At 59.0% G+C, this 55,176-nt stretch carries 60 protein-coding genes and 2 tRNA genes (2 of these 62 running past the window's edge); 46 read left to right on the forward strand and 16 right to left on the reverse strand.

Annotation, left to right across the window (positions count from 1 at the left end):
- The 20 genes from mnmG to ACO1VH_RS13190 form a co-directional block, all read left to right on the forward strand.
- Nucleotides 1–958: the final stretch of a tRNA uridine-5-carboxymethylaminomethyl(34) synthesis enzyme MnmG gene (gene mnmG, locus ACO1VH_RS13095; RefSeq protein ID WP_486244914.1), read on the forward strand. The gene continues 980 nt to the left of window position 1, outside the view; 958 of the gene's 1,938 nt are visible here — the last part of the coding sequence; its start codon lies off the left edge, out of view; the stop codon is at nt 956–958.
- Nucleotides 955–1,617: a 16S rRNA (guanine(527)-N(7))-methyltransferase RsmG gene (rsmG, locus tag ACO1VH_RS13100; RefSeq protein ID WP_486244915.1), complete on the forward strand. Its 663-nt coding sequence runs from the start codon at nt 955–957 to the stop codon at nt 1,615–1,617. The genes mnmG and rsmG overlap by 4 nt, the downstream gene beginning before the upstream one ends.
- Complete coding sequence (locus tag ACO1VH_RS13105; RefSeq protein WP_486244916.1) at nt 1,614–2,150, forward strand: lipocalin family protein; 537 nt, start codon at nt 1,614–1,616, stop codon at nt 2,148–2,150. Before rsmG ends, ACO1VH_RS13105 begins: the two co-directional genes overlap by 4 nt.
- Before the next feature lie 13 nt (nt 2,151–2,163).
- On the forward strand, nt 2,164–2,934 hold the full coding sequence (locus ACO1VH_RS13110) for a ParA family protein (RefSeq protein ID WP_486244917.1): 771 nt from the start codon (nt 2,164–2,166) through the stop codon (nt 2,932–2,934).
- A 44-nt stretch (nt 2,935–2,978) separates the two neighbouring features.
- Nucleotides 2,979–3,872 (forward strand): ParB/RepB/Spo0J family partition protein, encoded by an 894-nt coding sequence (locus tag ACO1VH_RS13115; protein ID WP_486244918.1) that lies wholly within the window; start codon nt 2,979–2,981, stop codon nt 3,870–3,872.
- Between the two features lie 323 nt (nt 3,873–4,195).
- Nucleotides 4,196–4,534 (forward strand): ATP synthase subunit I, encoded by a 339-nt coding sequence (locus ACO1VH_RS13120; protein ID WP_486244919.1) that lies wholly within the window; start codon nt 4,196–4,198, stop codon nt 4,532–4,534.
- Between the two features lie 2 nt (nt 4,535–4,536).
- On the forward strand, nt 4,537–5,379 hold the full coding sequence (gene atpB, locus ACO1VH_RS13125; RefSeq protein WP_486244920.1) for a F0F1 ATP synthase subunit A: 843 nt from the start codon (nt 4,537–4,539) through the stop codon (nt 5,377–5,379).
- 50 nt (nt 5,380–5,429) lie between these two features.
- Nucleotides 5,430–5,672, forward strand: coding sequence for a F0F1 ATP synthase subunit C (gene atpE, locus ACO1VH_RS13130; RefSeq protein WP_188421800.1), 243 nt, complete (start codon nt 5,430–5,432; stop codon nt 5,670–5,672).
- 74 nt (nt 5,673–5,746) lie between these two features.
- A complete protein-coding gene (locus tag ACO1VH_RS13135; RefSeq protein WP_486244921.1) occupies nt 5,747–6,217 on the forward strand; it encodes a F0F1 ATP synthase subunit B in 471 nt (156 codons plus the stop codon).
- Nucleotides 6,218–6,219: 2 nt separating this feature from the next.
- Nucleotides 6,220–6,753 (forward strand): F0F1 ATP synthase subunit delta, encoded by a 534-nt coding sequence (locus ACO1VH_RS13140; protein WP_486244922.1) that lies wholly within the window; start codon nt 6,220–6,222, stop codon nt 6,751–6,753.
- Nucleotides 6,754–6,799: 46 nt separating this feature from the next.
- Nucleotides 6,800–8,335 carry a F0F1 ATP synthase subunit alpha gene (gene atpA / locus ACO1VH_RS13145; RefSeq protein WP_486244923.1) on the forward strand — a complete coding sequence of 512 codons (1,536 nt, stop codon included), beginning with the start codon at nt 6,800–6,802 and terminating at the stop codon, nt 8,333–8,335.
- 30 nt (nt 8,336–8,365) lie between these two features.
- Nucleotides 8,366–9,235 (forward strand): F0F1 ATP synthase subunit gamma, encoded by an 870-nt coding sequence (gene atpG, locus ACO1VH_RS13150; protein ID WP_486244924.1) that lies wholly within the window; start codon nt 8,366–8,368, stop codon nt 9,233–9,235.
- A gap of 67 nt (nt 9,236–9,302) precedes the next feature.
- Complete coding sequence (atpD, locus tag ACO1VH_RS13155; protein ID WP_486244925.1) at nt 9,303–10,703, forward strand: F0F1 ATP synthase subunit beta; 1,401 nt, start codon at nt 9,303–9,305, stop codon at nt 10,701–10,703.
- 80 nt (nt 10,704–10,783) lie between these two features.
- Nucleotides 10,784–11,206, forward strand: coding sequence for a F0F1 ATP synthase subunit epsilon (locus ACO1VH_RS13160; RefSeq protein WP_486244926.1), 423 nt, complete (start codon nt 10,784–10,786; stop codon nt 11,204–11,206).
- A 64-nt stretch (nt 11,207–11,270) separates the two neighbouring features.
- Nucleotides 11,271–11,714: a CoA-binding protein gene (locus ACO1VH_RS13165; RefSeq protein ID WP_486244927.1), complete on the forward strand. Its 444-nt coding sequence runs from the start codon at nt 11,271–11,273 to the stop codon at nt 11,712–11,714.
- Nucleotides 11,715–11,725: 11 nt separating this feature from the next.
- Nucleotides 11,726–12,541: a PPK2 family polyphosphate kinase gene (locus tag ACO1VH_RS13170; protein WP_486244928.1), complete on the forward strand. Its 816-nt coding sequence runs from the start codon at nt 11,726–11,728 to the stop codon at nt 12,539–12,541.
- A gap of 234 nt (nt 12,542–12,775) precedes the next feature.
- Complete coding sequence (locus ACO1VH_RS13175) at nt 12,776–14,896, forward strand: TonB-dependent receptor family protein (RefSeq protein WP_486245147.1); 2,121 nt, start codon at nt 12,776–12,778, stop codon at nt 14,894–14,896.
- A gap of 96 nt (nt 14,897–14,992) precedes the next feature.
- Nucleotides 14,993–16,063 carry a PepSY-associated TM helix domain-containing protein gene (locus ACO1VH_RS13180; protein WP_486244929.1) on the forward strand — a complete coding sequence of 357 codons (1,071 nt, stop codon included), beginning with the start codon at nt 14,993–14,995 and terminating at the stop codon, nt 16,061–16,063.
- Between the two features lie 247 nt (nt 16,064–16,310).
- A complete protein-coding gene (locus ACO1VH_RS13185) occupies nt 16,311–18,584 on the forward strand; it encodes a catecholate siderophore receptor Fiu (protein ID WP_486244930.1) in 2,274 nt (757 codons plus the stop codon).
- A gap of 77 nt (nt 18,585–18,661) precedes the next feature.
- Nucleotides 18,662–19,342: a Fe2+-dependent dioxygenase gene (locus ACO1VH_RS13190; RefSeq protein ID WP_486244931.1), complete on the forward strand. Its 681-nt coding sequence runs from the start codon at nt 18,662–18,664 to the stop codon at nt 19,340–19,342.
- 64 nt (nt 19,343–19,406) lie between these two features.
- Here ACO1VH_RS13190 and ACO1VH_RS13195 read toward each other — a convergent pair whose 3' ends face one another.
- The 5 genes from ACO1VH_RS13195 to ACO1VH_RS13215 are packed head-to-tail and all read right to left on the reverse strand — an operon-like array spanning nt 19,407 to nt 23,865.
- A complete protein-coding gene (locus ACO1VH_RS13195) occupies nt 19,407–20,771 on the reverse strand; it encodes a sulfite reductase subunit alpha (RefSeq protein ID WP_486244932.1) in 1,365 nt (454 codons plus the stop codon).
- A gap of 2 nt (nt 20,772–20,773) precedes the next feature.
- The gene (locus tag ACO1VH_RS13200) at nt 20,774–21,790 is read right to left on the reverse strand and encodes an FAD:protein FMN transferase (protein WP_486244933.1); all 1,017 of its coding nucleotides are present in this window, start codon (nt 21,788–21,790) and stop codon (nt 20,774–20,776) included.
- A gap of 58 nt (nt 21,791–21,848) precedes the next feature.
- Entirely contained in the window at nt 21,849–22,682 is an 834-nt protein-coding gene (locus ACO1VH_RS13205; protein ID WP_486244934.1) for a DUF4198 domain-containing protein, read from the reverse strand.
- A 17-nt stretch (nt 22,683–22,699) separates the two neighbouring features.
- On the reverse strand, nt 22,700–23,206 hold the full coding sequence (locus ACO1VH_RS13210) for a DUF2271 domain-containing protein (RefSeq protein ID WP_486244935.1): 507 nt from the start codon (nt 23,204–23,206) through the stop codon (nt 22,700–22,702).
- Nucleotides 23,207–23,226: 20 nt separating this feature from the next.
- Entirely contained in the window at nt 23,227–23,865 is a 639-nt protein-coding gene (locus ACO1VH_RS13215) for a PepSY-associated TM helix domain-containing protein (protein WP_486244936.1), read from the reverse strand.
- A 301-nt stretch (nt 23,866–24,166) separates the two neighbouring features.
- On the opposite strand from ACO1VH_RS13215, the gene ACO1VH_RS13220 reads away from it, so the two are divergent.
- Entirely contained in the window at nt 24,167–24,625 is a 459-nt protein-coding gene (locus ACO1VH_RS13220) for an Hsp20 family protein (RefSeq protein WP_486244937.1), read from the forward strand.
- A gap of 178 nt (nt 24,626–24,803) precedes the next feature.
- Here ACO1VH_RS13220 and ACO1VH_RS13225 read toward each other — a convergent pair whose 3' ends face one another.
- A complete protein-coding gene (locus ACO1VH_RS13225; RefSeq protein ID WP_486244938.1) occupies nt 24,804–25,985 on the reverse strand; it encodes a BamA/TamA family outer membrane protein in 1,182 nt (393 codons plus the stop codon).
- A 165-nt stretch (nt 25,986–26,150) separates the two neighbouring features.
- A complete protein-coding gene (glpD, locus tag ACO1VH_RS13230) occupies nt 26,151–27,647 on the reverse strand; it encodes a glycerol-3-phosphate dehydrogenase (RefSeq protein WP_486244939.1) in 1,497 nt (498 codons plus the stop codon).
- 90 nt (nt 27,648–27,737) lie between these two features.
- Here glpD and ACO1VH_RS13235 point away from each other — a divergent pair, with 90 nt between their 5' ends.
- The 13 genes from ACO1VH_RS13235 to ACO1VH_RS13295 all read left to right on the forward strand — a co-directional run bounded on the left by ACO1VH_RS13235 (nt 27,738) and on the right by ACO1VH_RS13295 (nt 38,257).
- A complete protein-coding gene (locus tag ACO1VH_RS13235) occupies nt 27,738–28,259 on the forward strand; it encodes a hypothetical protein (RefSeq protein ID WP_486244940.1) in 522 nt (173 codons plus the stop codon).
- A gap of 88 nt (nt 28,260–28,347) precedes the next feature.
- Complete coding sequence (gene hemE, locus ACO1VH_RS13240) at nt 28,348–29,430, forward strand: uroporphyrinogen decarboxylase (RefSeq protein WP_486244941.1); 1,083 nt, start codon at nt 28,348–28,350, stop codon at nt 29,428–29,430.
- 520 nt (nt 29,431–29,950) lie between these two features.
- Complete coding sequence (locus tag ACO1VH_RS13245; protein ID WP_486244942.1) at nt 29,951–30,142, forward strand: hypothetical protein; 192 nt, start codon at nt 29,951–29,953, stop codon at nt 30,140–30,142.
- 102 nt (nt 30,143–30,244) lie between these two features.
- Nucleotides 30,245–30,580: a hypothetical protein gene (locus ACO1VH_RS13250; RefSeq protein ID WP_486244943.1), complete on the forward strand. Its 336-nt coding sequence runs from the start codon at nt 30,245–30,247 to the stop codon at nt 30,578–30,580.
- 4 nt (nt 30,581–30,584) lie between these two features.
- Complete coding sequence (locus tag ACO1VH_RS13255; protein WP_486244944.1) at nt 30,585–32,621, forward strand: primosomal protein N'; 2,037 nt, start codon at nt 30,585–30,587, stop codon at nt 32,619–32,621.
- Between the two features lie 66 nt (nt 32,622–32,687).
- Nucleotides 32,688–33,113 carry a lysozyme inhibitor LprI family protein gene (locus ACO1VH_RS13260; RefSeq protein WP_486244945.1) on the forward strand — a complete coding sequence of 142 codons (426 nt, stop codon included), beginning with the start codon at nt 32,688–32,690 and terminating at the stop codon, nt 33,111–33,113.
- Nucleotides 33,110–33,565, forward strand: a complete 456-nt coding sequence (locus ACO1VH_RS13265) for a GNAT family N-acetyltransferase (RefSeq protein ID WP_486244946.1) — start codon at nt 33,110–33,112, stop codon at nt 33,563–33,565. Before ACO1VH_RS13260 ends, ACO1VH_RS13265 begins: the two co-directional genes overlap by 4 nt.
- A 197-nt stretch (nt 33,566–33,762) precedes the next feature.
- A complete protein-coding gene (locus ACO1VH_RS13270) occupies nt 33,763–34,275 on the forward strand; it encodes a MarR family winged helix-turn-helix transcriptional regulator (protein WP_486244947.1) in 513 nt (170 codons plus the stop codon).
- A gap of 74 nt (nt 34,276–34,349) precedes the next feature.
- Entirely contained in the window at nt 34,350–34,871 is a 522-nt protein-coding gene (ectA, locus tag ACO1VH_RS13275) for a diaminobutyrate acetyltransferase (protein ID WP_486244948.1), read from the forward strand.
- Between the two features lie 39 nt (nt 34,872–34,910).
- Entirely contained in the window at nt 34,911–36,203 is a 1,293-nt protein-coding gene (gene ectB, locus ACO1VH_RS13280) for a diaminobutyrate--2-oxoglutarate transaminase (RefSeq protein WP_486244949.1), read from the forward strand.
- Nucleotides 36,200–36,610, forward strand: a complete 411-nt coding sequence (locus ACO1VH_RS13285) for an ectoine synthase (RefSeq protein WP_486244950.1) — start codon at nt 36,200–36,202, stop codon at nt 36,608–36,610. The genes ectB and ACO1VH_RS13285 overlap by 4 nt, the downstream gene beginning before the upstream one ends.
- A 26-nt stretch (nt 36,611–36,636) precedes the next feature.
- Nucleotides 36,637–37,566 carry an ectoine hydroxylase gene (gene thpD / locus ACO1VH_RS13290; protein WP_486244951.1) on the forward strand — a complete coding sequence of 310 codons (930 nt, stop codon included), beginning with the start codon at nt 36,637–36,639 and terminating at the stop codon, nt 37,564–37,566.
- Between the two features lie 61 nt (nt 37,567–37,627).
- Nucleotides 37,628–38,257 (forward strand): MarC family protein, encoded by a 630-nt coding sequence (locus tag ACO1VH_RS13295; RefSeq protein ID WP_486244952.1) that lies wholly within the window; start codon nt 37,628–37,630, stop codon nt 38,255–38,257.
- On the opposite strand, the gene ACO1VH_RS13300 is transcribed toward ACO1VH_RS13295, so the two are convergent.
- The gene (locus ACO1VH_RS13300) at nt 38,232–38,783 is read right to left on the reverse strand and encodes a hypothetical protein (RefSeq protein ID WP_486244953.1); all 552 of its coding nucleotides are present in this window, start codon (nt 38,781–38,783) and stop codon (nt 38,232–38,234) included. The two genes, ACO1VH_RS13295 and ACO1VH_RS13300, sit on opposite strands and share 26 nt — an antisense overlap.
- Nucleotides 38,784–39,040: 257 nt before the next feature.
- On the opposite strand from ACO1VH_RS13300, the gene ACO1VH_RS13305 reads away from it, so the two are divergent.
- Nucleotides 39,041–39,367 (forward strand): BON domain-containing protein, encoded by a 327-nt coding sequence (locus ACO1VH_RS13305; RefSeq protein ID WP_486244954.1) that lies wholly within the window; start codon nt 39,041–39,043, stop codon nt 39,365–39,367.
- Nucleotides 39,368–39,474: 107 nt separating this feature from the next.
- On the opposite strand, the gene ACO1VH_RS13310 is transcribed toward ACO1VH_RS13305, so the two are convergent.
- Nucleotides 39,475–39,948 (reverse strand): SRPBCC family protein, encoded by a 474-nt coding sequence (locus ACO1VH_RS13310; RefSeq protein ID WP_486244955.1) that lies wholly within the window; start codon nt 39,946–39,948, stop codon nt 39,475–39,477.
- Nucleotides 39,949–40,081: 133 nt separating this feature from the next.
- On the opposite strand from ACO1VH_RS13310, the gene ACO1VH_RS13315 reads away from it, so the two are divergent.
- From ACO1VH_RS13315 to ACO1VH_RS13340, 6 genes are all read left to right on the forward strand, one after another.
- On the forward strand, nt 40,082–40,732 hold the full coding sequence (locus tag ACO1VH_RS13315; RefSeq protein ID WP_486244956.1) for a potassium channel family protein: 651 nt from the start codon (nt 40,082–40,084) through the stop codon (nt 40,730–40,732).
- 52 nt (nt 40,733–40,784) lie between these two features.
- Nucleotides 40,785–42,146 carry a TrkH family potassium uptake protein gene (locus tag ACO1VH_RS13320; protein WP_486244957.1) on the forward strand — a complete coding sequence of 454 codons (1,362 nt, stop codon included), beginning with the start codon at nt 40,785–40,787 and terminating at the stop codon, nt 42,144–42,146.
- Between the two features lie 124 nt (nt 42,147–42,270).
- Nucleotides 42,271–44,325: a UvrD-helicase domain-containing protein gene (locus ACO1VH_RS13325; protein ID WP_486244958.1), complete on the forward strand. Its 2,055-nt coding sequence runs from the start codon at nt 42,271–42,273 to the stop codon at nt 44,323–44,325.
- A gap of 86 nt (nt 44,326–44,411) precedes the next feature.
- Nucleotides 44,412–45,839 carry a chloride channel protein gene (locus ACO1VH_RS13330; RefSeq protein ID WP_486244959.1) on the forward strand — a complete coding sequence of 476 codons (1,428 nt, stop codon included), beginning with the start codon at nt 44,412–44,414 and terminating at the stop codon, nt 45,837–45,839.
- Entirely contained in the window at nt 45,836–46,039 is a 204-nt protein-coding gene (locus tag ACO1VH_RS13335; RefSeq protein ID WP_486244960.1) for a SlyX family protein, read from the forward strand. The genes ACO1VH_RS13330 and ACO1VH_RS13335 overlap by 4 nt, the downstream gene beginning before the upstream one ends.
- A 25-nt stretch (nt 46,040–46,064) precedes the next feature.
- Nucleotides 46,065–46,379 carry a DUF2288 domain-containing protein gene (locus ACO1VH_RS13340; RefSeq protein WP_486244961.1) on the forward strand — a complete coding sequence of 105 codons (315 nt, stop codon included), beginning with the start codon at nt 46,065–46,067 and terminating at the stop codon, nt 46,377–46,379.
- On the opposite strand, the gene ACO1VH_RS13345 is transcribed toward ACO1VH_RS13340, so the two are convergent.
- The gene (locus tag ACO1VH_RS13345; protein WP_486244962.1) at nt 46,376–47,050 is read right to left on the reverse strand and encodes a hypothetical protein; all 675 of its coding nucleotides are present in this window, start codon (nt 47,048–47,050) and stop codon (nt 46,376–46,378) included. The genes ACO1VH_RS13340 and ACO1VH_RS13345 overlap by 4 nt on opposite strands.
- 257 nt (nt 47,051–47,307) lie before the next feature.
- Here ACO1VH_RS13345 and ACO1VH_RS13350 point away from each other — a divergent pair, with 257 nt between their 5' ends.
- A complete protein-coding gene (locus tag ACO1VH_RS13350) occupies nt 47,308–47,664 on the forward strand; it encodes a hypothetical protein (protein WP_486244963.1) in 357 nt (118 codons plus the stop codon).
- A gap of 107 nt (nt 47,665–47,771) precedes the next feature.
- A complete protein-coding gene (gene dinB, locus ACO1VH_RS13355) occupies nt 47,772–48,872 on the forward strand; it encodes a DNA polymerase IV (RefSeq protein ID WP_486244964.1) in 1,101 nt (366 codons plus the stop codon).
- Between the two features lie 44 nt (nt 48,873–48,916).
- Here the strand turns inward: dinB and ycaC are convergent, their stop codons facing one another.
- Nucleotides 48,917–49,543 (reverse strand): isochorismate family cysteine hydrolase YcaC, encoded by a 627-nt coding sequence (gene ycaC, locus ACO1VH_RS13360; RefSeq protein ID WP_486245148.1) that lies wholly within the window; start codon nt 49,541–49,543, stop codon nt 48,917–48,919.
- A gap of 99 nt (nt 49,544–49,642) precedes the next feature.
- The gene (locus ACO1VH_RS13365; protein WP_486244965.1) at nt 49,643–50,509 is read right to left on the reverse strand and encodes a pirin family protein; all 867 of its coding nucleotides are present in this window, start codon (nt 50,507–50,509) and stop codon (nt 49,643–49,645) included.
- Nucleotides 50,510–50,626: 117 nt separating this feature from the next.
- Between ACO1VH_RS13365 and ACO1VH_RS13370 the strand changes: the two genes are divergently transcribed.
- The gene (locus ACO1VH_RS13370) at nt 50,627–51,532 is read left to right on the forward strand and encodes a LysR family transcriptional regulator (protein WP_486244966.1); all 906 of its coding nucleotides are present in this window, start codon (nt 50,627–50,629) and stop codon (nt 51,530–51,532) included.
- A gap of 186 nt (nt 51,533–51,718) precedes the next feature.
- Here ACO1VH_RS13370 and ACO1VH_RS13375 read toward each other — a convergent pair whose 3' ends face one another.
- On the reverse strand, nt 51,719–52,294 hold the full coding sequence (locus tag ACO1VH_RS13375) for a Dps family protein (protein ID WP_486244967.1): 576 nt from the start codon (nt 52,292–52,294) through the stop codon (nt 51,719–51,721).
- A gap of 197 nt (nt 52,295–52,491) precedes the next feature.
- A complete protein-coding gene (locus ACO1VH_RS13380; protein ID WP_486244968.1) occupies nt 52,492–53,184 on the reverse strand; it encodes an epoxyqueuosine reductase QueH in 693 nt (230 codons plus the stop codon).
- A gap of 386 nt (nt 53,185–53,570) precedes the next feature.
- Between ACO1VH_RS13380 and ACO1VH_RS13385 the strand changes: the two genes are divergently transcribed.
- Both ACO1VH_RS13385 and ACO1VH_RS13390 read left to right on the forward strand, forming a co-directional pair.
- Nucleotides 53,571–54,089, forward strand: coding sequence for a sigma-70 family RNA polymerase sigma factor (locus tag ACO1VH_RS13385; RefSeq protein ID WP_486244969.1), 519 nt, complete (start codon nt 53,571–53,573; stop codon nt 54,087–54,089).
- Between the two features lie 153 nt (nt 54,090–54,242).
- Nucleotides 54,243–54,980 (forward strand): thioesterase II family protein, encoded by a 738-nt coding sequence (locus ACO1VH_RS13390; protein ID WP_486244970.1) that lies wholly within the window; start codon nt 54,243–54,245, stop codon nt 54,978–54,980.
- Nucleotides 54,981–55,037: 57 nt separating this feature from the next.
- Here ACO1VH_RS13390 and ACO1VH_RS13395 read toward each other — a convergent pair.
- Both ACO1VH_RS13395 and ACO1VH_RS13400 read right to left on the reverse strand, forming a co-directional pair.
- Nucleotides 55,038–55,114: transfer RNA gene (locus tag ACO1VH_RS13395), tRNA-Asp, on the reverse strand.
- A gap of 32 nt (nt 55,115–55,146) precedes the next feature.
- Nucleotides 55,147–55,176, reverse strand: a tRNA-Val gene (locus tag ACO1VH_RS13400) (it continues 46 nt past the right edge of the window).

The raw sequence follows: 55,176 nt of genomic DNA on the forward strand, positions 1-55,176 counted from the left end.
CTCAATGCGCGGCCTGGAGAATGCCCACATCCTGCGCCCCGGCTATGCGATCGAATACGATTACTTCGATCCGCGTGGCCTGAAAGCATCGCTGGAAACGAAAGCGATTCAGGGTCTGTTTTTTGCAGGCCAGATCAACGGCACGACCGGTTACGAAGAAGCGGCTGCGCAAGGTATGCTGGCCGGTATCAATGCCGCGCTGCAGGCACAGGGGCGCGAAGCATGGACGCCGCGTCGCGATGAAGCCTATCTCGGCGTGTTGGTCGACGACCTGATCACTAAGGGCGTCATGGAGCCGTATCGCATGTTCACCAGCCGTGCTGAATACCGGTTGAGCCTGCGCGAGGACAATGCCGACATGCGCCTGACGGAAATCGGCCGCAAGCTAGGCTGTGTCGGCGATGCGCAATGGGCGGCTTTCGACGCCAAGCGAGAGGCCGTCGCACGCGAGCTGGAGCGGTTGCGCTCGACTTGGGTCAACCCACGCATCGTGGCACAGGCGGAAGCCGAGCGTGTTGTCGGTAAAGCGTTAGAGCGTGAGTATGCACTAGCTGACTTGCTGCGTCGGCCGAATGTGCGTTACATGGAACTGATGACGTTGAAGGGCACGGAAGGCCAGGACCTTGCCGGTCCGGGTGTGACGGATACTGCCGTGCGCGAACAGATTGAGATCCAGCTGAAGTACTCGGGCTATATCGACCGGCAGGCAAAGGAAGTCGAGCGCCACGATTATTACGAAAACCTGAAACTACCGGCCGAGTTCGATTACATGCAGGTGCAGGGACTGTCGTTCGAAGTGCGTCAGAAACTGTGCAACCATCGCCCCGAAACGCTCGGCCAGGCTTCGCGCATCTCGGGTGTGACACCAGCGGCGATTTCGCTGCTGCTGGTGCATCTGAAGAAGGGTGGATTCAAGGGCTTTTCCGCGGAACCGCCGACGTCCGAAGCGGCTGCATGAGTACATTCGATCGCGCAGCATTGACGGCGCAACTTGTTGCAGGCACGCAAGCGTTGCAGCTGGCATTAAGTGATGCGCAGCATGCGAGGCTCATCGACTATCTGGCGTTGATGGTGAAGTGGAACGGCGTCTATAACCTGACCGCCGTGCGCGAACCGGCGCGGATGGTGACGCAGCACTTGTTGGACTCGCTGGCCGCGGTGCCCGCATTTTGCGATGCGCGCCGTGTGCTGGATGTCGGCGCCGGCGGCGGATTACCCGGCATTGTGCTGGCAATCTGGGCCGCGGAAGCACGCCCGGACATGCGCATCACAATGATCGATACCGTGCACAAGAAAACGGCCTTCCTGACGCAGGTAAAGGCGGAATTGGGTTTGAACAATGTGGAAGTGCAGACCGGTCGCGTCGAACAGTGGCAGGCGCCGCATCGATTCGATGTAATCACATCGCGCGCTTTCGCGGATCTTTCCGACTTCGTCGCGTGGTCTCAGCATTTGCTGGAAGAAGGCGGCTGTTATATCGCGCTGAAAGCGGTGGCGCCGGAAGAGGAAGCGGCACGTCTGCCTGCGGGCTGGCAGGTGAAGGAAATTCGCCCGTTGCATGTGCCGGGCATGGATGCCGAACGGCATCTGGTTTTCATCGAGAGGGGGGGCGCATGAAACAATGGCTGGGATTGTTGCTTTGCGTCTTGTGCAGTCTCGGTCAGGCGCAAACGGTGCAGACCGTAAAGCATGTCGACCTCAAACGATATGTCGGTACATGGTATGAAATTGCACGTTTCCCGAATCGGTTCCAGAAGGATTGCGTTGCGAATGTGACCGCAAATTATGCGGAACGTAGTGATGGCCAGATTGATGTCGTCAACCGATGCGATGAAGCGGGTGGCAAGAAAGATGAGGCGAGTGGCCGTGCACGCGTTGCCGATCCTGCGACCAATGCAAAGCTGGAAGTACGCTTTGCGCCGGATTGGCTGGCATGGTTGCCTTTTGTCTGGGCGAACTACTGGATTATCGATTTGGCCGAGGACTATTCGTATGTTGCTGTCGGCGAACCGTCGCGCGAGTACCTGTGGATACTTGCGCGCAAGCCGACGATGGACGAGGCAGCATACGACGCTTTGGTTAACCGACTGACGGCACAGGGATTCGATACGGCCAAGCTGGTCAAGACCAAGCAAAACATTTCGCAATAACGACAACGACAACATGGCAAAAATATTTTGCGTCGCGAATCAAAAGGGCGGCGTCGGCAAGACCACCACCGCAGTCAATCTGGCAGCAGGCCTGGCGCAACTGAATCAACGCGTGCTGCTCGTCGATCTGGATCCGCAGGGCAATGCCACGATGGGCGCCGGCATCAACAAGGCCGAACTCAAATCGTCGATCTATGAAGTCATGCTCGGCTTGGCCGATGTGCCGACGGCACGTGTGCAGTCGGAAACCGGCAGGTTCGATGTATTGCCCGCCAATCGTGAACTGGCTGGCGCCGAAGTGGAAATGGTCGAGCTCGACAATCGCGAACGCCGGCTGAAGGAAGCGTTGCACGCGGTCGACGATCAATACGACTTCATGCTGATCGATTGTCCGCCAGCCTTGTCGATGCTGACGCTGAACGGTTTATGTGCAGCACATGGCGTCATCATTCCGATGCAGTGCGAATACTATGCACTCGAAGGCTTGTCCGATCTGGTCAATACCATCAAGAAAGTGCATGCAAAGCTGAACATGGACTTGAAGATCATCGGCTTGCTGCGCGTGATGTTCGATCCACGCATGACGCTGTCACAGCAGGTGTCGTCGCAGCTGGAAGAACATTTCGGCGACAAGGTATTCAAGACCATCATCCCGCGTAACGTTCGCTTGGCCGAAGCGCCGTCCTACGGCATGCCGGGCATCAATTTCGATCCATCCTCCAAAGGCGCACAAGCCTATCTCGCGTTCGGTGCCGAGATGGTGGAACGCATCAAGACACTCTGATTCGGCAATGACGAATCGAATAGCAAAGATCAACGAGTAAAAATATGGCGACAAAGAAACCGAAAGGATTGGGCCGCGGCCTTGAAGCATTGCTGGGCGGTTCCAGCGATCTGACCGAAGCAGTTGCTGCACTGCCTGGTGCGCCGACCACGCTGCAGGTGCTCGACATGCAGGCCGGCAAATACCAGCCGCGTACGCGCATGGACGAAGGCGCGTTGAACGAACTGGCCGCATCGATCAAGGCGCAGGGGTTGCTGCAGGCAATCCTCGTGCGTCCGATCTCGCCGGTCAACGGCAAGCCACGTTACGAAATCATTGCCGGCGAGCGCCGTTTCCGTGCTGCGCAGATCGCGGGCCTGACAGAAGTGCCTGTGCTGATCAAGGAAGTCGACGACGAAGCGACCGCCGCGATGGCGCTGATCGAAAACATCCAGCGCGAAGACCTGAACCCACTGGAAGAAGCGCAGGGCATCCATCGTCTGATTACCGATTTCAATTTCACGCATGAGCAGGCAGCAAATTCAGTAGGCCGTTCGCGCAGCGCTGTTTCCAATTTGCTGCGTTTGTTGAATCTGGCCAAGCCGGTGCAGACGATGCTGATGGCTGGCGACATCGACATGGGCCATGCGCGTGCATTGCTGGCGGTAGATTCGGCAACTCAGATCACGCTGGCTAACCAGATTGTGGCCAAGCGCCTGTCGGTGCGCGAAACCGAGAAACTCGTCGTGCGCGCCACGATGGAGCAGGGCGCAGCCAAGCCACGCGGCGGAGCGAAGGAAAAGTCTCGCGACATCGCCCGGCTTGAAGAAGAATTGTCCGATACGCTGGCGACTCAGGTCACGATCAAGGTTGGAGCGAAGAATCGCGGTCAACTGGTCGTCGACTTCGCCGATCTCGATGCTCTGGATGGCATTATCGGCAAGCTGCGTGCGGCATAAATACCAGGGCAGCATCGGGGAATCGTAGAGATAGGCGGCACGAAGATCGTGCCGACGACGATTGCGCAAGGTACGGCTGCACAAAAGCTGCCGAATGGCAGGATTTTCCGAGGCATTTGTAAAGTAAAAGCAGGTGTTTGTCGATGCGGGAAAATCCGACGCCAGCGCGGAGAATCCGGGCAAGCAAATCGTTTGACGCTGCTTCAGGAAAGCCCTTATAATCCCGTGGCTTCATGGAACGCACGACTTAGTTAGTATTCACCCCGGTTTCGGCGCGGCTTGATCGTGTGCGATCGCCCCGAAACTGTGTCATCTGGACAAGTATGCTGCCCGTCGTCCTCCTGCAAATAGCGACCACGGTAATCACCAGTCTGATTGCCGGTTTGATCGCTGGAGTGCCGGCATTTTATTCGGCATTGCTTGGAGGGTTGTGTTGCGTGGTGCCGAACGGCTTGTTTGCGCTACGCCTGTTTTCCGCTGCGCAAAAATCCGAGTCCGTCAATCCGATGACGTTTTTCATCGGGGAATTTATCAAGATTGCCTTGACGATTGCCCTGTTGTGGGCGGTAGTCATGTTGTACCACGAACTGAATCTGCTGGCGATGATCGCCGCGTTCATCGTGGCATTGAAAAGTTACATCATCTTATTATTTAGGCACTGAACATGGCGACAGAAATGGCTACCGCCGGCGCGGAACATCACGCACCGACAGCTTCCGAATACATCGTTCACCATCTGGGGCATCTTTCCTCCAAGCACCAGACGTCCATCGTTGATTTTTCCGTCATCAATATCGATACGGTTTTCTGGTCGGTCGCGATGGGTATCCTCGGTTGCCTGATCATGTATCTGGCCGCGCGCAAAGCGACTTCCGGCGTTCCCGGTCGTTTCCAGGCTGCCGTCGAAATGATCGTCGAAATGGTCGACAACCAGGCCAAATCGATCGTCCACGGCGACCGTTCCTTCATCGCTCCGCTGGCCCTGACGGTTTTCGTCTGGGTTGCATTGATGAACGCCCTCGATTTTCTGCCGGTTGACATGTTCTCCGCATTCTTCCATGCCGTCGGCTGGGATAGCGTGATCAGTCATCACCGCGTGGTGCCGACTGCCGACCTGAACGGCACGATGGGCATCGCCCTCGGCGTGCTGGCCCTGATGCTCTATTACAGCTTCAAGATCAAAGGCGCCGGCGGCTTCATCCACGAATTGTTTGCCGCTCCGTTCGGCATCTACCTCGCTCCGTTCAACCTGTTGCTCAACATCATCGAATTCGCTGCGAAAACCGTTTCGCTCGCAATGCGACTGTTCGGCAACATGTATGCCGGCGAATTGCTGTTCCTGCTGATTGCATTGCTGGGTTCGACCGCGACCGCGTTCGGCTTCTTCGGCCATGTGCTGGCAGGCGCGATCTGGGCGATCTTCCATATCTTGATCGTCGTGTTGCAAGCGTTCATTTTCATGATGCTGACCTTGGTGTACATCGGTCAGGCTCATGAGGCGCATTAAGCTGTTTTGATTTTTCACTTTTGTATTAACTTAACCTAGAAGGAACTGTCATGACCGACCTCTCATTTGTTGCACTGGCTTGTGGTTTGATTATTGGTCTGGGCGCAATCGGCGCTTGTATCGGTATCGCTATCATGGGCGGCAAATATCTTGAGGCTTCCGCACGTCAACCTGAACTGATGAACACGCTGCAGACCAAAATGTTCCTGCTGGCTGGTCTGATCGACGCTGCGTTCCTGATCGGTGTCGGTATCGCCATGTTGTTCGCATTCGCAAACCCGTTCGCTGGCTAATTCGGTTCTCGTTACCGGTTCTTACGCTGAAACATCCGTTTTGGCAGACACGTTAATTTGAGAAGGAAACAACCATGAACCTGAATGCAACCCTGATTGCGCAGTTCGTGGTCTTCTTCATCCTCGCTGGCTTCACGATGAAATTCGTGTGGCCTCCGCTGATGAATGCGCTCGACGAGCGCGCCAAGAAGATCGCGGACGGTTTGGCTGCCGCCGAACGCGGCAAGTCCGATCTGGCTGCAGCCGAGAAGCGTGCCCAGGCTGAACTGGCTTCTGCACAAGAAGCTGGTCAAAAGCGTATCGGCGATGCCGAAAAACGCGGCCAAAGCATCATCGAGGACGCCAAGAAAACTGCGGCTGAAGAAGCTGCGCGCATCATTGCTGCTGCCAAGGCTGACGCGGAACAACAGATCACCCAGGCGCGCGAAGCACTGCGCGACCAGGTCGCCACCCTTGCTGTGCAGGGTGCCGAGCAGATCTTGAAGCGTGAAGTCAATGCTGCGGCACATGCCGATCTGCTGAACCAACTGAAAGCCGAGCTGTAATCATGGCCGAACTCGCAACGATTGCCCGTCCATACGCTGAAGCATTGTTTCGCGTAGCGAAAGCCGCCGATCTGGCGGCTTGGTCCGATCTGGTTTCCGAAATGGCACAGGTTGCCGCGAATCCTGATGTCCAGTCGCTGGCTCACAATCCGAAAGTGTCCGACGATCAGGTCGGCAGCGCTTTTCTTGCTGCACTGAAGTCGCCGGTTGGCGCCGAAGCGAAAAACTTCGTCGACATGCTGGTGCAGAACGATCGCCTGACATTGCTGCCGGAAATCGCCGAGCAGTTCCATGCACTGAAGAATGCGCAGGAAGGTGCCGCCGATGCGGAAATCACCAGCGCGTTCGAACTGTCGCAGGCGCAGGTATCGGATCTGATCGCAACGCTGGAAAAGAAATTCGGCCGCAAGCTCAATCCGACCGTTGTCGTAGACAGCACGTTGATCGGTGGCGTGCGCGTCGTTGTCGGCGATGAAGTGCTCGATACCTCGGTACGCGCCAAGCTGCAACAGATGCATGTTGCGCTGACTGCGTAATCGTCCGTGCCCATAGCCAAGCTAAGAGAAAATTTTAGGAGTTAACATGCAACTCAACCCGTCTGAAATCAGCGAGCTGATCAAGAGCCGGATCCAAGGGCTCGGCGACAACGCTGAGATTCGCAATCAAGGCACGGTGATCTCCGTGTCCGACGGTATCTGCCGCATCCACGGTCTGTCCGAGGTCATGCAAGGCGAGATGCTGGAATTCCCGGGCAACACGTTCGGCCTCGCGCTGAACCTGGAACGTGATTCCGTCGGTGCCGTTATCCTGGGTGAATACGAACACATTTCCGAAGGCGATACCGTCAAGTGCACGGGCCGCATCCTGGAAGTGCCGGTCGGTCCTGAACTGCGTGGCCGTGTGGTCAACGCACTGGGTCAGCCTATCGACGGCAAAGGTCCGATCAACGCCAAGTTGACCGCACCGATCGAAAAGATTGCGCCGGGCGTTATCGCACGTCAGTCCGTCGACCAGCCGATGCAAACCGGTATCAAGGCAATCGATGCGATGGTGCCGATCGGCCGTGGCCAGCGTGAGCTGATCATCGGCGACCGCCAAACGGGTAAAACGGCTGTGGCGATTGATGCGATCATCAATCAAAAAGGCCAGAACATGACGTGTATCTACGTCGCCATCGGTCAGAAGGCGTCGTCGATCAAGAACATCGTGCGCTCGCTGGAACAGAACGGCGCAATGGAATACACGATCGTGGTTGCCGCTTCGGCTTCCGAATCGGCTGCAATGCAATACGTGTCGGCCTACTCCGGCTGCGCAATGGGCGAATACTTCCGCGATCGCGGTCAAGATGCGCTGATCGTGTACGACGATCTGTCGAAGCAAGCGGTTGCATACCGTCAGGTTTCGCTGCTGCTGCGCCGTCCGCCGGGCCGTGAAGCATTCCCGGGCGACGTGTTCTATCTCCACAGCCGTCTGCTGGAGCGCGCAGCTCGCGTTAACGCCGACTACGTCGAAGCGTTCACCAAGGGTGAAGTCAAGGGCCAGACCGGTTCGCTGACCGCACTGCCGATCATTGAAACGCAAGCCGGCGACGTTTCCGCATTCGTTCCGACCAACGTGATTTCGATTACCGACGGTCAGATCTTCCTGGAAACCAACCTATTTAACTCCGGTGTCCGTCCTGCAATTAACGCAGGTATCTCGGTGTCGCGTGTTGGTGGTGCTGCACAGACCAAGGTCATCAAGGGCCTGTCCGGCGGTATTCGTACCGACTTGGCGCAGTACCGTGAACTGGCAGCGTTTGCACAGTTTGCTTCCGATCTGGATGCAGCGACCCGCAAGCAGCTGGACCGCGGTGCACGTGTGACCGAACTGCTGAAGCAGGCGCAATACTCGCCGCTGTCGATCTCGCTGATGGCTGTTTCGCTGTTCGCCGTCAACAAGGGTTACTTCGACGACATCGACGTCAAGCGCGTGCTGGCATTTGAATCCGGTCTGCACAGCTTCATGAAGTCCAGCCACGCTGCATTGCTGCAGAAGATCGAAGACACGAAGAAGCTCGAGAAGGAAGACGAAGCGGCACTGGCTGCTGCAGTCGAAGACTTCAAGAAAACCTTCTGATTCAACTGGAGCTATAAGGAGTAGCAACTCATGGCTGCAGGCAAAGAGATACGTGGCAAGATCAAGAGCGTAGAAAATACGAAGAAGATCACCAAGGCGATGGAAATGGTCGCGGCATCCAAAATGCGCAAGGCGCAGGACCGGATGTTTGCGGCACGTCCGTACAGCGACAAGATACGCAACATCACCGCGAATCTGTCGCAGGCCAATCCCGAGTACACGCATCCGTTCCTCGTGAAATCGGATATGTCGAAAACGGTCGGCCTGATCGTCGTGACGACCGACAAGGGTTTGTGTGGCGGTATGAACACGAACACCTTGCGTACCGTGACCAACAAGCTGCGCGAGCTGGAATCGCAGGGCAAGAAAGCTGAGATCGTTGCCATCGGCAACAAGGGTTTCAGCTTCATGAACCGCATCGGCGCGAAGGTCGTGTCGCATGTCACCCAACTGGGCGACGCGCCGCATCTGGAAAAGCTGATCGGCCCGGTCAAGGTCATGCTGGACGCCTATCAGGATGGCAAGCTGGACGCAGTCCACATCGTCTACACCAAGTTCGTCAATACGATGAAGCAGGAGACGGTTCTGGAGCAACTGCTGCCGCTGTCGACGGAGCACCTGCAGGCGGACGCAGATGCCCATGCTTGGGACTACATCTACGAGCCTGATGCCCAGACCGTCATCGACGAACTGCTGGTGCGCTATGTCGAAGCACTGATTTTCCAGGCTGTTGCCGAAAATCTCGCGTCGGAACAATCGGCGCGCATGGTGGCGATGAAAGCGGCAAGCGACAACGCCGGTAGCGTGATTGGTGAACTGAAACTCGTCTACAACAAGACGCGCCAGGCTGCCATCACGAAGGAACTGTCGGAAATCGTCGCAGGCGCAGCAGCAGTTTGATGACACGGCGGCGACGTTGCTGCCTTGATGAACCAGATTTTAAATTTACATTATTGAAGGAACGAAAATGGCTGATGGCAAAATCGTTCAGTGTATCGGCGCTGTGGTGGACGTTGAATTCCCGCGCAATGCGATGCCTAAGATTTACGATGCCTTGAAGATGGAAGGCTCCGAACTGACGCTGGAAGTGCAGCAACAGCTGGGCGACGGCGTGGTTCGTACGATTGCACTGGGCAGCTCCGACGGTCTGCGTCGCGGCATGACGATTTCCAACACCGGCAACCCGATCACGGTGCCGGTCGGCCCGGCAACACTGGGTCGCATCATGGACGTGCTGGGTAATCCGATCGACGAATGCGGTCCGATCAGCCATGATCAAACGGCATCGATCCACCGTGCAGCACCGGCCTACGACGAACTGTCGCCGTCGACCGATTTGCTGGAAACTGGCATCAAGGTTATCGATCTGGTCTGCCCGTTCGCAAAAGGCGGTAAGGTCGGTCTGTTCGGCGGTGCAGGTGTGGGCAAGACCGTCAACATGATGGAGCTGATCAACAACATCGCAAAAGCACACTCGGGTCTGTCCGTGTTCGCTGGCGTCGGTGAGCGTACCCGTGAAGGTAACGACTTCTACCACGAGATGTCGGATGCCAAGGTCGTCGATCTGGAAAACCCGGCCAACTCGAAAGTGGCGATGGTCTACGGTCAGATGAACGAACCGCCGGGCAACCGTCTGCGCGTTGCGCTGACCGGCCTGACGATGGCAGAAGCATTCCGTGACGAAGGCCGTGACGTTCTGTTCTTCGTCGACAACATCTACCGTTTCACGCTGGCCGGTACCGAAGTGTCCGCACTGCTGGGCCGTATGCCTTCCGCCGTGGGTTACCAACCTACGCTGGCAGAAGAAATGGGCAAACTGCAAGAGCGCATTACGTCGACCAAGACCGGTTCGATTACGTCGATCCAGGCCGTCTACGTTCCTGCGGATGACTTGACCGACCCGTCGCCGGCAACCACGTTTGCTCACTTGGATTCGACCGTCGTTCTGTCGCGTGATATCGCTTCGCTCGGTATCTACCCTGCAGTCGACCCGCTGGATTCGACCTCGCGTCAGCTGGATCCGCAAATCGTCGGTCAGGACCACTACGAAACCGCACGCGCTGTTCAAGGCACGCTGCAGCGCTACAAGGAACTGCGTGACATCATCGCGATTCTGGGCATGGACGAACTGGCACCGGAAGACAAGCTGGTCGTCGCACGTGCTCGTAAGATGCAACGTTTCCTGTCGCAACCGTTCCACGTTGCTGAAGTGTTTACCGGCGCGCCTGGTAAGTACGTTCCGCTGAAAGATACGATCAAAGGCTTCAAGATGATCGCATCGGGCGAACTCGATCACCTGCCGGAACAAGCGTTCTACATGGTCGGCACGATCGAAGAAGCAATCGAAAAAGCGAAGAAATTCAACTAATCGTTGAGCCGGCCGTGCATCGCGCGGCCGGTAGTTCGTCGGTATCCCTACCGGTCTTTGGACGAAGAAAAGGTTCTAACATGGCACACACAATGCGCGTAGACGTCGTCTCCGCCGAAGAAGAAATCTTCTCCGGCGAGGCAGAGTTCGTTGCGCTGCCGGGTGAATCGGGCGAACTCGGCATCCTGCCGGGCCACACGCCGCTGATCACGCGCATCCGCCCGGGCGCGGTGCGTATCAAGGTTTCCGATCAGGCAGAAGACGAATTCGTCTTCGTCGCCGGCGGCATCCTGGAAGTGCAGCCGAATACGGTGACGGTTCTGGCCGATACCGCCATTCGCGGCGCCGATCTGGACGAAGCCAAGGCAGCGGAAGCGAAACGGTTGGCCGAAGAAGCACTGGTCAACAAGGAAGCATCGATCGACTACGCACAGGCACAGGCTGAACTGGCCAGCGCAGTCGCACAACTGGCGGCAATCCAGAGACTGCGTCAAAAACGCTGATCGGGAATTCCCGCATACAATAAAGGGCAGCTTGGGCTGCCCTTTTTGTTTTTCGGGAGTCTTCATGGATCACACCACGGACGTCATCACCAAACTGTTGACCGAATCGCGCGTTATTGCCATCATCGGCCTGTCGCCGAATCCGGACCGCCCCAGCCATGAAGTCGCGCGTTATTTGCAGCACCATGGCTATCGCATCATCCCCGTCAATCCGGCAGCAGCCGGCACGCAAATCCTGGGCGAACATTGCTATGCCACGCTGACGCTGGCAGCAGCTGCCTTGGCCGAACAGCAGCTGCACATCAATCTGGTCGATGTCTTCCGCAAATCCGAAGCAGTGGAACCTATCGCAGACGAAGCCATTGCGATTCGCGCCAACGGCTTGTGGCTGCAGCTCGGCGTCGTCAATCAGACGGCGATCGACAAGGCCCGTGCAGCAGGGCTGGCAGTCGTAGCGGATCGCTGTACGAAGATCGAGCACGCCGCACGTTTGATAAAAATGAAATGACGGGAGCTGCGATGCCGAAGAATTCCATCCGCAAACTGTTCCGCGTGCACGATGGGCAGCGCGTGAGTGAAGCTGCTGCCGGCAACAAACCCTTGTCCAGCGGTGACAAGGCCGAAGACAAGCGGATCGTGGAAGAGCTGGCCAGGGAAATCTCCGACCTGCAGGACGTGCTGTATGCGCAACGCAAACACAAGATACTGATCGTCCTGCAGGGAATGGATACATCGGGCAAGGACGGCACGGTGCGTGGCGTATTCGGCAAGATCGATCCGCTCGGTGTTTCCAGCGTCGCCTTCAAGGCGCCGACGCCGGAAGAAAAGAGTCATGATTTCCTGTGGCGTATTCATCGGCATGTGCCGGGACAAGGTGAATTGACGATCTTCAACCGCAGTCACTACGAAGACGTGCTGATCACGCGCGTGCATGACTGGATCAGCGAAGCCGAATGCAAGCGTCGTTACGCTCACATTCGCGATTTCGAACGCATGATGGCGGAGACCGGCACCGTCATCATGAAATTCTTTCTGCATATTTCCAGTCGTGAGCAAAAGAGCAGGCTGGAAGAGCGCATCGCCAATCCGGACAAGCACTGGAAATTCGATCCAGACGATCTGAAGGAGCGTCAGCACTGGCCGGCTTACCAGCGGCAGTACATGCGTGCGATCCATGCGACGGATGCCGATCATGCGCCATGGTATGTGATTCCGTCCGATTCCAAGACGCATCGCAATCTCGCCATTGCCTCCGTCGTCCTGGAAACATTGCGCGAACTCAATCCAAGCTATCCGCCCGGAAATCCGGAATATGCGAAGCTCAAGGTCAAGTAGCGTCTCAATTAATGAAGGCCGATAAATCCGGCCATTCGAAAAAGGCGTCAAGGGTAGCGATGTTGCAAAACTGTCGCAGGAGAGATGATCCGGTTTGACCCCTTAGATGGGAATAATTATCATCTCGTCGTACCTGAATTCATTTCTTTCTGCCCGCCATTCCGCTGTCTGCCCGGTAACAACCCAGCTGCAGAAAAGCCAGTGCAGCAACGTTCATACCCGGAGAAGACCGCCATGCCGTCTCGACAGAGTCGCACACCTCATTTTACGCAACCCAAACCCCTCGTTACCGCCGTCGCTCTGGCAATGTTGAGCATGTCGGGCTTGTTGCATGCGCAGGAAGCGCAACAGGTCGCTCAAGATACGACAACATTGGAAGCCATTCAGGTCAGCAGTGACTGGCTGGGTAGTGGGTTGCAGAACAGTGTCAAGACCTATCCGGGCGCGCGCACGGTGGTGAAAAAAGAACAGATCGAGGAGAGTGGCGCTTCCAGCATTAGCGACGTCATGCGTCGCATTCCGGGTGTGCAGGTAAGTGAAAATTCCGGCACGGCGGGTAGTGCCGTTTCATTGAGCGTTGGTGTGCGTGGTCTTACGGGGCGCTATTCACCTCGCTCGACTGTGCTGCTCGATGGCATACCGCTGGCTTTTGCACCGTATGGCCAACCGCAGCTTTCATTTGCGCCGATCAGTCTGGCCAATATCGAAACGATCGACGTGGTGCGCGGCGGTGGCGCTGTGCGTTACGGCCCGCAGAACGTGGGCGGCATCATCAACTTCCGATCGCGTGAAATACCGAATACGAAGGGCATCAGCGGTGACGCCTCGATACGCTATATCGATTACAACGAAGGTGCGCCGAACACGCAATACAGTACTTTTGTCGGCGGCCAACTCGAAAACGGCTTGGGAATCGCATTGCTGTATTCCGGATCGAGCGGCTCGACGTGGCGAGACAAGAGCGATCAGTCGGTCAACGACTTTGCACTGAAATTCCGCTACGCATTGACGCCAAGCTCCGAGGTATACGGCAAGTTGTCGTACTACGACGTGAAGTCGCGTACGCCAGGCGGCCTCAAAAGCGCCGAATACGAAGCAGATCCTTTCCAGAGTACACGGCCGCATGATTACTGGAGCGGCAATCGGAAAGGTATTGATGTCGGCTACGTAAATTATCTGTCGGATACGCAGGAGTTTGAAATCCGGAGCTACTTCAATGACAGTTTCCGACAAAGCGTATTGGCCGATAACCCGGGCGATACGCCGAGTTACATGTCGCATTCTCCGCGAAACTATCGTGTCTTTGGTATCGAGCCGCGCTATACGCAACGTTTCGTAGCGGGCGCGTTCACGCATGATGTCACCGTCGGCTACCGATACATCAGCGAGCGAGGCGACGACACCACCTATCGTCAAGACTACGTGACAAATGCAATCAGCCGCTATTCACCGTTCAACAATGCGACTGATGCTCATGCTGTCTATATCGATGACAAGATCGCCATCGGTTCCTGGCGGATTACGCCAGGTGTGCGTTTCGAACATATCGATTCGAATCGAACGGATGATCTTACCGGCGAGAAGTTCGAGCGAAAAAACAATGAGGCGTTACCTCAGCTGAATATCGCCTACCTGTTGACGCAAGAGCTCACGTTGTTTACCAACTACGGCAAGTCGTTCGGGCCGGTGCAGAACATCCAATTGAATGGCAACTCGGCCGGTGCCCCGCTTGATCCGGAAGTGGCGAAAACCATTGAGATTGGGGCGCGGTGGAAAGGCCGAAATCTATCGGCTGAAGCGACAGCATTCAACATCGATTTCGACAATCAAATCGAGAATATCGGGCCCAACGCCGATCCGCTCTTTGTCAATGCCGGGAAGACGCGCCATCGTGGTTTGGAAACGGCTGTCGATTACACCTTCGACAAGCAAAGTGTGTTGACGGGTTGGAATGTGTACGCCAACTATACGTACACGCGCGCGACTTATGAAGAAGGCGAATTTGACGGTAACGATCTGCCGTTCTATTCCCGCAATGTCGACACGATCGGTGCGCGCTATCAGACGGGACCATGGACATTCAACCTCTCCAGCACACACCAGAGTAACCAGTATGCCGATGAAGACAACACGGTTGCGGAATCCTCGGGCGGTGATAATGGCATTGTCTCGGGATACCGACTATGGAACGTCCAGGTCAACTGGAAGGTGCCAGGACAGAAGGGCTTCGATCTTCTGGCGGGGATCAATAACTTGACCGACAAGCGCTACTTCACCCGAGAAGGCCGCACAAGCGGAGGCAAACTCGTCGGCGCACCACGCACCATCTATGTCCAGGGACGTTATTCGTTCTAAGCCATTCCGATTCCTAGCCGGCCGGTCCCAGACCGGCCTTGTCATTTCATGAGTGCCTCCTTCACGCAACCGACAGCATCTTCCCGCAAAGCCGCCATGCGTCGCCTGTGGCTCAAGGCCCATCGCTGGCTGGCGCTTTCTGTTGGCTGGATTCTGGCGATCGTGGCGTTGGTTGGAGCAATCCTGATCATCGCCAAGCCGCTGGACATACGGACGCATCCCGAATTCTTCAAGGCGCAACCCGTGGCATCCGGTTCGGAACAGCCGCCGACGCTGGAAGCCATCCGTCATCGCCTGATTGGAACATTCGGAACGCAAACCAGTTTCACGCTGCGTCCTCCGCAAGAAGTCGGCGAGACACTTCAAGTGCTGGTGCGTGGCTCATGGAGCGGGACTGTTTACCTGAATCCCTATACAGGTGAAGAGCAGGGCCGTCGTGGCGAATCCGAAGGCGTCGTTAATTTTCTCTTCAAGCTGCATAGCAGCTTGCTGTTGCAACAAACCGGCAAAGCCATTCTCGCGTGGATTGCCCTGGCTTATCTGTTTCTGCTGATTTCCGGGCTTGTGCTGTGGTGGCCGAAACGCTGGCCCCCTTCGTTGAGGATCGAACTGCGTAAAGGACTGCTGCGCGGCCTGTTCGATATGCATCGCATCGGTGGCGCGCTGCTGGGTTTGCTGATTGCGGTTTCGGTAGCGACGGGGGCCTACATGGCCTGGCGGCCGATCGGCTCATTCATCACGGCGGTGAGTGGCAGCAAGGTGGTCAAGCCGCCGAAAGTCGCCAAGCTGGAATCGCCATTAGTTAAAGCGATTACCCTGGATGAAATTGCCGCCCGTGCGCAGGCGCAATTCCCGAACGATCCGATTGGTTATATTCAGATACCCGCTAAACCGGATCAGCCAATTCGGGTCCGGATGCGGCTCCACGACGATCCGCATCCAAATGGACGTACTGCAATCTATCTGCATCCGCAAAGCGGAGAGATTCTCGCCGTTCATCGCTGGAACGAACTCGACGTTGGGGCACGTATAAATTCGGTGATCTATCCACTGCATACCGGCGAACTCGGCGGCGTGTTGCTGGAGGCGATTACTTTCATCAGCGGCCTCGCGCTGGGGATGCTGGGCATCACCGGCATTTGGTTATGGTGGCGTCGACGGAACTGACATACCAGTTTATTTCACGACTTTTTAACGCTTTCCTCCCCGAACTACATTCCAATTTTCACAAAAACAACAGTCAAAGCGGTTTAGATTGACCCCTCAAAAGAGAATAATTATCATCCGCATTCTCGTCGGCGTGTTTTCGTGCCGATTGCCAGCCATCTGATTCAAGTCCTCCCTGTTACAGGGCCGGTTTGCAGACTAGCCAGCCTTACAAATAAAACCATTTCAGGACAGGAAGGAATTACAGATGGCTCATATCAAAAGCCGCAAGCATCCTATTGCTCGTCGGTTGAATTGCTCCGTGGCGGTTGCAGCGGCCGTGATGGCGTTGCCAGCCTATGCACAACAGGCTGATGCCGACCAAGCCAAAACGGGTGGCACGTTGCCACAGATTACGGTGCAGGGTGAAGTACCTTATAAGGCGGACTCCGTCGCCTCGCCTAAGTTTACCCAGCCGCTGGTAAATACGACGCAAACCATTTCCGTCATCAAGAAGGAAGTAATTCAGGATCAGGGAGCAACGACGCTGACCGAAGCATTGCGAAATGTGGCTGGTGTGGGCACTTTCTACGCGGGTGAAAACGGTAACACCAGCACGGGTGATGCCATTTATATGCGCGGCTTCGATTCATCAAACAGCATCTATGTCGACGGCGTACGTGATCTCGGCTCGATTTCCCGCGATATCTTCAACGTCGAGCAAGTGGAAGTGACCAAGGGGCCGGCTAGTACCGACTATGGCCGTAGCGCACCGACTGGCGCGATCAACATGGTGACGAAACAGCCGATGTTGACGGATGCATCAAGTGCATCTGTCGGTTTTGGGAGCGGCAGCTACAAGCGTTCGACCATCGATTTGAACAAGGCGCTGACGGGCATGGATGGTGCCGCGATTCGTCTGAATGCCATGGTGCAGGATGCTGGCGTGGCAGGTCGCGATGAAGTGGAAAATAATCGCTGGGCAATTGCACCATCGATCGCCTTTGGCTTGAACTCGCCGACGCGTACCTATCTGAATCTGCTGCATGTTAAACAGCACAACACGCCGGATGGCGGTGTGCCGACGATCGGTTTGCCGGGATACAACGCTACGCCGGGCCGTAAAGTCGATCCGAGCAATTTTTACGGTACCCAGTACGATCGTGATGACGTCACGGCAGATATGGTGACTTTGCGTTTTGAACATGACATCAGCGCCGATACGACCATTCGCAATACGACGCGCTGGGGTAAAACAAAACAGGATTATCTGTTGACCGCGTTTAGTGGTGAACCCGATACGAGCAGCGCCAATCCAGCTGATTGGACCTTGGCACGTAACCTGCCAACGTTCAAAAATCAAACGAATGAGATCATAACCAACCAGACCAATCTTACGACCTCGTTCGAGACTGGCAGTGTCAAGCACGATTTGAGTGCCGGGTTTGAAATTACTCGTGAAGAACAAAAAAGTTATGGGACGAGCCGTGATGTAACAGATTGGCCGGACGCTAATCTGTATAACCCGCAGATGAACGTCACGGGTCCGAGCTGGGAACGTAATGGCGCAGATAGCTCTGGCTCTACCGATACGATTGCACTCTATGCGTTTGACACGCTGAAATTGAATGAGCGCTGGCAAGTCAACGCAGGTGCTCGCCTGGATCACTACAAAACCAAGTACAACGCATTGGCAGTATGCAGCACTGGTCCTAGAGGCACACCTTGTGGTGCGCTTCCTGCCGGTTCTCTAGTCCCGTCGGCGGACCATCTGAAAGGTTCTGATAATGTCTTCAGCTGGAAGCTTGGCGCGTTGTATAAGCCGGCACCTAACGGCAGCGTCTATGTAAACTATGCCGTCTCGAAGCAGCCACCTGGCGGCAGCAACTTCCAGTTGAGCACCGCAGACAATAACGCGAACAATCCTAATCTGGATCCGCAGGAAGCCAAAACCGCAGAAATTGGAACCAAATGGGATCTGCTGAACAAACGTCTGTTGCTGACGGCGGCAATTTTCCGTACTGATGTCGAGAACGAAATCTTCGAAAATGACGATGGCACGTTCGACCAATCGGGTAAAAAACGGGTAGAAGGTATTGAATTGTCTGCAACGGGACAAATTACACCTGACTGGTCTGTCATTGCCAGCTACACGCATCAGAAAACAAAAGTGTCCAAGGGCGATTCGGTAACCAACGATCCATCTGAAGATCAATTGGCTTATGCGCCAGAGGATGCGTTCTCGCTCTGGACAACGTATCAATTGCCGCGTGGCTTTACCGTTGGTGGTGGCGCGCGTTACTCGAGTGGTTTAACGCGCGGTAGAGATAACGTGAACTATGCGACTAGCTTTACCGAGTCTGAATCCTACTGGGTCTACGATGCGATGGCTACCTATCGACTCAGCAAGAACGTCGATTTGCAGCTCAATATCTACAACCTGTTCGACAAGGAATACGTTGCTGCGATCAACAAGAGCGGTTGGCGTTACTTCCCGGGTATCGAACGTTCTGCACGTTTGACGGCGAACATTCGGTTCTAAGTAGCAAGCACTCCACGTAGCGTTATACTTTGAGCCTCTCCTTCGGGAGAGGCTCTTTTTTTACGAGAGACACCATCATGATGCTGCATATTCCTGAAGTATTGACCCAGGCACAGGTCGCCGAAATTCGTCGACGGCTGGAAGAGACGCAATGGGTCGATGGCAAAGCGACCGTTGGCACGCAAGGAGCGCAGGTCAAGAAGAACCGTCAGCTTCCGGAAACATCGCCGGTCGGACTCGAACTCGGCAACATCATCCTGAAGGCATTGGTCAACAATCCGCTCTTCTTCGCTGCGGCATTGCCGATGCGTTACATGCCGCCACTGTTCAATCGCTACGAAGGCGGCGAGCATTACGGATTCCACATCGATGGTTCCGTACGTTCGATTCCGGGCACGAACCTAAACCTGCGTACCGATCTATCCTGCACGCTATTTCTGTGCGAGCCGGAAGATTACGACGGCGGCGAATTGATCGTCTCCGACACTTACGGCGAACATGAAGTGAAACTGCCGGCCGGCGACATGATTCTTTATCCGTCGAGCAGCCTGCATAAAGTAGAGCCAGTCACGCGCGGTGCGCGGGTCTGTTCGTTCTTCTGGATACAGAGCATGGTGGCGGACGATAGCAAACGCACGATGCTGTTCGAGCTGGACAGAAATATCCAGCAGTTGCGCGACAAGGTCGGCGATACGCCGGAGATCGTTGGCCTGACGGGCCATTATCACAATCTGCTGCGCCAATGGGCGGTGGTGTAGCGCTCTTATTGATGCGGCGTTTGTTGATGGTCGTGTCGCGCCATCTTTCTGAACCGATACGTTGTCAGTAAACGTCGCGCCGATAACGCCCCTGTTCGATCAGGTGTTCGACTTGCTCTTCACCGATCATTTCCTTCAGTGCGGCTTCCACGCCGCCTGCCATGCCTTCCAGGCTGCCGCATACATAAAGCGCTGCACCTTCATTCAACCACGCGCGTATTTCATCGGCGCGTTCACGCAGTCGGTCCTGCACGTACAGCCGCTTTTCCTGATCGCGGGAAAAGACGATGTCGGCATGTGTCAGCAGACCTTGTGCTTGCCATGCTTCGATCTCTTCGCGGTAATGGAAGTCGTACGCCATCTGGCGTTCGCCGAAGATCAGCCAGTTGCGCATGTCGCCATTCTTCGCACGCGCTTTCAGGTGACTGCGCAGGCCGGCCAGGCCGGTGCCGTTACCGATCAGGATCATCGGGCGTTGCGCGTTGCTGCCGATGCGGAAGTTGCCATGCGCGCGCAGGCGCAGATCGATCGTTGCTTCCAGCGGCGCCTGTTCGGTCAGCCAACCTGATGCGATGCCCAGCGTGCCGTCTGGATGTCGTTCCTGACGCACCAGTAGATGGATGCGGCCGTCGGCCGGAATAGAGGCGACGGAATATTCGCGTGGCTTGTGCAGATCGCCAGGAGCGAGGATCTGCACGAGATCGCCGGCTTCCCATTGTGTTGTTTCGCCATCGGTGGCTTCCAGTTCGAGATGGAAGACAGGGCCGCCGGCGCTGCCGGAATTCAGATGGCGGCGTGCAGCAAGCCGCCATGGACGATAGGGCGGTCCTTGCCAGTCGGGCACGTCGCTGGTGCCGGCGATGCGGTTCAGTTGATGTTGCCAGTCATGCAGCGCTGCTGCGTCGCCATTGCTGACAGCGATGGTGTCGAACAGTGGTTGCGCCGCGCACGATTGCAGCCAGCCTCGCAGCGTGCGGCCGAAACCGCAGAAGTGCTTGTACTCGCGATCGCCCAGCATCAGCAGGCCATAATGCAGATGCGACAGCGACGGGGTTTGGCGCATTGCCTTGCCGGCGAACAGCGCGGCATTGTCGGGTGGATCGCCTTCGCCATAGGTGCTGACGATGAACAGTGCGCGTTCGCTCTGCAGCAGATCATCGATATGGATTTCCGACAGCGATACTACGCGCGCGGGTACGCCTCCCGTATGCAGGACGCGCGCGGTCTGCCAGGCGATCTGTTCGGCCTGGCCGGTCTGGCTGGCATAAGCGACCAGCCAAGGTGGCGCGCCATCGGCGGCGGGTATCAGTGAGGCGGCTTCATGCGCTGCCTGCAGGCGTTTGCGACGTTGTGCCAGCCAGATGCCGAGGCACAACGCGAGCCATGCGACGACGAGCAGGGAAGCGAACAGGATGCGGGCGATTGTCATGCTTATTCTTCTAGCAGCGCCTGCAGCGGCGTGCTCAGATACTCGCGGAAACCGTCGCCGTCGCGTTGCAGCATCAGCACGCACAGCCCGAAGCGATCGGCCAGCGCGAGGCCTTCTTCAGCACCCATCACACCGAGCGCGGTAGACCATGCATCGGCCAGCATGCAATCGCGATGCAATACGGTGACGGATGCGAGGCCGTTGTGGATGGGCTGACCGGTGCGTGGATCGATCGTGTGCGAATGACGCGTGCCGTCTGCTTCGAAGTAGCGGCGGTAATCACCCGAGGTAGCGATCGACCAGTCGTACAACGCGACGATGGTTTCGATGCCGGCATGCATGCCGTCTGGTTGTTCCAGCGTCACCCACCACGGTTGCCCATCCGGCCTGGTTCCTTCGCCGCGCAGCTCGCCGCCGATTTCGACTAGAAAGCTGTCGATGCCGCTGCGGCGCAGGCGGCGCGCGACCTGATCGACGGCGAATCCCTTGGCGATGGCGGAGAAATCGACATATAGGCCGCCCGGTTGAAAGGCGCGGCGCGGCATGGCATCGACGATGATGCGCTGCCAGCCGCAACGCGCCTGCGCGGCATTTAATTCTTCCTGCGTCGGCGCAATGAAGCCCAATTCGTTGTAGCGCCGTGTAGGGCCGAAACCCCACGCATTGACGAGTGCGCCGGCGGTTGGATCGTAGGCGCCGCCGCTGTCGCGCGCGACCTGCAGCGCGCAATCGAGTACGGTGAAGCATTCTTCCGGCAGCGTATGCCAGCTGCCGCTCGGTGCGCGATTGAAGCGACTGAGATCCGATTCCGCCTCCCAGGTACTCATCTGCGCGATGACGAGATCGAGCTCTTCCTCGATGGCTTGCCGTAGCGGTTCCAGCTGGCATGCCGCTTCGGCTGCCAGTTTGATGCTCCAGGTCGTCCCCATCGTGTCGCCGTGCAATGCATGCACGACGCCATCCAGCCGTGGCGGTTGGGGCGGCGTGTCGATGTGGGGAACCAGCGTGCGTCGCGTCATCGGCGTCAAAGAAAAAACGCCCGCCGCCTGTAGGCAGCGGGCGCTGCGGGGAAAAACATTACGGCTGCAGCACTTCGAGCGTTGCGCTGTAGCTGGCGCGCACAAGGGGTTTTTCCAGCGTGCCGGTCGTGCCTTGCGGCGGGCGGCCGGTGTTGGTGCCGATCCAGTACATGCCGGCATCCGGCCACTTGATGCTGACCTTGCCGTCGCGGTCTGTCTTCAGCGTGATTTCGCCGAGCGCATCGCGATAACGATTGCCGCCGCGAATGACGGTAACTGCCAGGTCGGCTGCAGGTTTGCCGTTGAGCGTGAAGCGCAGCACGGTGGTGTCGCCGGCGAAGAGTTCGGTCGGTGCCGTCAGCGGCGTCATCTCGAGTCCGTTGCCTCCGTTCTTCCATTCGGTCTTGCCGCCGTCATCGCCGGCGCGTACGAAGGTTTCGACGCGGCTTTGCATGCGCGTCACGTTTAGGCCTTCCGCATTGGCCGGCACTTCCTTGGCGAACGTTTCGGCGGTACCGCGCCAGCGTTTCATCTGGCCATCGGCCTTGTACATGGCGGAAAGACCGTCATTCACCACTGCCACACGATAAGTGCCTGCTTCCGGCAGCTTCAGCTCGAAGCTGCTGCGCTGCTTGCCGTTCCAGGCGTTTTCCGGTTGCGGGTGCGTGTTGTTGGGGCCGTCGACGGCCAGTTCGCCCAGTTGCAGCGCATGGTCAGGCACGAACAGTTCTTCCGAAGCGGAGGCATCGAAGGTGACGACCGCGCCGGCCTTGTCGGCCAGCGTCGTCGACGGCAGCAGAAAGGTGCGATGCGCGTGCGCGGCCAGCGGCAGCGTCAGCATGACGGAGGCACCGATGGCTGCAGCGTAATGAGTCAAGGATGGTTTGTGCATGGAAGCTCCCTGTGGCGTTATGGTTTGACTTCGACGGAAACGGCACCCAGTTCGTGGTCGCCTTTCGCTTGCGTAGTTTGTGCTTTCGACGACCAGGCGAACGGCACGCGGACCACTTCGCGGCCGCCTGCTTCACGCGACGCTTCCGCTACGAGCACGTAATCGCCGGCCGGCAGCTTGTCGAGACCGGCCTTGGCGCCGAAGGTCATCGCGTGTTCGCCCGGTGCGCGCGTGGCGCCGCTGACGCCATCGACCGGCATCTGCAGATCGCGGCCGCTCTTGCGCCACCATTGGCGTACATCCTTCAGCCATTTGGTGCCGACGTTGTCCTTCTTCTTGATGTCGTACCAGACCGACAGGTTCTGCACGAAAGTCTGGTCGGGTTTCTCGATCCAGAACGCGACATAAGGCTTGTGGTATTCGGCCACGTTCAGGCGCGGCACTTCCACTTTCACATTCAGGTCGGTGGCAAAGGCGGGCGTCGTCAAGGCGGCGCCCAGCATGAAGGAATAACGGATCTGCATAGAAAAATTCCAGATAGTGGTCAGTGAATGAACAGGATGGCCAGCAGCAGCGGAATCAGCACGCCCAATCCGACGATCGGCCATGTCGTCGGCCGGTTGGCTGCATGCATCTTCAATATGAACAGGCCGGTGATCGAGAAGATCAGGCAGGCGAGCGCAAAGAGGTCGATGAACCAGCTCCACGCTGCGCCCGTGTTGCGTCCCTTGTGCAAATCGTTCAGGTAGGAAATCCAGCCGCGATCGGTCAGCTCGTATTCCACTTCGCCGTTGCTGCGATCGATGCGCAGCCAGGCATCGCCGCCGGGGCGCGGCATCGCGACATAGACTTCTTCCGGAGACCATTCCGCCTCACGCGCGCCGACATCGACCGACAATGCCGACGCAGCCCATTGCTGCAATGCCGGCGGCAGCGGATCGTTTGCCTTGTCGTCTTCGTTGGAGGTGTTGAGCGTCGCCAATTGCGTCTGCAGGTCGGCCGGCAGCGTGGCTTTCTTCGACGTCACCACCGGATTCGCCTCGATCTGCCCTGCATGATTCAGCGTGAATCCGGTCGCGGCGAACAGCAGCATGCCCAGCAGGCACAGCGCCGAACTGATCCAGTGCCACTGATGCAGCGTCTTCAGCCAATAGGCTCGTCGTTGATTGGCCGAGGTTTCCATTCCAGCACCCGTTCTGCCGGATGCAGCCTGCTGCACCGGTAAATAAAAACTATTCTCATTTGGATTGTCGGCGATCCGGGGCCGGATTGCAATAGATTTAATGTAAAGAAAGATGAAGCAGAGCCAGCGGGGACGCCGTTTCCCGGCAGATGAGCCGGCCGATTTCCAGGCTGCCTTTAGGGACGGAAAGGCGTTTTTCAAGATCTTGAAACGCTCTGGGCGATCCCCTATATCCGGTTCAGCGGATGCTCGATCGAGGTCCGCCCAACCTTATCGCTTGAATTCTTGAAAGGATATAACCATGCGTACTTTTGACTTTACCCCGCTGTACCGTTCGGCAATCGGCTTCGACCGCCTGGCAAACCTGTTCGACGATGCGCTACGCACCGACGCGCAGCCCAGCTATCCGCCGTACAACATCGAACTGGTCGGCGAAGACAAATATCAGATCACGATGGCCGTCGCCGGCTTCGATCGTTCCGAGATCGAGATCGAAACGGAGCGCGATGCATTGAAGATCACCGGCCGCAAGCAGCGCGAAGAGACGCCGCGCAATTTTCTGCATCGCGGCATTGCCACGCGCAACTTCGAGCACACGTTCCGTCTGGCCGACCACGTACGCGTCGTCGGCGCGAAGATGGACAACGGCCTGCTGAACATCGAGCTGGTGCGCGAAGTGCCGGAAGCGTTGAAGCCGCGCAAGATCGCCATCGACGGCGTGGCCGGCAACATGCAGGTGCTGGAACAGAAGGCGGCTTGATTCCGTTTCGCATCGAAACGATGAAAAAGGAGGCAGAATCTGCCTCCTTTTTTCATTTGGGCTTTTTATCCAGACCTTGCACCGATGAGTGCCGCTGCGGCAGAGATGTGACAGAGGCAGCTGGCATCGATCCGCAATCCGCGCGGCAGCCAGGAGCAATCGACTCGAGCGCGTTCGCTCAACGCCAGGCGCTTCCCAGCTGGATGTAGAACGCGTTCTCGTCCTTGCTGTGTGCGATGTCTATTCCCAGCGAGAGCCCGAGCTTGCGGGCGATCAGATAGCGGAAGCCTGCGCCTATGCTGGTGGCCGTCTCGGCTTCCGAGAAGTCGTTCCATCTTCCGTATGCCTTGCCGGCGCCGGTGAATCCCAGCACGGACCAGCGAGGTGTCGCCTGCCAGCGCAGTTCCACTTCCGTGACGACGGCGTTCTGATCCTGATATCTGCTCTGAGATATGCCGCGCAGATCGACATGCGGTTGCGCGTAGAACGGAATGTCGCCGCTGGAAAAACGTCCGTCTGCGCGCAGGCCGAGCACCCATTCTTTCGCAATCGGCAGCCAGGTGTAGCCGCGTGCGTTGTATTGATTGAAATCCTGCTTGCTGCCAAAGGCATCGCGCGCGAACTGCATTTCGAATTCCGCATAGGTGCCCTTGTTGGGGTAGAAGATGTTGTCGCGGGAGTCGTAATCGACCACGATGCCGAGCTTGCCGATGGCGTGTTCATGACCCTGGAGATTGAGCTCGTTGGCAATCTGGCCGGTGAAGTGCGTGTTGGAGTCGAAGTAGACGTAGCGCGGGCCGACGTACCAATGCGAATCACCTATGCGCATCAGCAGCTGCTGCACCAGGAGTTCACCATCCAGTTCATAACTGCGGGGGCGGTCGCTCTTGCCGTAATAGTCCAGATGCGCATCCATCTTGGCGATGGCGCCCAGATAGCGATAGCGGTCGCCGTCCCAGGTGTGGAAGTGTGCGAGACCGGCGCCCCACGTGCCGTTGTCCGTCTTGGCGCCGCCGACGACGGTGATGTTTGGCGGTGCCATGCCCTTGCCGGTTTTCTTCGCATTGGCGGCGGCATCCGACATCGATTCCGAAAAGAATGCCAGGCCCAGGCCGAAACCGTAGCCGATGGCCGGTTCGGTGATGACGGTGGGAACGACGAGCGCGCCCTTGTGATTGAGCAGGAAGTCGCTCATGTCGAGCATGCCGTCTTCGGGATCGAAAAAGGTGATCGGCTTCTTGTCGTCGGCGCGTGCGTCGCAGGCAAGGGCGAGAAGCACGCCGACAAGGAACGTGGCAAAGGGCTGCTTGTATTTTTCCCGGAGGCGGTTTGCGTGTGGCGAGGCGAGGTTGGCTTGCATGCAATCTACCTTCCAATGGTTGGCGATACATGATTCGACCTGCACGGAGAAATGGCTCGATGCCGTGCGCGTTGGCTCCAGACCGCTAATGCGGCGGACCGGCGTGCACCCGATTTTTACCGGGTTTGCCAGGATGCCGCAATGGCGCGCCGGTTTTTCCGCTGCTTACATCTTGCCTGCGCGCAGATGCAGGCCCAGCTTGGAGCGCCGCCACAGGATATCTTCGTCGTGCGTCGCCCATTCGTGCTGCCGCAAGTAATCGATCTCGGCGGCAAACAGGCCGGGCGCGACCTCTTCTCCCATTTCCGCCAGGTTGCTGCGTTCGCCGATCAGACGATCGATGCGCGTGCCGTAGGCGTGCGCATAACGCGCGACCAGTGCGGGTGGCAGCCATGCGTAGTGTTGCTGCATGTCGCGCACGAAGACGTCGAATTGCCTGACTGCACGCTTGCTTGGCGTGCTGCCGAAAATGTCGCCGCCGGGCAGACAGGCTTGCGCCGTCCATGCGCCGTGACGATTGTCGAGCAGAGGCGCGAGCATGTCGACGGCTTCCTCGGCCAGCTTGCGGAAGGTGGTGATCTTGCCGCCGAAGACCGTCAGCAACGGTGCGGCGTCCGTATCCAGCGCAAGCTTGTAGTCGCGCGTAACGTCGGAAGCGCGCTCGTTGTCGTCGTCATCGGTGTCTTCGACCAGCGGACGCACGCCGGAGTATGACCAGATGACATCATCAGCAGAAACGGGTTGGGCGAAGTAGCGGTTGGCGAGCGCGCACAGATAATCGATTTCTTCCACGTCGATGACGACCTGGTCGGCATCGCCGTGGTAATCGATGTCGGTGGTGCCGATCAGCGTGTAATTCTGTTCGTATGGAATCGCGAACACGATCCGGCCGTCCGGATGCTGGAAGATGTAGGCAAACGAATGATCGAACAGTTTGCGCACGACGATGTGGCTGCCCTTGATCAGCCGCAGCTTGCGGCCGGCGCGGCCGTGCACCGTATCATGCAGGAAGCTGGCGGCCCACGGGCCAGTTGCGTTGACCAGTGCGCGCGCCTGCACGTCGATGGCGCTGCCGTCATCCCTGCGCAATACGGCCTGCCAGCGATCGGCATGCCGCGTGACGGTATCGCAACGTGTGCGCGTCAGGATCGTTGCGCCGTGTTCGGCGGCGTCGAGCGCATTCAGCACGACGAGCCGCGCATCGTCGACCCAGCCGTCGGAATAGGCAAAACCTTTCGTGAAGATTTTCTTCAGCGGCGTGCCGGCTGCATGCGTGCGCAGGTCCAGCGTTTGTGAGCCGGGCAGCAGTTCGCGCCTGGCGAGATGATCGTAGAGGAACATGCCGGCGCGGATCATCCAGGCAGGGCGCTGCCCCGCGTCGTGCGGCATCACGAAGCGCAGTGGACGCATGATGTGCGGCGCGCTGCGCAGCAGGATTTCGCGTTCGATCAGCGCCTTGCGCACCAGGCCGAAATCGTACTGTTCGAGATAGCGAAGGCCGCCGTGGATCAGCTTGGTGGAGGCGGATGACGTATGCGATGCGAGGTCGTCCTTCTCGCACAGCACGACGGAAAGACCGCGCCCCGCTGCATCGCGCGCGATGCCGGCGCCGTTGATGCCGCCACCCACGATGAGAAGGTCGCACTGCAGTTGCTGTTGCATCGGAAGCCTGTCCGGAGTTCTTTCGGATATTGTAAGCGCGCAGAATATGAAGGGGTACACTGTCTCCATCCACCTTTCTTCGCGGCCGCCATGTTCTTTCTATTCGATCCGTCGTTCTGGGAAACCGCCAGCTTCGTCGTCACGGTCTTTGCGCTGCCGTTCGCCATTTTTCTGTTCCTCTTCGAACAGCGCAAGGAGAGGGATTCGGAAGAGGAAGAGGCGTATCAACTGCTGCAGAATGCCTACAACGATTTTCTGAAAATCGTGCTGGACAATCCCGATCTGCAGTTGCGCAGCGTCGTCTCGCGGATGGATCTGACGGACGAGCAGAAGGAACGCAAGCTGATCATCTTCGAGATGCTGATCGCATTGTTCGAGCGCGCCTACATCGTGTCGTATGAACCGGACATGCGCGGCCTGCCTCTGCGGCGCTGGCATTCATGGGACGACTTCATGCGCGAATGGTGCCGCCGGGACGATTTCTATTACCAGCTTCCCCACCTGCTCAGCGGAGAAGACGAGGATTTCGCGCGATACATCCGCACGCTGGCGGACGAAGAACACACGCGCAAGATTTCCGGGAGCGCACGCAGTTCGTCAGACGGGAAGTAGCGGTGGGACTCCTCTGCGCGAATATCGCTTGGCATGTTTTCTCTTTAAGCGATAATGAGTACCCATTTTTCTGCGACCGTTCAGCCTGATGCCCACACAATTCGCCCCGCTCAAGAACGATACTTTCTTGCGTGCGCTGTTGCGCCAGCCGACCGATTACACGCCGCTATGGCTGATGCGTCAGGCGGGCCGCTACATGCCGGAATATCGCGCCACGCGCGCGCGCGCCGGCTCCTTTCTCGGTCTGGCGAAGAATCCCGATTTCGCCACCGAAGTGACGTTGCAGCCGCTGGATCGCTACGATCTTGATGCGGCAATTCTGTTTTCGGACATCCTGACCGTACCGGATGCGATGGGCCTGGGCCTGTATTTCATCGAAGGCGAAGGGCCGAAATTCGAGCGGCCGTTGCGCGATGAAAAGGAAGTGCAGGCATTGAAGGCGCCGGAAGCGGGCGAGCTGCAATACGTGTTCGATGCCGTCACGCAAATTCGCAAGGAACTGAACGGACGCGTGCCGCTGATCGGTTTTTCCGGCAGCCCGTGGACGCTGGCTTGCTACATGGTCGAAGGCGGCGGCTCCGACGATTTCCGCATGGTCAAGGCGATGCTGTACAACCGCCCCGACCTGATGCACCACATCCTGCAGACGAACGCGGTGGCCGTTTCTTCCTATCTGAACGCGCAGATCGATGCCGGCGCGCAAGCGGTGATGATTTTCGATACCTGGGGTGGTGCGCTGGCCGATGGCGCCTATCAGGCGTTCTCGCTGCACTACATGCGCGAAGTCGTGCGCCGGCTGAAGACCGAGAAAGATGGAGTGCCGGTTCCCAGCATCGTCTTCACCAAGGGCGGCGGCCTGTGGCTGAAGCAGATCGCCGACATCGGCACCGATGCCGTCGGTCTGGACTGGACCGTCAATCTGGGTGCCGCCCGTGCCAAGGTCGGCGACCGTGTTGCCTTGCAGGGCAATCTGGACCCGGCCATCCTGTTCGCCCAGCCGGAGCAGATCCGCGCCGAAGTGGCGCGCGTGCTGGATTCCTTCGGCAAGCACAACCAGGATTCCGGCCACGTCTTCAACCTCGGCCACGGCATTTCGCAGTTCACGCCGCCGGAAGCGGTTTCCGTGCTGGTGGATGCCGTTCATGAACTGAGCCGCCCGTTGCACGCTTGAGCTTGCCTGTATTGAGCAGGCACTTACTTGGTGCCTGCGGCCGGTATCGAGGCAGGTTTCCTTGCTGAAACAGTGCGTACGATGTCCTGTCATGCCCCGTTTCATTGCACTTTCTTTTGCGCTTATGCACAGAATGTGAAATGGTGTGACCTTGCATGTATGCCTACATGCCACTCCAATTTTCTGACAACACGCATTTTGTAACTGATTGATTTAATTAAGGATTTTTTCTGCTTTTTGTTTTGGCATTTTATTGAAACCCGCATGGAATCTAGGGCTTTGCACCGTTTTTGCGGGTTACCCACAAAGTTATCCACATGTTTTGTGGATAGTTGAAAAAGAACTTAAGAATCGCGAGCTTAGCGCGCATGCTGATAATTCACTTGAAGTTTGTCGACGTGTGTCTTGGCGGCAATTTTTCTGTAATCCCCCGTGTGGAAAGATTTCTTGAGGTTAATGGTGTATCTGCAATGCAAATTAAGGAAGCTTATTCACAAAACGGTGCATGGCAGTAACGAGAATGATTGCCATCCTGTTTCTTAACCACCATTGGAGCTTTTTTCTCAAGCCATTGATTCAAAAGGAATTTATTTTTGCATTCAAAACAGGCAGCGAGACGGAAGCCGCGATTTTCCTAGCGAAAGCGGCGATCCCGACAACTTCTCCACAGAGTTATCCACAGTGTGTGTGGATAGCTGGAAAAACAGTTTGAAAACCGGTATTTAGCTGACTTTCCGAAAAAACGCTTAAAGATCATCCGGCCTCGGTGGCAAAAATGATGTATTAGGAGAAACTTTTTGCAAGCATGCGGCAAATGCCGCGATTTACCGGCAAAATCCATGCGGCCGGCAAATCGGTTCCGCCATGCGCTTTCCGCAGTAACTTATTCACACGAACAAGGATATTGCAAAGCAACATCGATTTTTTGGCAAATGGTTTTGGTTGCCACGATAGCGTTTTTCAAGTCATTGTTTTTAAAAGAGATTTTATTTGCATGGCTTTTGGGCATTCTATTGAAACCCGCGCCGGCATTGCACTTTCCGGCTGTCAAGAGGGTGTTATGCACAAAGTTATCCACAGCGCTTGTGGAAGAGTGGAAAAAGCACTTATGAATCGGGCAGTTAGATCACTTCTTCAACCATCACCTTAAGTTCGTGGAACACTGCATTCTGAAAGTCGTCCTCGATACGCCGCTGGACCAGCGCTTCGACTATCTGTGGAGAGCGACGGACGGCGAAGCCATGCCGCAGGTCGGCCAGCTGGCCCTCGTACCTTTTGGCCGGCGCGAGGCGGTTGGCCTGATCGTCGGCATCGAGCAAAGCAGCGAGGTCCCGGCCGACAAGCTGCGGCAGGCGATTGCGGTGCGCGCGCAACTGGCACCCTTGCCGCCGCGCTGGATTGCACTGTGCGAATTCGCCGCCGACTATTACCAGCGGCCGCTCGGCGAAGTGGCATTGCCTGCCTTGCCGAAGAACCTGCGGGTGGAAAAGACCGTGTCGCTGGATCGCGCGCTGAAGAAGCTGGCGAAGCAGGCGGCCAACCATGATGCGTCGCCCGTCGCGCCGCCGGTACTGAATGCGGCACAGCAAGCGGCGGTCGACGCGATTGCCGGCGCGCAGGGATTCCTGCCGGTGCTGCTGTACGGCGTGACCGGCAGCGGCAAGACCGAGGTTTACTTGCAGGCCGCCGCACGCCTGCTGGCCGATGACGATGCGGCGCAAATCCTGATCCTGGTGCCGGAAATCAACCTGACGCCGCAACTGGAAGCGAATGTGCGCGCGCGTTTCCCCGGCGTGGCGGTTGCCACGCTGCATAGCGGCCTGGCCGAAGGCGAGCGCCTGCTGCACTGGCTGGCCGCGCATACCGGCCAGGCGCGCATCGTGTTGGGTACGCGGCTGGCGATTCTGGCATCGATGCCACAGCTCAAGCTGATCATCGCCGACGAGGAACACGATCCTTCCTACAAGCAGCAGGAAGGATTGCGCTATTCGGCGCGTGATCTGGCGGTCTGGCGCGCGCATCAACTGGACATTCCCATCGTGCTGGGTTCGGCCACGCCGTCGCTGGAGACTTGGTATCACACACAATCGGGTCGTTATCGCAAGCTGGAATTGCGCGAGCGCGCGGTGCGGGATGCGGTGCTGCCGAAGATCGGGCTGATCGATCTGGAGCGCCGCGCGCCGCGTGAGCAGGTCACGGACGGCTTGAGCGAAACGTTGCTCGCGGCGCTGAAGCGGCGTCTCGATTGCGGCGAACAGTCGCTGCTGTTCCTGAATCGTCGCGGTTACGCACCTGTCATCGCTTGCGATGCCTGCGGCTGGATCAGCAATTGCGCACGCTGCAGCGCCTTCCTCGTGCTGCACAAGCGCGATCGCCTGCTGCGCTGCCATCATTGCGGCTGGGAGCAACGCATTCCGCGTTCTTGCCCGGATTGCGGCAACGTCGACCTGCAGCCGCTGGGGCGCGGCACACAGCGCATCGAGGAAACGCTGCAGCAATTATTCCCGGCGGCGCGCGTGCTGCGCATCGATGCCGATTCGACGCGACTCAAAGGCAGCGCGCAGCAGGCATTCGATGCCGTCCATCGCGGCGACGTCGACATCCTGATCGGTACGCAGATGGTGGCCAAGGGACATGACTTCCGTAATCTGACGCTGGTCGGTGTATTGAATCCCGATACCGCGCTCTTCTCGCACGACTATCGCGCGGGAGAACGGCTGTTCGCGCAACTGATGCAGGTTGCCGGTCGTGCCGGCCGCGCCGCGCAGAAGGAGGGCGGTAATGCCAGCGAAGTGCTGATCCAGACGCGCTATCCGCAGCATCCGCTGTACGATGCGTTGCGGCGCCACGATTACGACAGCTTCGCCGGCCTGCTGCTGGAAGAGCGCCAGCAGGCGAGTTTTCCACCCTTCATCTATCAGGCATTGTTGCGGGCGGAAGCGAAGGAATTGCAGACGGCGCTCGATTTTCTGCGCCAGGCGGCCGACTGCGTCGAGCATGCCGGCATCACGTTCAACGATCCGGTGCCGATGACGATGACGCGCGTGGCCAACGTCGATCGCGCGCAGTTGCTGGTTGAATGCACGTCGCGGCCTGCGTTGCAGGCATTTCTGAAAAACTGGATCGCTGCATTGCGCGAAATCAGGACACGCGTGCGCTGGTCGCTGGAAGTCGATCCGGTCGATATCTGATGCGGATTTGACGCGCAAACCGGAGCGGATGGAAAGGAAACGATGCAAAAAGGAGCAGGCATGCACATGAGGATGATGACCGGCGTCATCGGCATCGCGACCGCAGTGATCGCGACTGCGCAGACGCCCGCCGATATGCAAACACAATCACAGCAGCAGATGCAGCAACTGGCCGCGCAGGATTGCGACAAAAACCAGCAGACGATGAATCTCTGCGCGCAGCAGCGCTACGAAAAGGCCGATGCGGCATTGAATCGCACCTATAGTCGCAACCTGAAAGCGCAGCCGGACGTGGCGGCGCAGCATCGCCTGCGCGACGCGCAACGTGCATGGATTTCATATCGCGACAAGGATTGCGCGGTCGAAGCGGGGCCGCGCGAAACGTCCGGCTCGATCTGGCCGTTGCAATACTACGGTTGTCTGGAACGCCATACGATGCGGCGCACGATGGAGTTGCAACAGCAGGCTTGCGGTATCGAAGGCTGCCGATGACGATCGACTGGCAATGGGCGCGCTTCGACGCGCTCGACGGCGCGGCAGTGCATGCGATGCTGGCTGCGCGCCAGCAGGTGTTCGTGCTGGAACAGCGCTGCCTGTATCCGGACATCGACGGACGCGATCCGCAGGCGGGGCATCTTCTCGGCTGGCGGATACAGGGAAAGGCCCGCGAGCTGGTCGCCTACCTGCGCTGTTTTGCGCCCGGAACATTGTGCGAAGAGGCGGTGATCGGCCGCGTGCTGACGGCGGCGGATGCGCGCGGCCAAGGTGTGGGCCGACAATTGATGGAAGAGGGGCTGCGCCGGATCGCGCACGAATTCCCCGGTGCGCCCATCCGCCTGTCGGCACAGGCACATCTGCAGAATTTCTACGCCGGACTGGGGTTTGTCGGCATCTCCGATGTGTATCTGGAAGACGGCATTCCGCACATTGACATGCTGCGCTGACATCCTTGCATATCGAAGTGTTGGCAAAAGCATATGATTCGATATGGCATCATTCGTATGCGAATGATTTGACATGAACTCATCAATTGCCTAAAATAATCCCTCGTTATTCGAACAGGGATATCAAACAAACAGGAAAACGTGAGGTTGTCGTGACGCACGCGACAGAATGGTTGGATGTCGCTAAACTCGCGGTCATGAATGACATCGCCAAACTTGTTGCCGTTAATGATTCGATTCGCATCCTGCAGAGCGTCCGTCGCATTGCACAATGCGTCGAGCACCATTCGAAACGCCTGGCAGTCACTCACAACATCACGTCGCCGCAACTTGTGGCACTTCTGGCAATTGCCCAATTGGGCCCCAGCACGCTGAAATCCATCGGGCGCGCGATTCAGCTCAGCCCCAGCACCGTGGTCGGCATCGTCGATCGACTGGAAGAAAAAGGGCTGGTCTATCGCGAACGCGATACCAAGGATCGCCGCAATGTTTTCGTTGCGGTCACAGCCGCCGGCCAGACGGTCCTGGCCAATGCTCCATCAGCCTTGCCGAACGGATTCGGCAGCGCACTGGGTGCATTGTCGGAAGCCGAACGGCAGACGCTGGTGGTCACGTTGGAACAGTTCGCAACCCTGCTGGAAGCAAAGATACCTGTGCCTGTGCAGGAAACGGAAGTCGGCGTACCCGCCGTTCCCGCTCCGCACCTCTGATTTCCCCTAGCTGACGAGTGTAACTGCGGCCTTCGAGGTCGCGGGGATCGCTTTTCTCGAAAAAAGGAGAAAGCATGACCGCACGAGTACTATCGCCGGCGCCAACCTATGCCGATCTGCGCAAACCCGCGCGCAGCGACGGCGCCGCATTGCATGACCTGATCGCACGCTGCCCACCGCTCGATCTGAACTCCCGCTACGCCTATCTGCTGCTGTGCGAGCACCACGCGGATACCTGTGTCGTCGCGGAACTGGACGGCAAGCTGGTTGGCGCCGTCACCGCCTATTTCGTTCCGGCGCAGCCCGACGTGCTGTTCGTCTGGCAGGTCGCCGTTGCGCCCGGAATGCAGGGCCAGCGCCTGGCGTCGCGCATGCTCGATCGTTTGATTGAGCGTTGCGCCACCGAACGGCCGCTGCGTACCGTGCAAGCCACCATCAGTCCCAGCAACATTGCCTCGCGCAAGCTGTTTACCAGTCTGGCCACGCGCCACGGTCTGGAAATCACCGGCAGCCTGCTGTTCTCCGCCGCCGATTTCGGCGACGGAGAACACGAAGAGGAATGGCTGTACCAAATCGGTCCGTGGCCGCGTCGCTGACACGCCACGACCTTTCATCCACCCACACAAGGAGAAACCATGCGTATATTCAACCGACTGGAATCCGAGGTGCGCGGTTACATACGATCGTTCCCCACCGTTTTCACGAAGGCGCAAAATGCCGTACTCACCGATGAGAGCGGCACCGAGTACATCGACTTCCTGGCAGGCGCCGGCACGCTGAACTACGGCCACAACAATCCGCAGCTGAAGAAGGCTGCCATTGATTACCTGACCGAAGACGGCATCGTGCACGGCCTGGACATGGCCACCAGCGCGAAGAAGCAATTCCTGCAGACTTTCGAGGATTGCATCCTGAAGCCGCGCAACCTGCAGTACAAATTCCAGTTCACCGGCCCGACCGGTACCAACGCCGTCGAAGCGGCGGTCAAGCTGGCGCGTAATGCGACCGGCCGCCGCGGTGTGATCTCGTTCACCAACGGTTTCCACGGCGTCACTCTGGGCGCGCTGGCACTGACCGGCAACAGCAAGTTCCGCGATGCCGCCGGCACCGCGCTGAACGACGTGCACCGTGCACCGTACTCCGGTTACTACGGCATGGACGTCGATACCATCGCGATGCTGGACAAGCTGATCGCCGATCCGAGCAGTGGCGTCGATCTGCCGGCTGCCGTCATCGTCGAATGCGTGCAGGGCGAGGGCGGCCTGAACGTCGCCGGCCTGAACTGGTTGAAGCGCCTGGAGCAACTGTGCCAGCGCCACGGCATCCTGATGATCGTCGACGATATCCAGGCCGGCTGCGGCCGTACCGGCACCTTCTTCAGCTTCGAGCCGGCCGGCATTCGTCCGGATATTGTCACGCTGTCGAAATCACTGTCAGGCTTCGGCCTGCCGATGGCCTTGCTGTTGATGAAGCCGGAGCTCGATGTCTGGAAACCGGGTCAGCACAACGGTACCTTCCGCGGCAACAACCTCGCCTTCGTCACCGCGACGGCGGCGCTGGAACACTACTGGCGCGACAACCGCTTCCAGACCGCGATCCAGAAGAAGGCGCAACTGATCCAGACCTTCCTCGACAAGCTGGTCACTGGCTATCCGCAGGCCAAGCTCACGCGCCGCGGCCGCGGCATGATGCAGGGCGTGGCATGCGCCGATCCGGCGCTGGCTGACCGCATTACGTCGATCGCCTTCCAGAACGGCCTGATTATCGAAACCTCGGGAGGCCGCGACGAAGTCGTCAAGCTGCTGGTGCCGCTGACGATCGAGCAGGAAACGCTGCTGAAAGGGCTGGACATCCTCGAACAGGCGGTGGCCGAAGCCGTCAGCGAAGCGCGCAGCCGCGCCGTGGCAGGAAAGGCGGTGGAAGCATGATCGTTCGTCGACTGCAGGACATCCTCAATACGCCGCGTGATGTACAAGCGAAAACCTGGTGCAGCCGCCGCCTGCTGCTGGCAGAAGACGGCATGGGTTTCTCGATGCACCACACCGTCATCTACGCCGGCACCGAAACGCACATCTGGTACCAGAACCATCTGGAAGGCGTCTATTGCGTGCAAGGCACCGGCTCGGTCGAACTGATCGACACCGGCGAGGTCTTCAAGATCGAACCCGGCACGCTGTACGCGCTGAACAAGCACGACAACCACATGCTGCGCGCCGATCCCGAAGGCGATCTGCATCTAATCTGCTCGTTCAATCCGCCGCTGGTCGGCACCGAAGTGCACGACGAAAACGGTGTCTACGCCACGGCCGAGCAGATGAAGAAACAGGCTGCCTGAATCATGACCAGACAAGGAGAAAGGAGATGATCATGTTGTCGCAAGATGCCTACCCGACCCGCACGCAACAGAGCGCCGCCATTCTCGCGCGGCACGATCCTGTGGTCTACGATCGCCTGCCGCGCACGCCGCATCATCATGTGTTCCTCGACGATGCGCAGCGCGAAGCCTATCTGCGCGACGGTTTCCTGCTGATGCCGGATCTGTTCGACAAGGAGGAAGTCGCCTTCCTGTTCGACACGATGCAGAACATGCGCGAGGAATTCACGCATGCCGGCCGGCCGGAAGTAATTGCCGAGCCGGGTAGCGGCGAAGTGCGCTCGATCTTCAACGTGCATCGTCTGAACGATATCTTTGCCAATCTCGTACGCGATCCGCGCGTGCTGAACGTGGCACGCGAAATCCTGGGCAGCGAGGTCTACATTCACCAGTCGCGCATCAACTACAAGCCGGGCTTCAACGGCAAGGAGTTCTACTGGCATTCGGATTTCGAAACCTGGCACAGCGAAGACGGCATGCCGGCGATGCGTGCATTGAGTTGTTCCATCCTGCTGACCGACAACAGCGAAGCCAACGGCCCGTTGATGCTCATTCCCGGTTCGCACCAGCACTATGTATCCTGCATGGGGGAAACGCCGGACGAGAACTACAAGAAGTCGCTGAAGAAGCAGGAAGTTGGTGTGCCCGATGAAATCCTGCTGCGCTATCTGGCCGACATGGGCGGCATCAAGTCCTGCACCGGCAAGGCCGGCTCGGTGATCTTCTTCGACTGCAACACGATGCATGGTTCCAACGGCAACATCACGCCGTATCCGCGCAGCAATGTGTTCTTCGTCTACAACAGCATCGACAATCAGCTGGAGGCGCCACGCAACGGCCTGACGCCGCGGCCGGAATTCGTCGCCGCGCGCGAAGGAATCGAACCGCTGACGCATGCGCCGCTGGTGACAGCCTGAGCACGTGTCCTGACAACCGGCGCCTGCGGCGCCGGTTTTTTCTTGCGGGAAGGAAAAAGTGATGGAAGAAACTTATCTGCGCTCGTTCGCATTGTTCTTCGCACTGTTCAATCCCTTCCTGATGAGCATCTACCTGCTCGATCTGATCCGGGGTTTGTCGACGCGGGTATTCACGACGGTGCTGATTCGCGGCAGCCTCATCAGCGCGACAGTTTTCACGCTGTTTGCGTGGGGCGGAGAAGCGTTTTTCCGTGATTACCTGCAGGTGCGTTTCGCATCGTTTCAGATCTTCGGCGGCATCGTCTTCCTGTTGATCGGCCTGCGCTATGTTTTCTCGGGTGCCTATGCGATCGAAAGCATGCGCGACAATCCTGCCGCCATGGCCGGCAGCGTCGCCATGCCGATCATGATCGGGCCGGGCACCGTCAGCGCCTCGGTGGTGATCGGCACGCGGCTGCCGCTGCCGAGCGCGGCGGCAGTGATCGTCGGCACGCTGGCCTTGACCGTATCCATCCTTATCGCGATGAAGGTGCTGCACGACAAGCTGAAAAAGCGCCATGCGGCGATGACCGATCGCTACATCGATCTGGTCGGCCGCATGTCTGCCTTGCTGATCGGCACCATCGCCATCGACATGATCCTGACCGGTTTGGCCAGCAGCGGCTTCATGTCGGGCGGTCAGGCTCGATAAACTCGGGCGTGGACAAGGGATCGAAATCGGTCCATTCGCCGTTTTCGATATGGCCTTCGGCACGTTCCAGATCAAAGGCGCCGGCTGCGCGCAGCGTGTCGGCCGCTTGCCTTGCCTCTTCATCCGACGTCGCCGTGACGGCGACCAGCATGCCCGATTGCCGCACCGGCGGCACCTCGTTCGCTTCTTGCGTGCGCGACAGCGAACCGACCAGCGAGCCGATGTGGCCGCCGACCAGTGCACCGGTAATGGCGCCCAGCGGGCCGGTCACGGGCGCCGTGGCGGTGCCGACCGCACCACCGATGGCGCCGCCGACGCCGATGCCGGCTGCACTGCCCGCGTCGCTATGCTCGGCGCCGGGCGATTCGTCGCGGTCGCCGCCGACCGGATAGAGGTCGTGCTGGCCGGGCGGGTTGACGTAAAACGAGGCGATCTGCCCCGTCGGCGCGCCGGCACGCGCCAGCGCTGCGATGGCGTCCCGGACGGCGTCCTGTTGCCCGAAACGTCCTGCGATGATGGTCGTCATGGTCGCTCCTTGGAGACGTTTTCCCCTGGTGTTCACGTTGAAGTGACAACGGCGACGCGGCGCGAGTTCATGGATGGGCGGAACACTGTCAGACGCTTCCTCACACCGATGAAACAATCTGTTGCGGTCCCGCCATAGGTGTTGCCGGCCGGATGCTTTTTTCAGGCGGCTGTGGAATACTCGTGCGCGAAAGCAAGCTTGCTTTCGTATAAAAAGTAAATACAAACGACAAACTGTTAGACACTGGAGGAGTACTCATGACGAACCTGCAACGTGCACTTGTTCTCGCTGCTTTCTCGGCATTGCTGGCTGGTTGCGCAAGCAACACCACTGCGAAGAAAGAAGAAGCCAAGCCGGCCGCATCCGCTGCTGCCGACGCGGCATTGACGAAGAACGTGGAAGGCGCATTGGCCAAGGAAGATCAGCTGAAAGGTGCCAAGATCACCGTGGCTGCTACGACGGATGGCGCTGTGACGCTGGGCGGCCAAACGAAGAACGACTGGCAGAAATATCTGGCTGGTGAAACCGCGAAGAAGACTGCCGGCGTCAAGTCGGTGAAGAACTCGATCAAGGTTCCGGAGTAATGATGGAATGATGCGGGAATCCGCAGATGAAAACGCCGGGCTTGCCCGGCGTTTTTTATTGTCCGTATTGGTTCCGCATCGATTGCGTTACCAGCAGATTGCGGCAATCACATCGGCAATCCCAGCCGTCCTTCACCGGCCAGCTGGCGGATAACCTTGATCGTGTCGATATCCGCTTCCTGATAGGCGGAGCGGCGGAATTCATTGTAGAACGCATCCATGTCGTCGTCGTTCTTGCCATCGTCGTAGCGGAAGCGCACGAACAATGCGCCCGGCTGTGGCTCCTCGATCGTGACGACCAGGCTGGACTGCGGAATGTCGCCCTGTTCCGGCACGTCGTAGCGCACGGTCTGCTGCGGTGTGAACGTCACGCGGTCGCGAATGCGCAATGCGTCGTAACGCAGTTCGCGGCGCAGCATCGCTTCCTCGCGTTCCAGCAGCGTGCATTCGTCCAGCCACGGCACGAACAGCTTCGGCGCTTCGGCGCGCATCACCAGCCCGCGCCACAATTGTTCGCGCGTCAGCGGATCGAGCAGAGGATTGAGTGGATCGTTGATTTCAACCAGATGTTCGAATTGCATGCGGCGTCGATGGATGGCAAATGATGTGCCTATTGTACTGTGGAGGTCGACGCGTGGAAGGTGCGGCAGCCCACGTTGGCGGTTTTCGTTTGTGGTTTAATGCCCAATATCCCATTTTCGCAACGATCTCTCCATGAAACGCACCTTTACCGTGGTCGGCCTCGGCGTGTTCGGCTCAACCGTGGCGCGCGAATTGTCCCGTCTGGGCAATGACGTGCTCGGCATCGATATGGATGCGCAACGCGTCAATGCGATTGCCGACGACATCACGCAGGCGGTGGTGGCCGATGCACGCAATGAAGACGCGCTGCGGGATCTCGGCGTGCACGACTGCGATGCCGTCGTCGTCGCCATCGGCGAAGACCTGGAAGCCAACATCCTGGTGACGCTGACGATCAAGAACATGCCCAAGCCCGAAGTCTGGGCCAAGGCGCTCAATCACAATCATCACCGCATCCTGCACAAGCTCGGCGCCGACCACATCGTGCATCCGGAACACGAGATGGGCATGCGGCTGGCGCACGCGATGATGTATCCGGAAGTCGTCGATTACATCAGCCTCGGTCACGACGTGTTCACGGTCGAAGTGAAGGTGTCGGAAAAAATCGCCGACCAGACCGCGCAGGCGTTGAAGCTGGAGGAAAACAACGTGCGGCTGCTGATGGTCAAGCATCAGCGCGAAATCCTCACGCCGCCACCGCCGAATTACGTTTTCCGCCTCGGCGATCAATTGGTGCTGGCGGGCCTGTTGCCCGATCTGCGGAACATTTCCGCCTATCTGTGAAGCCCTGATCTATAAGGTCCGAGTCATGAGGCCCAGTCATGAGGTGTGATTCATGAGGCGCGGATTCCAGCCGCCGATGCTGGTGCGGCAGGTCGAGCGGCAAGTGCTGCAGCTGACGCCGCCGCAGGCGCTGATCCTGTCTTTCGTCGGCCTGTCGCTGGTGGGCGCGCTGCTGCTGAAGCTGCCGATCGCCACGCGCATGCCGATCGACTGGATGCAGGCGCTGTTTACGGCGGTGTCGGCTTCTACCATCACCGGCCTGACGGTGATCGATGTCGGCAGCCATTTCACGCTGTTCGGCAAATGGGTTTTGCTGGCGCTGATCCAGTTCGGCGGCATCGGCTTGCTGACCTTCGGCATGCTGATCATCCATCTGACCAGCGGCCGGCTGACGTTGCGCAATCGTGCTGCCTTGCAGGATTCGTTCAACCAGAGCGGGCGCATCGACATGCAGCGCCTGCTGCGCGTGCTGTTCCGCTTCATCATCGTTACCGAACTGCTGGGCACGGCGCTGCTGGCGATCCAGTGGGTGCCGCAGATGGGCTGGTCGCGCGGCCTGTTCCACAGCTTCTTCCATGCGGTGTCGGCCTTCAACAATGCGGGTTTCTCGCTGGAGTCGCACGGCCTGGCTGCATACGTCGGCAACCCGCTGATCAATCTTGTGATCTCGGGCCTGTTCATTTCCGGCGGCCTCGGATTTGCCGTGATCGCCGACTTGCGTGCGCGCCGTCGCTTTCACGAAATGGCCTTGCATACGAAGCTGATGCTGATCGGCACGCTGGCGATCAATGTGATTGCGATGCTGATGCTGCTGGCGCTCGAATACGGCAATCCCGATACGCTGGGTGCGCTGCACGGCTGGGGCGACCGCCTGTGGGCGGCCTGGTTCCAGGCGGTGGCGCCGCGCTCGGCCGGCTTTACGACAATCGACACCTCGCAGCTGACATCGGCTTCCGCCTTCTTCATCATGATGCTGATGTTCATCGGCGCCGGCAGCGGATCGACCGGCGGCGGCATCAAGCTGACGACCTTCATCGTGCTGTTGGTGGCGACGCGCGCCTTCCTTCTGCAGCAGCAGCGTCCGGTGCTGTACGGCCGCAGCATCGATCCGGCACTGACGCTGCGTGCGCTGGCCGTCACCGTGATCGCGCTGCTGTGCGTGATCGCCGGTACTTTCCTGCTGATGCTGAGCGAGAATGCGCCGTTTCTCGACATCGCGTTCGAAGCCGTGTCGGCCGCCTCCACTACCGGACTCTCGCGCGGGCTCACGCCGGCACTGTCGCCGATCGGGCAAAGCGTGATCATGCTGCTGATGCTGGTCGGCCGTGTCGGTCCGCTGACGCTGGCGTTCACGCTGGCCAATCAGCGTCGGCCTGAAATCGAATATCCGGCCGGCCGCGTCAATATCGGCTAACTGTCGGCGTGGTCGGCGCGGTCGATATGAGCGGCGGTGGCGATGCATTGACGAATCGTCATCATCGCCCGGCAGCATGCGGCAGCGCTGATACAATGGCCTGCTTTCGTCCCGGTTTACCCTGATGTCCTCCTCCCCGAATTCCACCCTGCACGGTCTGAACGCGCCGCAGCGCGAAGCCATCCACTACATGGATGGTCCGTGCCTGGTGTTGGCTGGCGCGGGCTCGGGCAAGACGCGCGTGATCACGACCAAGATCGCGCAGCTGATCGAGCAGTACGGCTACGACGCGAAAAACATCGCCGCGCTGACCTTTACCAACAAGGCTGCGCTGGAAATGCAGGAACGCATCGCCAAGCTGCTGCAGCAGCCGAAGCAGGCCAAGCAGCTGACCGTCAGCACCTTCCATTCGCTCGGCGTGAAGATCCTGCGGCAGGAAGCCAAGGAATTGGGCCTGAAGGACCGCTTCTCCATCATGGACAGCGACGATTGCTTCTCCATCGTGCAGGATCTGGCAATCACCACCGACAAGCAGTTGATCCGCCGCATCCAGACCGCGATGTCGCTGTGGAAGAACGGCATGGTCGATCCCGACACCGCGCTGAAGCAGGCCAAGGATGAAGACGAAGCGCAAGCCGCACGCATCTATCGCAACTACGTCGCCACGCTGTCGGCTTATCAGGCAGTCGATTTCGACGACCTGATCCGGCTGCCGGTCGAACTGTTCCGCAACAACGAAGCGGTGCGCGACAAATGGCAGCGCCGGCTGCGCTACCTGTTGGTCGACGAATATCAGGATACGAATACCTGCCAGTACGAACTGGTCAAGCTGCTGGTCACCGGCGTCGGCAAGAAGCCGATGTTCACCGCGGTCGGCGACGACGATCAGGCGATCTACGCCTGGCGCGGTGCGACGATCGAAAACCTGAAGCAGCTGCAGACGGATTTTTCCGACTTGAAGGTCATCAAGCTGGAACAGAACTACCGCTCCAGCACGCGCATCCTGCAGGCGGCCAATGCCGTCATCGGCAACAATCCCAAGCTGTTCGAAAAGTCGCTGTGGTCCGAGCACGGCCTCGGCGATCCGATCAAGGTGGTCGCGATGCCGGACGACGAGCAGGAAGCCGAGCAGGTCGCCATCATGCTGTCGGCGCACAAGTTCGAACGGCGTGCGAAATTCTCCGACTACGCGATCCTGTATCGCGGCAACCATCAGGCGCGCGTGATCGAACAGGCGCTGCGCAAGGAACGCATTCCGTACACGATCTCCGGCGGCCAGAGCTTCTTTGACCGCGCCGAGATCAAGGACATCATCGCCTATCTGCGGCTGATCGCGAACCAGGACGATGATCCGGCCTTCATCCGCGCAGTGACGACGCCTCGGCGCGGCGTCGGCCAGTCGACGCTGGAAACGCTGGGCGCCTTCGCTGGGCAGTGGCAATGCTCGCTGTTCGAAGCCGTTTTCAAGGGTGGGCTGGAAGCGAAGCTGGCCGATCGTCAGCTGACGCCGCTGCGCGAATTCTGCAACTTCATCAACAACCTCGAAGCGCACGCGCACCGTGAAGGCCATGCCGCATCGCTGCTGGACGACATGATGAAGGAAATCAACTACGAAGGTTATCTGTACGATGCCTTCGACGAGCGGCAGGCGCAGGGCAAGTGGCAGAACGTGATCGACTTCACGACATGGCTGAAGGAAAAGGGTAGCGGCGGCAAGGATGGCAGCGACGATCATCGCAGCCTGCTGGACCTGACGCAGATGGTCGCGCTGATGTCGATGCTGGAAGGCCGCGACGAGGAGCCGGATGCGGTGCGCATGTCGACGCTGCATGCATCCAAGGGACTGGAGTTTCCGCACGTGTTTCTGGTCGGCGTCGAGGAAGGCATCCTGCCGCACAAGGGCGATCCAGACGCGCCGGTCGATACGCTGGCCGCGCGCATCGAGGAAGAGCGCCGGCTGATGTATGTCGGCATCACGCGCGCGCAGCGTTCGCTGCATGTGACGTGGTGCAAGAAACGCAAGCGCGCGCGCGAGCATGTGCATTGCGACGTCTCGCGCTTCATCAAGGAAATGAAGCTGGATGAAGGCGACGCGGTGCCGACCGAAGAGGAAACGATCACGCCGCAGAATCGCCTGGCCAACCTGAAGGCGCTGCTGCAGAAACCGAAGGCGGCATGAAGGTTGCATGAGGTTGCACACGGTTGCAATGAAAGCGCGGCAGCCTGCCTGTTTCCGATATTCGTCATTTACCGAGTGAGTGCTACATGTCCGATGCCCCGACCTCCAACCCGACGCGCCAGATTCGCAAGCGCCTGCGTCACACGGCACGCATTTCACGCCACTCCTTCCGCACGGCGGTGTTCCTCGGCGGCGCCGCCTGCGTGGCGCTGTTTTCGCTGGTGTTTGCCGTCATTGCGGAAAAAATGCTGGAGTGGAACAGCCATATCACGCAAGGCTACTGGTGGAGTGCGTTGCTGATGCTGCCGCCGGCATTTGCCGGCATCCGCTGGCTGACCATGAAGCTGGCGCCGGAAGCGCGCGGCAGCGGCATTCCGCAGGTGATGGCGGCGATGAGCATGCCGCAATGTCCGGAACAGGCGCGGCTGGTATCGCTGCGTCAGGCCATGTGGAAGATTGTGCTGACGGCGGGCGGTCTGCTGGCCGGCGCATCGATCGGCCGCGAAGGGCCATCGGTACAGGTCGGTGCGGCGGCGATGCTGGCCTGGGGAAAATGGTGGCAGAAGCGTCCACGGCTGGGCATCGGTTTTCGTCCCGAGGCGCTGATTGCGGCCGGCGCGGCCGGCGGTCTGGCTGCGGCGTTCAACACGCCGCTGGCCGGCGTCGTGTTTGCGATCGAAGAACTTGGCAAGGGCAGCGCAGTGCGCTGGGATCGCCTGGTGATGTCCGCGGTGCTGGGCGCCGGTTTCCTGTCGCTGGCGCTGGTCGGCAACAATCCCTACTTTCAGTTGCAGCATGCGATACATGCCATGCAGATTTCGTGGCAGGCGATTGCCGTGTGCGCCATCGTCAACGGCGCGCTGGGCGGCCTGTTCGCGAAGGCGCTGCTGGCGGGTCCGTCGGCCTGGCTGCCGGCACGCCATCGCAGCTGGGCGCAGCGCCATCCGATCTGGGTTGCCGCAGTATGCGGCTTGCTGGTGGCCTTGCTCGGCATGCTGACGGGCGGCGCGACCTATGGCACCGGCTACGGCCAGGCGGCTGCGCTGCTGAACGGACAGGGCGCCGACCATATGCTGTTCGGTCTTGCGAAATTCGGTGCGACCATCCTCTCCTATCTGGCTGGCATCCCGGGCGGCATCTTCACCCCCTCGCTGGCGATCGGTGTGGGGATCGGAGACAATATCGCGCATCTGCTGCCGATGGGTGTGGATGTGCGCCTGATCGCATTGTTGTCGATGGCGGGTTTCCTTGCCGCGGCGACGCAGGCGCCGATCACGGCAACGGTCATCGTGATGGAAATGACGCGCAGCCAGGAAGTGACGCTAATGCTGCTGGCAACCGCGCTGCTGGCCTCGTTCATTTCACGGCAATTCTGCCCGCGGCCGTTCTATCATTCGGTGGGGCGTAATTTCCGTCGCGAAGCGATGCACCGGCATCAGGCTGCACAGCAAGCGGCACAGCAGACCATGCAGCAGACGACCCAACAGACAATGCAATCGGGAACGCACAAATGAATGAAGACCGCCTCGTCGATATCGAGATCAAGCTGACGCGGCAGGAGGATCTCGTCGATACATTGAACCGCACTGTCTACGAGCAACAGAAGAAAATCGACGAACTGGAAGCCTTGTGCACGGCGCTCGCGCATCGCGTGAAGGATCTGACCGATGCCAGCCAGCAGAATCCGCTCAACGAACGTCCGCCGCATTACTGAGCGGCATCCGAAAGAAGAAACGCAAATGAACAAGCAGGAACACGAGCAGCCGTCGCTGCATGCCAAGATCAATCTGGAAACCGCGCAGATGCCGTGGTCCGAACTGTTGCGCTATTTTGCCGGCGGCCATGTGATCTGCGTCGACGATGCGCTCGATCTGGTCGACGTGGCGGCACGCTTTTCGGCAGACGACGTGCAGGCAGTGCAGGGCTGGCTCGATGCAGGCCGCCTGTCGAAGGTGTCCGACGAGCAGGCGCGCCTGTGGCTGGAAGCCGATGCCGCGCTATGGACGGTGGTCGCGCGGCCGTGGGTGCTGGTGCAGGAAAAGAAACTGGCTTAACTGACCGCCTTGTGATGCACGGCGGCCAGCAGCGTCGCCAGCGTCGACAGCACGGCGTCGAAGTGCGCTTCCGGCTCCGTGTTGTCCCAGATGTAATGGGCCATCACCGATTCGAATTCTCCCTTGCGCCGCTCGGTGACTTCATGCGCGCGCGTGATCGCTTTCAGGAATTGCCGCCGCATGTTGGGCAGCACCGGAATGGTTTCCTTGTCGTCCAGAAAGGCGAAGCCGGCCGGCAGGGTCTTGCCCTTGATGCGGAATTCCAGCTGTTCGAACACGGCCGGCGGCAGGAATTTCACCAGCTCGCATCCTTCCTCGTTGAGTTTCAGCACCATGCTGAAGCCCGGCGGATAGACGACGTCATCGTCGTCGCGCTCCGACAAAAATACCGACAGATGCAGCGAGTAATCCGCCAGACGCGGATCTTCGACGCCGTCGGCGCCGGTCGGCCAGAACACCATCGTGCCGGGCGTGCTTTCGTCGTCCCGGTTGGCGATGAAGCGGCTGTCCAGATCGCCGTCGCCGACGGCATCCAGAATGGGGCGTACCGTTTCGGCCAGATTTTCGAGTATGGTTCCCGCGATGGTAATAGTGGCATCGATGTCTGCATCGGTGAGGTCTTCCACGATGTAGCCATCGAGCGGTTGCAACAGGGCGTTGGGGGCGGGCATGAAATTCCTTGTTTGCTGGTTGCCGGTCGCAGCAATATAACGCAAAGCCTGTCTATCGAAAAACGCGAATTCCGCCTTTCACCGCTTTTCACGATGTTTTTCGCAATGTGTGGCAACGCACATTGCACTGCAAGCCGCCTGAACTTTGCACAGGTCCTCCAGTCATTAAAGAGCAAGCGACACCACGCGGTATTGATTGACGACATCTGTTCGTGCAATCGCTGTGCGGTACCTTCCAACAACAAAGGAGCTTTCTCATGACCAAACTGCAGACCATGTTTGCCGGCGTTGCGCTGGCACTCTTTTCGCAATTCGCTGCTGCACAATCGACAACAGGTGTGACGACGGTGCCGGCCGAGATGGCGCCGCCGCCGGGTGATCCGGCCTATACCGATCAGTCGCGTGCGAATCGCACCCAGGATCCTTACATCAAGAAACGCCTGGAGACGAAGGAAGCACGGGATGAATACAAGGCCGACAAGGCTGCGTCGAAACAGGAATACAAGGCTGCTCGCAAGGAAGCCTCGAAAGAGCGCAAGGAAGCGATGCCTTACGTCAAGGATCGCGGCGGCGCGCTCAACCCGGATGCCACGCCGGGAACGCCGCGTAACTAATCGCCTCGATCAGCAGTTTCTTCCGAGGACGCGCCGCTGCGCTTGTGCGCAGGCGGCGCGTTTTGCCGTGCATCGGTAGAATGTCGCTTCTTTACCGTGTGCATGCCGTGGCGACAACCTCCGTCAGGAAAATCATTCATTGCGATTGCGACTGCTTTTACGCATCCGTCGAAATGCGCGATGATCCGTCGCTGCGCGACAAGCCGCTGGCTGTCGGCGGCCGGCCTGAACAGCGCGGCGTGGTCGCCACCTGCAATTACGAAGCCCGCAAGTACGGCGTGCGTTCTGCGATGTCCACCGCGCAGGCGCTGCGGCGCTGCCCGGACCTGATCGTGCTGCCACCGGCGATGGAGAAGTACCGCGTCGCTTCCCGCCAGATTCTTTCCATCTATCGCGATTACACCGAACTGGTCGAGCCGTTGTCGCTCGATGAAGCGTATCTCGACGTGACCGATGCCTCGGCATTGCACGGCAGCGCGACAGCGATTGCGGAGGAGATTCGTGCACGCATCTTCGATACCGTCGGCATCACCGCATCGGCCGGCATTGCGCCCAACAAGTTCATTGCCAAGATTGCCAGCGACTGGAACAAGCCGAACGGGCAGTTCGTCGTCAAGCCGCAGCAGATGGATGCCTTCGTTTCTGTGCTGCCAGTGGCGCGCCTGTTCGGCGTCGGCAAGGTCACGGCGGCGCGCATGAATCGGTTGGGCGTGCAGACCTGCGGCGATCTGCGCACATGGCCGCTGCATGCGCTGATGCAGGAATTCGGCAGTTTCGGCGAGCGGCTGCATGCGCTATGCCGCGGCATCGACGAGCGGCCGGTCAATCCGAGCCGCGAGCGCAAATCCGTCAGTGTGGAAGAAACCTATGCGACCGATCTGTCCGATCTGGAAGCCTGCCGGCGCGAACTGCCGGAACTGATCGCGCGATTGCTGGCACGCATGCAGCGCGCCAGCGTGGAAGGCGGCGTGCATAAATTGTTCGTGAAGATCCGTTTCGCCGATTTCTCGCGCACCACCGCCGAATGTGTGGCGGATGCGGTCGATGCCGTCCAACTGGAAAAGCTGCTGGAAACCGCGCATGCGCGCCGCGGCATGCCGGTACGCTTGCTGGGCGTCGGTATCCGTTTGCAGGAAGAGGAAGATGCCGCCGATCATCAACTATTGCTGTTCGGCGGCGACACGCCGGCACGCTGCGCGGCGGAATGAACGTCGTTTGATCCATTCCCTGCGCGGCGTGCCGCAGCGCGAACTTATTTGCCTTGCGTCAGCGTGTTGTAGGCGTTGATCAGGTTGCGGTAGTCGGGGATGTGGTTGGAGAACAGCGTGGCCAGTCCCTCAATGTCGTTGCGCCAGTCGCGATGCAGTTCGCAGGCGGCGCCGAACCAGGTCATCAGTTGCACGCCGGCCTGCGACATGCGGTCCCATGCGGCATCGCGCGTGATTTCGTTGAAGGTGCCGGAGGCGTCGGTGATCACGAAGACGTCGAAACCTTCCTCGATGGCCGATAGCGCGGGGAAGGCGACGCAGACTTCGGTCACCACGCCGGCGATGATCAGCTGTTTCTTACCGGTCGCTTTGACCGCCTTGACGAAATCCTCGTTGTCCCAGGCGTTGATGTTGCCGGGGCGGGCGATGTACGGTGCGTCGGGGAATTGTTCCTTCAGTTCCGGCACCAGCGGGCCGTTCGGGCCGTTCTCGAAGCTGGTGGTCAGGATGGTTGGCAGCTTGAAGTAGCTGGCGAGATCGGCCAATGCCAGCACGTTGTTCTTGAACTTGTCCGGGTCAATGTCGCGTACCAGCGACAGCAGGCCGGTCTGGTGGTCCACCAGCAATACGGCGGCATTGTTCTTGTCGAGGCGGACGTAGGGCTTGGTCATCATGATTCTCCTTTGATTTATGGGAAATACCCGGGCAGGGCGAAAAAAGAGGTCCCGCGAAGTTTTCGGTATGTGAAAGTTTCGTGGGACCTCGGTGGTTCAGGTTGCCATCCGGCCGAAACGGCCGTTGTTGAAATCGTCGAACGCCTGCTGGATTTCGGCTTCGCTGTTCATCACGAACGGGCCGTAACCCACCACGGGTTCGTCGATCGGTTCGCCGGACAGCCACAGCACGACGGCATCGTTGTTGGCCTCGATTTCGACGTCGCTGCCGGTGCGGTCGAAATGCACCAGCTGTCCTTCGCGGGCCAGCGTGCTGCCGTTGATCTGCACCGTGCCGCGCAGCACGACCAGCGCCAGCGTGTGACCTTCCTGCGCCGTGAAGCGGCCGACGCCGCCCTGCGCCAGGCGGATATCCCACACGTCGATCGGCGTGAAGGTACGCGCCGGGCCGCGGTGGCCGTCGAAGGCGCCGGCGATGACACGCACGCGGCCTGCGCCTTCGGGCAGATCCACCGATGGAATCTGCGCGTCCAGCAGCGTCTGGTAGCCCGGTGCCGTCATTTTGTCCTTGGCCGGCAGGTTGACCCACAGCTGCGCCATCTCGATGGTGCCGCCGCGTTCGGTAAACGCATGCGAATGGAATTCCTCATGCAGGATGCCGCCACCGGCCGTCATCCACTGCACGTCGCCCGGGCCGATCAGGCCGCCGGCGCCGGTCGAATCGCGATGCTCCAGCTCGCCCTGATAGACGATGGTGACGGTTTCGAAACCGCGGTGCGGATGCTGGCCGACGCCGCGCGGCTGCGCTGCCGGTCCAAATTGAGTGGGGGCGGCATGGTCCAGCAGCAGGAACGGGCTGAGGTGCTTGCCCAGGCCGTCGTAGCCGAACAGCGAGCGCACCGGAAAACCGTCGCCAACCCAGTGCTGACGGGGTGCGCTGTAGACGCCGAGAATTTTTTTCATGCTGATCTCCTGATGCGCCGCGCAGGATGCGGCGGCGATGTGATGATATTAGGAGAGGAACGATGGGTGCGGTAGAGTGTATATTTCGCTTTCAGTGTTCTATTTAAGGAACGATGAATGCGAGATCTCAACGATCTTTACTATTACGTGCAGGTGGTGGAGCACGGCGGCTTTGCCCCCGCAGGACGGGCGCTGGGCGAACCCAAGTCCAAGCTGAGCCGGCGCATTGCGCTGCTTGAGGAGCGCCTGGGAGCGCGCCTGATCCAGCGTTCGACGCGACGCTTTGCCGTGACCGAAATCGGCCAGACCTATTACGCGCACTGCAAGGCGATGCTGGTGGAGGCCGATGCAGCCGACGAAGCGATCGCGATGACGCATGTCGCACCGCGCGGCATCGTGCGCATGACCTGCCCGGTGGCGTTGCTGGACGCGCATGTGAGCCGGATGCTGGCGGCATTCATGGTGCAGTATCCGCAGGTGGAACTGCATCTGGAATCGACGAACCGGCGCGTGGACGTGGTGGGCGAGGGCGTCGATATTGCCATTCGTGTGCGGCCGCCGCCGATCGAGGACAGCGATCTGGTGATGCGGGTGCTGGCCGGCCGTAGCCAATGCCTGGTCGGCAGTCCGCAATTGCTGGACCGCATCGGCGTGCCGCAGTCGCCGGCGGATCTGTCGCAGTTTCCCAGCATGGATCTGGGCGTGCCGCAGAACGAGCATGTGTGGCATCTGCTGGGGCCCGACGATGCGCGGGTCTCGATCCATCACGCTCCGCGGCTGGTGACACGCAGCATGCCGACATTGCGTGCCGCCGCCATCGCTGGCGTGGGTATCGTGCAGTTGCCCACGATGATGGTGCGTGATCAGTTCGCGCGCGGCGAGCTGGCGCAGCTGCTGCCGGGATGGGCGCCACGCGGGGAAATCGTCCATGCCGTATTTGCCTCGCGGCGCGGATTGCTGCCGGCGGTGCGCACGCTGCTGGATTTTCTGGGCGAGCAATTCGCGCAGCTGGACGAGGAGTGATGCTGGATGCCGGTGTGAATAGACGATGGCGTGAAGGAAATCGGTGAGGAAAAAACCGACGCGAAAGAATGCGGCGTAAAAATCTGACACCAAAAAAATGCCGCGCGGGTAGCGCGGCATGTATCGGTTTCTGGCGTCGCCTGACGTCAGGCTTGGCGACAGCTCAGTGACAGTTCAACGAGCGATTTAGTGACCGGTCGAATCGCTGCGGCGATTCGCCTCGAACAGGAACCAGGTGCGTTCCTCGGTTTCGTCGATCCAGTTCTCGATCAGGCTGGCGGTGGCGATGTCGTTGTGTTCGTCGCAGACCACGTGTGCTGAACGCAGGCTGGCGGCCAGCGCCTTGTTGTCTTCCTGCAATTCGGCCAGCATGTCGCCCGGCTCTACGTACTCGGCATCGTTGTCGAGAATGCGCTGGCGGCGCGCGATGTCGCCGATGGAACGCAGCGTCGGCTGGCCGACCTTGCGGATACGCTCGGCGATAACGTCGACCATCGCGTAGACCTGCATGGCCTGATCGTCGAGCAGCAGATGATAGTCGCGGAAGTGCGGGCCGCTCATGTGCCAGTGGAAGTTCTTGGTTTTCAGGTAGAGCGCGAAGACGTCGGCCAGGATGCCGTTCATCGCGGCGGCAATGTCGCGCGTGCCTGCCGAATGCAGATCGCTGGGCGTGGCCAGCGCGGTACGGCGGATAGCCGGCTTGGCCGATTTGGCTTGCTTGGATTTGGTGGCTGCTTTGGCTTTCGTTTTCGTCGTTTTCATGGCTTTCTCCTTGGTAGGGAACGGTAGAGTCGAGAAACGCTGCTTAAGTTTCTGCGGTTGCGGCGCGAATGTCTACTGAAAGAGATAGAGAGTCTTGCGCGGATTGCAAGAGCAAAAAGCCCGGTGCGGGGCCGGGCTTCGTCGAAAATGTTTCTATCGCCGGGATAGGCGGGCGCGATAGACCGGCCAAGACTGGATCAGCCGCCTTCGTTTTCCTTGTTATCGCCGTAGTACAGCACACCGAGCTTGATGCGGTCGCGGCCCTGTTCGCGGCGATGGCGGTTGGTATCGCGCAGCGAATAGACGCAGCCGCAGTATTCCTGCTGATAGAAATTCTCGCGCTTGGAGATTTCGATCATGCGCGCCGAGCCGCCTTTTTTGCGCCAGTTGTAATCCCAGTAGATCATGTCCGGATACTTGGCCGCGGCGCGCTTGCCGCAGTCGTTGATCTGGTCCATGTTTTTCCAGCGCGAAATGCCGAGCGAACTGCTGATGACCGGGAAGCCGTGCTCATGCGCGTACAGCGCGGTGCGCTCGAAGCGCATGTCGAAGCACATCGTGCAGCGGATGCCGCGCTCGGGCTCGTCTTCCATTCCCTTGGCCCGTTCGAACCAGTTGTCGGTATCGTAGTCGGCATCGATGAAGGGCACGCCGTGCTTTTCCGCAAAGCGGATGTTCTCTTCCTTGCGCAGCAGGTATTCCTTCTCGGGATGGATGTTCGGGTTGTAGAAGAAGATCGTGTAGTCGATGCCGGAAGCCAGCATCGCTTCCATCACCTCGCCCGAACAGGGCGCACAGCAGGAATGCAGCAGCACCTTGCCCGGTTTGGCGGGAAGGGGGATCGGTTCGCGCTTGAAGTCCGGCGCGGTGTCGTTCTTGGAGTCGGTCATGATGCGGATCGCGTGGCGGGCTGGCGGATATCCATGAGACAGGATAAGGGCGGCCGTCTGCGGTAATAAATCAGGCTATGTCAGGCTGTAATGTTAGCAGGAAGGGCTGTGCCGCGCCGTTGGTCGAGCGCGACAGCAGGGTGCAGTACTACAACAGCCGATCATTATTGCTTCGATGTTGCCAGCCGGGGCGCAGACTTCTTGCGGGCGCTAGCCGATACCATCGACGCCACTCAAACCTCAAAAAGAAAATCGAAAGGCCGCCCCGAGTCATACAAGCGAAGAGCGTCTTTCTTGTATCGCCATGCTTGAAAAACGGCGCAAATTGGTGAATGATTGCATTTAATGAGAACAATTCTCATTACTGTTAAGATCGATCCATGAACATGCATGCCACTACCGGCCGTCAGGCCCTGGAAGAAACCTTTGTCACGCACCACGCGCAACTGCGCGGCATCGCGCTCGGCATCGTCCGCAAGGCGGACCTGGCCGACGAGATCATGCAGGATGCCTATCTGAAGGTCGCCGTCTGCCCGCACGCCGACATCGACAAGCCATATTGCTATTGCTGCCAGGTGGTGCGCAATCTGGCGATGGATCATTTTCGCCGGCATGCGACCGAAGCCGGCTGCCGCCTCTTCGACGTCGACGTGGAAGGGCTGGATCGGCCGGGGCATCTGACGCCCGATCGCATTCTCAGCGAAAAGCGGATGCTGGAAGAAGTCGATCGCGTGCTGGAGACATTGCCGGCGCGCACCCGCCAGGCATTCGAACTGTGTCGTCTCGAAGACATGACGCAGCGCGATATCGGCCGCAACCTCGGCTGTTCGGCAACGCTGGTCAATTTCATGCTGAAGGATGTCGCCAGCGCGCTGCGTCCTTGCCGGCATTTTCTTGACGACTGACGCCGCCGCAATGCGTTGCGTTGAACCAATTCAAGAGGTAGAGATGAACGCCAGACGTTTTGATCGCGAAGAAGATCTTTGGGTTGTAATCCTTCATCTCCGTCGCGCACGGATCGGCATGCTGCCGGGTTCCGCCTTGCGGGCGAGGTAATCGTGCACACGCCGATTTCATTATTGTGCCTGCCGTATGCAGGCGCGAGCGCGATGACCTACATGCGCTGGCGGCACCTGCTGCCGTCGTGGGTGCGCGTCGTGCCGCTGGAATTGCCCGGACGCGGAACGCGCATGCACGAGCCGGCCTGCGAGGATTTCATGCAACTGACGTCGCGGCTCTACAGCGATTATGCGCACATGCTGTCCGGACGTTATGCGCTGTTCGGCTACAGCACCGGCGCCTTGCTGGCATACGGCATGGCGCGCCAGATCCATGCGCATGGCGGCTTGCTGCCGTCGGGTTTGCTGGTCGGTGCCAGCGGACCGGCGACATGCCGCAACGCGCAAAAATGCGCCGTAGCCGACAACGACGAACCGCTGATTGCCGATCTGTGCCAGCAGGGCAGCACGCCGCGGCAGGTGTTCGAGAGTCCCGAATTGATGCAGCGGACCTTGCATGTGCTGCGTGCGGATTACCGCGCCTGCAACAGCTTTGCCTGTCTGGCGGGAGCGCCGTTGCCGGTTCCCATCCACGCCTTCGGCGGCCGGCATGACGACATCGGTATCGCCGGCATGGAATCGTGGCGGTCCGAAACGTCGGCGCGTTTCACGCTGGACTGGTTCGACGGCGGCCATTTCTTCGTGCGTGAGCAGGAAGAAACCATGCTGGCCGTACTGGTGCATCGTCTGGCGCAAAGCATTTCCGGCAACATGGAAGCCGCTCTTGCCGTAGCGTGAGCGGATAGGTGCTGGAACGGAAAAGAAAAACGCCCGCATCTGCGGGCGTTTTGTATTTGGCGGAGTGGACGGGGCTCGAACCCGCGACCCCCGGCGTGACAGGCCGGTATTCTAACCAACTGAACTACCACTCCTAACTGCAAAAACTTTCTCAGGTTTGTCTGACTGGTGGGTGCTGAGAGGCTCGAACTCCCGA

This window comes from Oxalicibacterium sp. (assembly GCF_057353965.1).

Excerpts from the sequence above, each read along its gene's own strand:
- ACO1VH_RS13170 (WP_486244928.1), top strand. The coding sequence starts at position 11,726 with ATGCCGAAGAATTCCATCCGCAAACTGTTCCGCGTGCACGATGGGCAG.
- ACO1VH_RS13380 (WP_486244968.1), bottom strand. The coding sequence starts at position 53,184 with ATGACCGACTCCAAGAACGACACCGCGCCGGACTTCAAGCGCGAACCG.
- ACO1VH_RS13165 (WP_486244927.1), top strand. The coding sequence starts at position 11,271 with ATGGATCACACCACGGACGTCATCACCAAACTGTTGACCGAATCGCGC.
- ycaC (WP_486245148.1), bottom strand. The coding sequence starts at position 49,543 with ATGACCAAGCCCTACGTCCGCCTCGACAAGAACAATGCCGCCGTATTG.
- atpB (WP_486244920.1), top strand. The coding sequence starts at position 4,537 with ATGGCGACAGAAATGGCTACCGCCGGCGCGGAACATCACGCACCGACA.
- ACO1VH_RS13270 (WP_486244947.1), top strand. The coding sequence starts at position 33,763 with ATGAATGACATCGCCAAACTTGTTGCCGTTAATGATTCGATTCGCATC.
- ectB (WP_486244949.1), top strand. The coding sequence starts at position 34,911 with ATGCGTATATTCAACCGACTGGAATCCGAGGTGCGCGGTTACATACGA.
- ACO1VH_RS13160 (WP_486244926.1), top strand. The coding sequence starts at position 10,784 with ATGGCACACACAATGCGCGTAGACGTCGTCTCCGCCGAAGAAGAAATC.
- ACO1VH_RS13350 (WP_486244963.1), top strand. The coding sequence starts at position 47,308 with ATGACCAAACTGCAGACCATGTTTGCCGGCGTTGCGCTGGCACTCTTT.
- ACO1VH_RS13220 (WP_486244937.1), top strand. The coding sequence starts at position 24,167 with ATGCGTACTTTTGACTTTACCCCGCTGTACCGTTCGGCAATCGGCTTC.
- ACO1VH_RS13190 (WP_486244931.1), top strand. The coding sequence starts at position 18,662 with ATGATGCTGCATATTCCTGAAGTATTGACCCAGGCACAGGTCGCCGAA.
- atpA (WP_486244923.1), top strand. The coding sequence starts at position 6,800 with ATGCAACTCAACCCGTCTGAAATCAGCGAGCTGATCAAGAGCCGGATC.
- atpG (WP_486244924.1), top strand. The coding sequence starts at position 8,366 with ATGGCTGCAGGCAAAGAGATACGTGGCAAGATCAAGAGCGTAGAAAAT.
- hemE (WP_486244941.1), top strand. The coding sequence starts at position 28,348 with ATGCCCACACAATTCGCCCCGCTCAAGAACGATACTTTCTTGCGTGCG.
- atpE (WP_188421800.1), top strand. The coding sequence starts at position 5,430 with ATGACCGACCTCTCATTTGTTGCACTGGCTTGTGGTTTGATTATTGGT.
- ACO1VH_RS13375 (WP_486244967.1), bottom strand. The coding sequence starts at position 52,294 with ATGAAAACGACGAAAACGAAAGCCAAAGCAGCCACCAAATCCAAGCAA.
- ACO1VH_RS13370 (WP_486244966.1), top strand. The coding sequence starts at position 50,627 with ATGCGAGATCTCAACGATCTTTACTATTACGTGCAGGTGGTGGAGCAC.
- ACO1VH_RS13105 (WP_486244916.1), top strand. The coding sequence starts at position 1,614 with ATGAAACAATGGCTGGGATTGTTGCTTTGCGTCTTGTGCAGTCTCGGT.
- ACO1VH_RS13115 (WP_486244918.1), top strand. The coding sequence starts at position 2,979 with ATGGCGACAAAGAAACCGAAAGGATTGGGCCGCGGCCTTGAAGCATTG.
- thpD (WP_486244951.1), top strand. The coding sequence starts at position 36,637 with ATGATCATGTTGTCGCAAGATGCCTACCCGACCCGCACGCAACAGAGC.
- ACO1VH_RS13205 (WP_486244934.1), bottom strand. The coding sequence starts at position 22,682 with ATGCACAAACCATCCTTGACTCATTACGCTGCAGCCATCGGTGCCTCC.
- ACO1VH_RS13295 (WP_486244952.1), top strand. The coding sequence starts at position 37,628 with ATGGAAGAAACTTATCTGCGCTCGTTCGCATTGTTCTTCGCACTGTTC.
- ACO1VH_RS13310 (WP_486244955.1), bottom strand. The coding sequence starts at position 39,948 with ATGCAATTCGAACATCTGGTTGAAATCAACGATCCACTCAATCCTCTG.
- ectA (WP_486244948.1), top strand. The coding sequence starts at position 34,350 with ATGACCGCACGAGTACTATCGCCGGCGCCAACCTATGCCGATCTGCGC.
- ACO1VH_RS13180 (WP_486244929.1), top strand. The coding sequence starts at position 14,993 with ATGCGTCGCCTGTGGCTCAAGGCCCATCGCTGGCTGGCGCTTTCTGTT.
- ACO1VH_RS13340 (WP_486244961.1), top strand. The coding sequence starts at position 46,065 with ATGAACAAGCAGGAACACGAGCAGCCGTCGCTGCATGCCAAGATCAAT.
- ACO1VH_RS13250 (WP_486244943.1), top strand. The coding sequence starts at position 30,245 with ATGCCGCGATTTACCGGCAAAATCCATGCGGCCGGCAAATCGGTTCCG.
- ACO1VH_RS13365 (WP_486244965.1), bottom strand. The coding sequence starts at position 50,509 with ATGAAAAAAATTCTCGGCGTCTACAGCGCACCCCGTCAGCACTGGGTT.
- ACO1VH_RS13245 (WP_486244942.1), top strand. The coding sequence starts at position 29,951 with ATGATTGCCATCCTGTTTCTTAACCACCATTGGAGCTTTTTTCTCAAG.
- ACO1VH_RS13200 (WP_486244933.1), bottom strand. The coding sequence starts at position 21,790 with ATGACGCGACGCACGCTGGTTCCCCACATCGACACGCCGCCCCAACCG.
- ACO1VH_RS13385 (WP_486244969.1), top strand. The coding sequence starts at position 53,571 with ATGCATGCCACTACCGGCCGTCAGGCCCTGGAAGAAACCTTTGTCACG.
- ACO1VH_RS13235 (WP_486244940.1), top strand. The coding sequence starts at position 27,738 with ATGTTCTTTCTATTCGATCCGTCGTTCTGGGAAACCGCCAGCTTCGTC.
- glpD (WP_486244939.1), bottom strand. The coding sequence starts at position 27,647 with ATGCAACAGCAACTGCAGTGCGACCTTCTCATCGTGGGTGGCGGCATC.
- ACO1VH_RS13215 (WP_486244936.1), bottom strand. The coding sequence starts at position 23,865 with ATGGAAACCTCGGCCAATCAACGACGAGCCTATTGGCTGAAGACGCTG.
- ACO1VH_RS13265 (WP_486244946.1), top strand. The coding sequence starts at position 33,110 with ATGACGATCGACTGGCAATGGGCGCGCTTCGACGCGCTCGACGGCGCG.
- ACO1VH_RS13175 (WP_486245147.1), top strand. The coding sequence starts at position 12,776 with ATGCCGTCTCGACAGAGTCGCACACCTCATTTTACGCAACCCAAACCC.
- rsmG (WP_486244915.1), top strand. The coding sequence starts at position 955 with ATGAGTACATTCGATCGCGCAGCATTGACGGCGCAACTTGTTGCAGGC.
- atpD (WP_486244925.1), top strand. The coding sequence starts at position 9,303 with ATGGCTGATGGCAAAATCGTTCAGTGTATCGGCGCTGTGGTGGACGTT.
- ACO1VH_RS13110 (WP_486244917.1), top strand. The coding sequence starts at position 2,164 with ATGGCAAAAATATTTTGCGTCGCGAATCAAAAGGGCGGCGTCGGCAAG.
- ACO1VH_RS13325 (WP_486244958.1), top strand. The coding sequence starts at position 42,271 with ATGTCCTCCTCCCCGAATTCCACCCTGCACGGTCTGAACGCGCCGCAG.
- ACO1VH_RS13260 (WP_486244945.1), top strand. The coding sequence starts at position 32,688 with ATGAGGATGATGACCGGCGTCATCGGCATCGCGACCGCAGTGATCGCG.
- ACO1VH_RS13120 (WP_486244919.1), top strand. The coding sequence starts at position 4,196 with ATGCTGCCCGTCGTCCTCCTGCAAATAGCGACCACGGTAATCACCAGT.
- ACO1VH_RS13330 (WP_486244959.1), top strand. The coding sequence starts at position 44,412 with ATGTCCGATGCCCCGACCTCCAACCCGACGCGCCAGATTCGCAAGCGC.
- ACO1VH_RS13335 (WP_486244960.1), top strand. The coding sequence starts at position 45,836 with ATGAATGAAGACCGCCTCGTCGATATCGAGATCAAGCTGACGCGGCAG.
- ACO1VH_RS13305 (WP_486244954.1), top strand. The coding sequence starts at position 39,041 with ATGACGAACCTGCAACGTGCACTTGTTCTCGCTGCTTTCTCGGCATTG.
- ACO1VH_RS13315 (WP_486244956.1), top strand. The coding sequence starts at position 40,082 with ATGAAACGCACCTTTACCGTGGTCGGCCTCGGCGTGTTCGGCTCAACC.
- ACO1VH_RS13195 (WP_486244932.1), bottom strand. The coding sequence starts at position 20,771 with ATGACAATCGCCCGCATCCTGTTCGCTTCCCTGCTCGTCGTCGCATGG.
- ACO1VH_RS13135 (WP_486244921.1), top strand. The coding sequence starts at position 5,747 with ATGAACCTGAATGCAACCCTGATTGCGCAGTTCGTGGTCTTCTTCATC.
- ACO1VH_RS13285 (WP_486244950.1), top strand. The coding sequence starts at position 36,200 with ATGATCGTTCGTCGACTGCAGGACATCCTCAATACGCCGCGTGATGTA.
- ACO1VH_RS13320 (WP_486244957.1), top strand. The coding sequence starts at position 40,785 with ATGAGGCGCGGATTCCAGCCGCCGATGCTGGTGCGGCAGGTCGAGCGG.
- ACO1VH_RS13140 (WP_486244922.1), top strand. The coding sequence starts at position 6,220 with ATGGCCGAACTCGCAACGATTGCCCGTCCATACGCTGAAGCATTGTTT.
- ACO1VH_RS13225 (WP_486244938.1), bottom strand. The coding sequence starts at position 25,985 with ATGCAAGCCAACCTCGCCTCGCCACACGCAAACCGCCTCCGGGAAAAA.
- ACO1VH_RS13210 (WP_486244935.1), bottom strand. The coding sequence starts at position 23,206 with ATGCAGATCCGTTATTCCTTCATGCTGGGCGCCGCCTTGACGACGCCC.
- ACO1VH_RS13345 (WP_486244962.1), bottom strand. The coding sequence starts at position 47,050 with ATGCCCGCCCCCAACGCCCTGTTGCAACCGCTCGATGGCTACATCGTG.
- ACO1VH_RS13300 (WP_486244953.1), bottom strand. The coding sequence starts at position 38,783 with ATGACGACCATCATCGCAGGACGTTTCGGGCAACAGGACGCCGTCCGG.
- ACO1VH_RS13185 (WP_486244930.1), top strand. The coding sequence starts at position 16,311 with ATGGCTCATATCAAAAGCCGCAAGCATCCTATTGCTCGTCGGTTGAAT.